The 56,500-nt window shown below is 71.2% G+C and carries 51 protein-coding genes and 1 tRNA gene; 30 read left to right on the forward strand and 22 right to left on the reverse strand.

The annotated features are described in order from the left end of the window. Positions 1-108: 108 nt before the first annotated feature. Together AC3EUV_RS10660 and AC3EUV_RS10665 are read right to left on the reverse strand one after the other, a co-directional pair. Positions 109-588 carry a peptidoglycan-binding protein gene (locus AC3EUV_RS10660; RefSeq protein ID WP_432144142.1) on the reverse strand — a complete coding sequence of 160 codons (480 nt, stop codon included), beginning with the start codon at positions 586-588 and terminating at the stop codon, positions 109-111. A gap of 225 nt (positions 589-813) precedes the next feature. After that, positions 814-2,103, reverse strand: coding sequence for an SGNH/GDSL hydrolase family protein (locus AC3EUV_RS10665; RefSeq protein WP_435602731.1), 1,290 nt, complete (start codon positions 2,101-2,103; stop codon positions 814-816). A gap of 379 nt (positions 2,104-2,482) precedes the next feature. Between AC3EUV_RS10665 and AC3EUV_RS10670 the strand changes: the two genes are divergently transcribed. Next, positions 2,483-2,977 (forward strand): hypothetical protein, encoded by a 495-nt coding sequence (locus tag AC3EUV_RS10670; protein ID WP_432144144.1) that lies wholly within the window; start codon positions 2,483-2,485, stop codon positions 2,975-2,977. Between the two features lie 115 nt (positions 2,978-3,092). Here AC3EUV_RS10670 and AC3EUV_RS10675 read toward each other — a convergent pair whose 3' ends face one another. Further along, on the reverse strand, positions 3,093-3,431 hold the full coding sequence (locus AC3EUV_RS10675; RefSeq protein WP_387237462.1) for a peptidase inhibitor family I36 protein: 339 nt from the start codon (positions 3,429-3,431) through the stop codon (positions 3,093-3,095). A gap of 759 nt (positions 3,432-4,190) precedes the next feature. On the opposite strand from AC3EUV_RS10675, the gene AC3EUV_RS10680 reads away from it, so the two are divergent. Genes AC3EUV_RS10680 through AC3EUV_RS10690 form a run of 3 tightly spaced genes read left to right on the forward strand, consistent with a single transcriptional unit; the run spans position 4,191 to position 5,934 of the window. Beyond that, a complete protein-coding gene (locus AC3EUV_RS10680; RefSeq protein WP_432144145.1) occupies positions 4,191-4,871 on the forward strand; it encodes a dual OB domain-containing protein in 681 nt (226 codons plus the stop codon). A 14-nt stretch (positions 4,872-4,885) separates the two neighbouring features. Further along, a complete protein-coding gene (locus tag AC3EUV_RS10685) occupies positions 4,886-5,500 on the forward strand; it encodes a DUF488 domain-containing protein (protein WP_432144146.1) in 615 nt (204 codons plus the stop codon). Beyond that, the gene (locus AC3EUV_RS10690) at positions 5,497-5,934 is read left to right on the forward strand and encodes a DUF488 domain-containing protein (protein WP_432144147.1); all 438 of its coding nucleotides are present in this window, start codon (positions 5,497-5,499) and stop codon (positions 5,932-5,934) included. Before AC3EUV_RS10685 ends, AC3EUV_RS10690 begins: the two co-directional genes overlap by 4 nt. A 325-nt stretch (positions 5,935-6,259) precedes the next feature. Here the strand turns inward: AC3EUV_RS10690 and AC3EUV_RS10695 are convergent. Both AC3EUV_RS10695 and AC3EUV_RS10700 read right to left on the reverse strand, forming a co-directional pair. Continuing rightward, positions 6,260-6,346 (reverse strand) — tRNA-Ser (locus AC3EUV_RS10695). Between the two features lie 52 nt (positions 6,347-6,398). Continuing rightward, complete coding sequence (locus AC3EUV_RS10700; RefSeq protein WP_432144148.1) at positions 6,399-7,865, reverse strand: S1C family serine protease; 1,467 nt, start codon at positions 7,863-7,865, stop codon at positions 6,399-6,401. A gap of 586 nt (positions 7,866-8,451) precedes the next feature. On the opposite strand from AC3EUV_RS10700, the gene AC3EUV_RS10705 reads away from it, so the two are divergent. From AC3EUV_RS10705 to AC3EUV_RS10715, 3 genes are all read left to right on the forward strand, one after another. Continuing rightward, the gene (locus AC3EUV_RS10705; RefSeq protein WP_432144149.1) at positions 8,452-9,312 is read left to right on the forward strand and encodes a glycerophosphodiester phosphodiesterase; all 861 of its coding nucleotides are present in this window, start codon (positions 8,452-8,454) and stop codon (positions 9,310-9,312) included. Between the two features lie 53 nt (positions 9,313-9,365). Next, positions 9,366-10,040, forward strand: coding sequence for an ATP-binding protein (locus tag AC3EUV_RS10710; protein ID WP_435602732.1), 675 nt, complete (start codon positions 9,366-9,368; stop codon positions 10,038-10,040). A 114-nt stretch (positions 10,041-10,154) separates the two neighbouring features. After that, positions 10,155-11,123 carry a DUF5926 family protein gene (locus AC3EUV_RS10715; protein WP_435602733.1) on the forward strand — a complete coding sequence of 323 codons (969 nt, stop codon included), beginning with the start codon at positions 10,155-10,157 and terminating at the stop codon, positions 11,121-11,123. 247 nt (positions 11,124-11,370) lie between these two features. On the opposite strand, the gene AC3EUV_RS10720 is transcribed toward AC3EUV_RS10715, so the two are convergent. Both AC3EUV_RS10720 and AC3EUV_RS10725 read right to left on the reverse strand, forming a co-directional pair. Further along, positions 11,371-11,982: a hypothetical protein gene (locus AC3EUV_RS10720; protein ID WP_435602734.1), complete on the reverse strand. Its 612-nt coding sequence runs from the start codon at positions 11,980-11,982 to the stop codon at positions 11,371-11,373. 205 nt (positions 11,983-12,187) lie between these two features. Continuing rightward, positions 12,188-12,898 carry a bifunctional DNA primase/polymerase gene (locus tag AC3EUV_RS10725; RefSeq protein WP_432144153.1) on the reverse strand — a complete coding sequence of 237 codons (711 nt, stop codon included), beginning with the start codon at positions 12,896-12,898 and terminating at the stop codon, positions 12,188-12,190. Between the two features lie 722 nt (positions 12,899-13,620). Between AC3EUV_RS10725 and AC3EUV_RS10730 the strand changes: the two genes are divergently transcribed. After that, complete coding sequence (locus tag AC3EUV_RS10730; RefSeq protein ID WP_435602735.1) at positions 13,621-15,273, forward strand: PP2C family protein-serine/threonine phosphatase; 1,653 nt, start codon at positions 13,621-13,623, stop codon at positions 15,271-15,273. A 236-nt stretch (positions 15,274-15,509) separates the two neighbouring features. Next, positions 15,510-16,973, forward strand: coding sequence for an aminopeptidase P family protein (locus AC3EUV_RS10735; protein WP_432144155.1), 1,464 nt, complete (start codon positions 15,510-15,512; stop codon positions 16,971-16,973). Positions 16,974-17,010: 37 nt separating this feature from the next. On the opposite strand, the gene AC3EUV_RS10740 is transcribed toward AC3EUV_RS10735, so the two are convergent. From AC3EUV_RS10740 to AC3EUV_RS10750, 3 genes are all read right to left on the reverse strand, one after another. Then, positions 17,011-17,763: a TetR/AcrR family transcriptional regulator gene (locus tag AC3EUV_RS10740; protein ID WP_435602736.1), complete on the reverse strand. Its 753-nt coding sequence runs from the start codon at positions 17,761-17,763 to the stop codon at positions 17,011-17,013. Between the two features lie 241 nt (positions 17,764-18,004). Beyond that, on the reverse strand, positions 18,005-19,606 hold the full coding sequence (locus AC3EUV_RS10745; RefSeq protein ID WP_435602737.1) for an MDR family MFS transporter: 1,602 nt from the start codon (positions 19,604-19,606) through the stop codon (positions 18,005-18,007). Between the two features lie 27 nt (positions 19,607-19,633). After that, entirely contained in the window at positions 19,634-20,227 is a 594-nt protein-coding gene (locus tag AC3EUV_RS10750) for an NADPH-dependent FMN reductase (RefSeq protein ID WP_435602738.1), read from the reverse strand. Positions 20,228-20,365: 138 nt separating this feature from the next. Between AC3EUV_RS10750 and AC3EUV_RS10755 the strand changes: the two genes are divergently transcribed. Next, entirely contained in the window at positions 20,366-21,109 is a 744-nt protein-coding gene (locus tag AC3EUV_RS10755; protein ID WP_435602739.1) for a TetR/AcrR family transcriptional regulator, read from the forward strand. 50 nt (positions 21,110-21,159) lie between these two features. Here AC3EUV_RS10755 and AC3EUV_RS10760 read toward each other — a convergent pair whose 3' ends face one another. Next, entirely contained in the window at positions 21,160-21,657 is a 498-nt protein-coding gene (locus AC3EUV_RS10760; RefSeq protein ID WP_435602740.1) for an ATP-binding protein, read from the reverse strand. Positions 21,658-21,903: 246 nt separating this feature from the next. Between AC3EUV_RS10760 and AC3EUV_RS10765 the strand changes: the two genes are divergently transcribed. The 9 genes from AC3EUV_RS10765 to AC3EUV_RS10805 all read left to right on the forward strand — a co-directional run bounded on the left by AC3EUV_RS10765 (position 21,904) and on the right by AC3EUV_RS10805 (position 32,803). Continuing rightward, the gene (locus AC3EUV_RS10765; protein ID WP_435602741.1) at positions 21,904-22,743 is read left to right on the forward strand and encodes a hypothetical protein; all 840 of its coding nucleotides are present in this window, start codon (positions 21,904-21,906) and stop codon (positions 22,741-22,743) included. 114 nt (positions 22,744-22,857) lie between these two features. Then, the gene (locus AC3EUV_RS10770; protein ID WP_432144161.1) at positions 22,858-23,646 is read left to right on the forward strand and encodes a YcnI family copper-binding membrane protein; all 789 of its coding nucleotides are present in this window, start codon (positions 22,858-22,860) and stop codon (positions 23,644-23,646) included. Between the two features lie 84 nt (positions 23,647-23,730). Continuing rightward, a complete protein-coding gene (locus AC3EUV_RS10775; protein ID WP_435602742.1) occupies positions 23,731-24,375 on the forward strand; it encodes an SCO family protein in 645 nt (214 codons plus the stop codon). Continuing rightward, a complete protein-coding gene (locus tag AC3EUV_RS10780) occupies positions 24,372-24,818 on the forward strand; it encodes a copper chaperone PCu(A)C (protein ID WP_432144163.1) in 447 nt (148 codons plus the stop codon). Before AC3EUV_RS10775 ends, AC3EUV_RS10780 begins: the two co-directional genes overlap by 4 nt. 116 nt (positions 24,819-24,934) lie before the next feature. Next, positions 24,935-27,256: a copper resistance CopC/CopD family protein gene (locus AC3EUV_RS10785; protein WP_435602743.1), complete on the forward strand. Its 2,322-nt coding sequence runs from the start codon at positions 24,935-24,937 to the stop codon at positions 27,254-27,256. After that, the gene (gene efeB, locus AC3EUV_RS10790) at positions 27,253-28,758 is read left to right on the forward strand and encodes an iron uptake transporter deferrochelatase/peroxidase subunit (RefSeq protein ID WP_435602744.1); all 1,506 of its coding nucleotides are present in this window, start codon (positions 27,253-27,255) and stop codon (positions 28,756-28,758) included. The genes AC3EUV_RS10785 and efeB overlap by 4 nt, the downstream gene beginning before the upstream one ends. A 306-nt stretch (positions 28,759-29,064) precedes the next feature. Continuing rightward, on the forward strand, positions 29,065-29,991 hold the full coding sequence (gene pheA, locus AC3EUV_RS10795; RefSeq protein WP_432144166.1) for a prephenate dehydratase: 927 nt from the start codon (positions 29,065-29,067) through the stop codon (positions 29,989-29,991). A gap of 695 nt (positions 29,992-30,686) precedes the next feature. Further along, positions 30,687-31,976: a serine--tRNA ligase gene (gene serS, locus AC3EUV_RS10800; protein WP_432144167.1), complete on the forward strand. Its 1,290-nt coding sequence runs from the start codon at positions 30,687-30,689 to the stop codon at positions 31,974-31,976. Further along, positions 31,973-32,803 (forward strand): HAD family hydrolase, encoded by an 831-nt coding sequence (locus tag AC3EUV_RS10805; RefSeq protein ID WP_432144168.1) that lies wholly within the window; start codon positions 31,973-31,975, stop codon positions 32,801-32,803. The genes serS and AC3EUV_RS10805 overlap by 4 nt, the downstream gene beginning before the upstream one ends. Here the strand turns inward: AC3EUV_RS10805 and AC3EUV_RS10810 are convergent. Beyond that, a complete protein-coding gene (locus tag AC3EUV_RS10810; protein ID WP_435602823.1) occupies positions 32,791-33,477 on the reverse strand; it encodes a rhomboid-like protein in 687 nt (228 codons plus the stop codon). The genes AC3EUV_RS10805 and AC3EUV_RS10810 overlap by 13 nt on opposite strands. A 53-nt stretch (positions 33,478-33,530) precedes the next feature. Then, positions 33,531-34,592, reverse strand: a complete 1,062-nt coding sequence (locus tag AC3EUV_RS10815) for an Lrp/AsnC family transcriptional regulator (protein WP_435602745.1) — start codon at positions 34,590-34,592, stop codon at positions 33,531-33,533. A gap of 183 nt (positions 34,593-34,775) precedes the next feature. Here AC3EUV_RS10815 and AC3EUV_RS10820 point away from each other — a divergent pair, with 183 nt between their 5' ends. Then, complete coding sequence (locus AC3EUV_RS10820) at positions 34,776-36,350, forward strand: MFS transporter (RefSeq protein ID WP_435602746.1); 1,575 nt, start codon at positions 34,776-34,778, stop codon at positions 36,348-36,350. Between the two features lie 129 nt (positions 36,351-36,479). Here the strand turns inward: AC3EUV_RS10820 and AC3EUV_RS10825 are convergent, their stop codons facing one another. After that, positions 36,480-37,430 carry a MerR family transcriptional regulator gene (locus AC3EUV_RS10825; protein WP_432144171.1) on the reverse strand — a complete coding sequence of 317 codons (951 nt, stop codon included), beginning with the start codon at positions 37,428-37,430 and terminating at the stop codon, positions 36,480-36,482. Positions 37,431-37,801: 371 nt separating this feature from the next. Between AC3EUV_RS10825 and AC3EUV_RS10830 the strand changes: the two genes are divergently transcribed. The 5 genes from AC3EUV_RS10830 (at position 37,802) to mltG (ending at position 42,957) form a co-directional block, all read left to right on the forward strand. Next, positions 37,802-38,116, forward strand: coding sequence for an SAV_915 family protein (locus tag AC3EUV_RS10830; protein WP_435602747.1), 315 nt, complete (start codon positions 37,802-37,804; stop codon positions 38,114-38,116). Positions 38,117-38,132: 16 nt separating this feature from the next. After that, positions 38,133-39,536: a diaminopimelate decarboxylase gene (gene lysA / locus AC3EUV_RS10835; RefSeq protein ID WP_435602748.1), complete on the forward strand. Its 1,404-nt coding sequence runs from the start codon at positions 38,133-38,135 to the stop codon at positions 39,534-39,536. A 240-nt stretch (positions 39,537-39,776) separates the two neighbouring features. Then, on the forward strand, positions 39,777-40,487 hold the full coding sequence (locus tag AC3EUV_RS10840) for a FadR/GntR family transcriptional regulator (RefSeq protein ID WP_435602749.1): 711 nt from the start codon (positions 39,777-39,779) through the stop codon (positions 40,485-40,487). Positions 40,488-40,608: 121 nt separating this feature from the next. Beyond that, positions 40,609-41,880 carry a CynX/NimT family MFS transporter gene (locus tag AC3EUV_RS10845; protein ID WP_435602750.1) on the forward strand — a complete coding sequence of 424 codons (1,272 nt, stop codon included), beginning with the start codon at positions 40,609-40,611 and terminating at the stop codon, positions 41,878-41,880. 231 nt (positions 41,881-42,111) lie between these two features. Continuing rightward, the gene (gene mltG / locus AC3EUV_RS10850) at positions 42,112-42,957 is read left to right on the forward strand and encodes an endolytic transglycosylase MltG (protein ID WP_435602751.1); all 846 of its coding nucleotides are present in this window, start codon (positions 42,112-42,114) and stop codon (positions 42,955-42,957) included. A gap of 30 nt (positions 42,958-42,987) precedes the next feature. On the opposite strand, the gene AC3EUV_RS10855 is transcribed toward mltG, so the two are convergent. The 4 genes from AC3EUV_RS10855 to AC3EUV_RS10870 form a co-directional block, all read right to left on the reverse strand. Further along, a complete protein-coding gene (locus AC3EUV_RS10855) occupies positions 42,988-43,707 on the reverse strand; it encodes an ABC transporter permease subunit (protein WP_432144214.1) in 720 nt (239 codons plus the stop codon). Between the two features lie 78 nt (positions 43,708-43,785). After that, entirely contained in the window at positions 43,786-44,697 is a 912-nt protein-coding gene (locus tag AC3EUV_RS10860) for an ABC transporter ATP-binding protein (RefSeq protein WP_435602752.1), read from the reverse strand. A 124-nt stretch (positions 44,698-44,821) separates the two neighbouring features. Continuing rightward, a complete protein-coding gene (locus tag AC3EUV_RS10865; RefSeq protein WP_432144178.1) occupies positions 44,822-45,733 on the reverse strand; it encodes an ABC transporter permease subunit in 912 nt (303 codons plus the stop codon). Between the two features lie 4 nt (positions 45,734-45,737). Beyond that, positions 45,738-46,793 (reverse strand): ABC transporter ATP-binding protein, encoded by a 1,056-nt coding sequence (locus tag AC3EUV_RS10870; RefSeq protein WP_435602753.1) that lies wholly within the window; start codon positions 46,791-46,793, stop codon positions 45,738-45,740. A gap of 207 nt (positions 46,794-47,000) precedes the next feature. Between AC3EUV_RS10870 and AC3EUV_RS10875 the strand changes: the two genes are divergently transcribed. The 3 genes from AC3EUV_RS10875 (at position 47,001) to AC3EUV_RS10885 (ending at position 51,360) form a co-directional block, all read left to right on the forward strand. Further along, positions 47,001-47,870, forward strand: a complete 870-nt coding sequence (locus tag AC3EUV_RS10875) for a M24 family metallopeptidase (protein WP_432144179.1) — start codon at positions 47,001-47,003, stop codon at positions 47,868-47,870. Between the two features lie 2 nt (positions 47,871-47,872). Further along, complete coding sequence (locus AC3EUV_RS10880) at positions 47,873-49,765, forward strand: SDR family oxidoreductase (protein WP_435602824.1); 1,893 nt, start codon at positions 47,873-47,875, stop codon at positions 49,763-49,765. A 332-nt stretch (positions 49,766-50,097) separates the two neighbouring features. After that, positions 50,098-51,360, forward strand: a complete 1,263-nt coding sequence (locus tag AC3EUV_RS10885) for a MerR family transcriptional regulator (protein WP_435602754.1) — start codon at positions 50,098-50,100, stop codon at positions 51,358-51,360. A gap of 223 nt (positions 51,361-51,583) precedes the next feature. Here AC3EUV_RS10885 and AC3EUV_RS10890 read toward each other — a convergent pair whose 3' ends face one another. Next, positions 51,584-52,933: a carotenoid oxygenase family protein gene (locus AC3EUV_RS10890; RefSeq protein ID WP_435602755.1), complete on the reverse strand. Its 1,350-nt coding sequence runs from the start codon at positions 52,931-52,933 to the stop codon at positions 51,584-51,586. Beyond that, complete coding sequence (locus AC3EUV_RS10895) at positions 52,930-53,520, reverse strand: hypothetical protein (protein ID WP_432144182.1); 591 nt, start codon at positions 53,518-53,520, stop codon at positions 52,930-52,932. The genes AC3EUV_RS10890 and AC3EUV_RS10895 overlap by 4 nt, the downstream gene beginning before the upstream one ends. Before the next feature lie 117 nt (positions 53,521-53,637). Between AC3EUV_RS10895 and AC3EUV_RS10900 the strand changes: the two genes are divergently transcribed. Both AC3EUV_RS10900 and AC3EUV_RS10905 read left to right on the forward strand, forming a co-directional pair. Continuing rightward, positions 53,638-54,243, forward strand: a complete 606-nt coding sequence (locus AC3EUV_RS10900; protein ID WP_432144183.1) for a PadR family transcriptional regulator — start codon at positions 53,638-53,640, stop codon at positions 54,241-54,243. A 130-nt stretch (positions 54,244-54,373) separates the two neighbouring features. After that, complete coding sequence (locus AC3EUV_RS10905) at positions 54,374-54,916, forward strand: RNA 2'-phosphotransferase (RefSeq protein WP_435602756.1); 543 nt, start codon at positions 54,374-54,376, stop codon at positions 54,914-54,916. A 24-nt stretch (positions 54,917-54,940) separates the two neighbouring features. On the opposite strand, the gene pspAB is transcribed toward AC3EUV_RS10905, so the two are convergent. Together pspAB and htpX are read right to left on the reverse strand one after the other, a co-directional pair. Continuing rightward, positions 54,941-55,504 (reverse strand): PspA-associated protein PspAB, encoded by a 564-nt coding sequence (gene pspAB / locus AC3EUV_RS10910; RefSeq protein WP_432144185.1) that lies wholly within the window; start codon positions 55,502-55,504, stop codon positions 54,941-54,943. A gap of 65 nt (positions 55,505-55,569) precedes the next feature. Next, entirely contained in the window at positions 55,570-56,469 is a 900-nt protein-coding gene (htpX, locus tag AC3EUV_RS10915) for a zinc metalloprotease HtpX (protein ID WP_435602757.1), read from the reverse strand. Between the last annotated feature and the right edge of the window lie 31 nt (positions 56,470-56,500).

Here is a 56,500-nt window from a genome sequence, read left to right on the forward strand (position 1 = left end):
GATTCTGATTGATTCCAGGCTATTCCCTACGACTGACTGGCATGCCGGCCGGGAAAGGAGACAACCCGGCACACCGCCGCGCCTCATTGGGCGCCATGGTCCAGTCCCTCATCGAGCGGCGCCATAGTCCTCCTCCGGGAACGGAACACGCAGCTGGTCCCAGGACTTACGCCCCGGCCAGCCGTCCGCATCCGGGCCCGAGTATCCCAACGCGCTCTGGAAGGAGGAATAGGCCTGACGGTGCTTGTCATTCCACTTCGGCCCCGGGCCGCTGAACCCGTAAGCAGCACCGCACCCTTCCTCCACGAGGCGCAGCCCCATCATCTGGATGATCGGGCTGGTCGGCAGGGTCTTGAACCATTCACTGCCGGGGAACGGAACGAAGCTGGGGTCACCGGGCTGCGGCTCTCCCGCCGTGGCCTTGGCGACCAGGAGCCGCTGGCCCACCTTGATGACGTTCGGATCCGAAATGTTGTTCCAGATCTGAAGCTGCTTCACAGTGGTACGGAAATGAGAAGCGATACCGGAAAGCGTGTCACCGGCAGCCACGACGTAGTACTTGTCCTGTGTTGTCTGTTGAGTACCCATGACACTCACGCTAGAAGCGTTTCCAGACACCCGCATGTTTTCCCACGGCAGCCCCCCGCCGCACAATCCCCAACACTACCGGGTCATTTTACCGCCGACGCACACCACTTGCAGTGCAGCATCCCGTCCGCCCCGAGACCACCCCTCCCCAAAAACAAAGGATGCCTCAATAAAAAGTAGCCCAGTAAACCAACTCACCAGACCAGCGAACGCGACACCGTCCGCTCAAATGTCAGACAAATCAAAAGCGTTGGCAATGGCCTGGTACCCCGCATCGTTGGGATGCAGCCCGTCCTCATAGACATAGCCCGGCCGTGGCCGCTCCGGGTGGGCCGGATCCGCCAGGGCCTTGTCGAAGTCAACGACCGCGTCATACGCCCCGCTGGTGCGTATCCAGTGGTTGACCTGCGTACGCAGCCGCTCGACCTTGGCGGCATGGTCCGGGTAGCCCGGATACCCGCTCAGCGGCACCAGCGTGGCCCCGATGACCTTGATCCCCCGCCGGTGCGCGGCGCGGATCAACGCCCGGTAGCCCTCGGTGATCTGGCGCGCCGAGACCGGCTTGTGCGACGACGGAAGGCAGGGGCCCGTGGACCAGTTGGCCCCGACGTCATTGGCCCCCAGCTCGACGATCACCGTACGCACCCCCGGCCGATCCAGAACGTCCCGCCGGAACCGCGCAATCCCCTTCTCCCCGAAACAGGAACTGCTGGTCAGCAGCATGCTCCCGGCGATCCCGGCATTCACCACACCAACATTCCGGCGACCGGCGACCAGCCGCTCACCGAGGACATCCGTATACCGGCCGTTGGCCTCCGCAGTGGCCCCCACCCCATCAGTGGCCGAATCCCCCAACGCCACCACCGTGTTCCGCTGCGCCCGGAACGGCCCGGAGACCTCAACCCCACTCAGGAAGTAGGACGACTGCGACGACTGGCGATACGCCCGGGCCGACACATCGTCGAGGTGATTCCCCCTGGCCCGGTAGGACGCCGCCAGCCCGACACCGTGGAAGGTGGCCGGTCCGGTTTCCCCGGCGAAGTACAGCGTGACCACCAGGTTCTCCAACGCGGACGTGGACAGCGTCACCGCATCACCGACCACCTCCCCACCCGCCGGGATCACCGTCGAACCAGCGTGCCGGAAGCTCACCTTCCGCACCGTCCCTGGCCATGCCTGCGCCCCGCCCCCGGACCGCGCGATCACCGCCCCGTCCACCCGCAACGGCGCCTTGCCGTACCGATTGGACAGCCTGATCCTCACCCGGTCCCCGCCGACACCGACCCGCACGACCTGACGCACCGACTGACGACGAAACCCCTCCCTCGACCAGTTGGGCACGTCATCCACATCCCCCTCGACAGGCTGCTGCACCGCAGCACCCCACCCCTGCGCCCACCGCAAGCCGCCATACGGCGTCCCGCCCCGGCCCCTCGCGGCATACGCCCCACCCCCGGCCTCACCTCCCGCCGACACCACCACCCCCACCAGCACCGCCACCACCCCCATCGCCATCACCCTCGCCACCCCAGAAACCCCACCCCTGCCGGCCGATACACGCCGCACGAAACCCATAGCCCGCCCACTTCCCCTCCTCAGGCATGCACCCCGTTCGACCACACCAGCAAGCCGACTTCGACCGCTCCCCCGAGGCACCTCCGCACTCTCGGCCCAGCCCAAGGCCCCCCACATCTGCCATTCGGCAGAGAAACCCCCCGTTCCGCTTCCCCGGCGCACCAACCGCCCTGTCACAGCACCGAGCCCACGGATCGAACGACTACTGCGACCGAGTTTCCAACTCCCCACGGGCCCTTAACTCACCACCTCTGCAAGCCCATTACGGCTGCTGCCCCTCCTCCCCTCCCACCCACGACCGACCGATACCGTCGCCGCCATGGACATCAGCGAAGACGAGTACGAGGAATTGCGCCGGCTCGACCGGCTCAGGTCCGACAACTCGGCCCTGAATGCCTGGCTGACCATTCAGCACGCCGAGTTCCCCCGCTGGGCCGAACAGACCCCCGGCCCATGGGACTTCAGCCTCGACTCGCTCGCCCGCCTGGAAGACCTGATCCGCGACCGCTACCCCACCGTCGAACAGGCCCACCAGGACGAAGGCGGCGACTTCCTCCAGACCGCCTCGTGGTACGTCGGCGAAGTCCACAACCGGCACTTCGGCACCGTGTGGCAGTACCACCCCGATTCACGGGAGATCCCCGGCGCCTGGCCGTTCGTCACCGTCCCCTTCGACCGGCTCTTCGAGTTTCCCGACGACGACGGCATCGAACCCGACAGCCGCCCCCTCTACACCCCCGTGAAACGCCTCTGCGGAATCCTCACCCCCGACAATGGCCACCTCACCACCGACCCGGACATCTACACCCCCTAGATGGCCGGCGGTTTCGCAGCGTCGCCCCGCGCAAAAACACGGTCCCGACCATCGCGATGCGACAGCCGGGACCGTGTCTCGGTATTGCGGGTGCTGACTAGCTCCTAGCCGGCGGTCACGGACCAATAACCGCAATGGACTTGATGGTCGCCCCAGGCTTGGTCTGCCCCCAGTGGCCGCTCTTGATGTCGACGCGCTTGCCGTAGCAGGAGACGTCGCTGTAGACCCGGATCGTCCTCTTGGTCTGGTTGGAGACGGTCTTGCCGTTCCACGCGTAGCACCCCGGCGAGGGGTTCAGACCGCTGGTGCGCTTCGTGCCGCCGAAGTCATTCTTCGACCACGTGCAGACCGAGCCCTTCCGGCAGACGGACGAGGCGGATGCGGTGTGTGCGGTGGCGAGCGGCAGCGTCGCGATGAGCGCAGCGCCGCCGAGCGCAATGAGCTTCGTCCTCAAGGGTGGTACTCCTGTTCCCCGAAAATCATGGTCAGGACGAGCATCTCAGCGCTGGTTCCCCACAGCCAATCACTTTTCAGACAACCCCCGCGCCGCCGCGCCCGGCGCTACCGCCTCACCCAGCAGTTGCCCGGCCACATAGTGCCAGGCAGCAGGCCTACGACAGGCCGCGGCCGCCGCTCATGGCGCATCGCCCGCACCTCGGAACCACCGAACAAAACCAGCTCATTTGACGCCGTGCCAGAGGCAACCGCGGAAGCCCAAGCCACCGAGGCCTGACGCACTCCCACCCGCCGAAGCCTGACCACCGGCCGGCCACACACACCGGCCAGCCGCTCTGATGCCGCGACCACAGCGGCCCCCCATAGAGCCCCTCCCCCAACACCAACTGCGGGAACAGATCTGAGCCATTGTTATGCCGGCCCTGTGGTGGGCTGGCGGAGTTCATGGCTTACGTGAACTGGCCCACCGCCGCCGGCTGACCGGGACGTGCGTGCCTGTTGCACTCCCGTCCGAGGGTTGTGGCTGACCCGAAGACTGTGGCTGACCTGCGAGAGGGAAAGTCCGCCGTGATCGAAAAGGAGGGACTCCGGCAGGATCATGAGCCACGGGCCGCTCGACGAGCCTCTTCTTCGAGGCGCGAGTTCTCGACTTGAGCCTGGCTGATAGCGGCGGTTACTTCACTGGTAACCATCGCTCTGTGTTACTGCCCCGCGTTATCGTCACCAACGGGCCAGCAGATCAGCTGTGGGGGGACACATGGCAACCGTCAAGACGCTCGTGTGCTTAGCAAACTCGCGCAAGAATGCGGGTCGATGTGTGGCGGGCATGGTTGATAAGGGTTCAGGACGGTGGATACGCCCTGTCAGCTCCCGCCCGAACCGTGAAGTATCCGAATATGAGCGGCAATATGCAGACAGATCAGACCCGAAGGTCCTCGACATTATCGCCGTGCCACTGCTCGGCCCTCAGGCAAGCAGCTACCAGAGCGAAAACTGGCTCCTTGATCCCCATTACTACTGGGAGAAGACCGGCCGGGCCGAGTGGGACAAACTGCTCACGCTGGAGCAGCATCCAAAAACCTTATGGATCAACGGAAACAACTCATATCGCGGCACCAACAACCGTGTCTCAATTGAACAAGCGCGCACTCTGCCGGACTCACTCAAGCTCATACGTGTTGACTGCGTAACGCTACAGGTGCACGACCCTGGTGCAGCGTTCGGCGACAGCAGGCTGGTCGTGGACGCACATTTTCGGCATGCCGGATGCGAATACACACTGGGACTGACTGATCCCGAATATGAACAAACATACCTGGCCAAGCCGGAAGGGAAATACAAACTGGGCGAATCTTTCCTTACGGTGAGCCTCGGCGAACCGTACAAAGATTATGCTTACAAATTAGTGGCAGCCGTCATCGAGCAAGCAAAGATTTAAGCAGGCAGCAAGCAATGACACTGAATACCGTGTTTACCGTCGGCCACTCCACGCACAGTGTTTCACATTTTCTAAGCCTACTTCACAAGCATGAAATCACGGCGGTCGCCGATGTGCGGTCGACACCCGCCAGCCGCTTCACTCCCCAGTTCAACCGAGATGCAGTGAAGCGCAGTTTGCGCGAGGTCGACATCAAGTACGCCTTCCTGGGCAAGGAACTCGGGGCGCGCACGAAAGACCTCACCTGCTATGTCGACGGACAGGTACAGTACAGCCGTCTCGCCCGGACCCCGGATTTCGTCAGCGGCATCAACCGCCTGCTGACGGGTGCACAGAACGAGCGGATCGCCATCATGTGCACTGAACAAGAACCACTCGAATGCCATCGCTGTGTCCTCGTCTCGCGATCACTCGAAGAACACGGGATCACCATCGACCACATTCACGGCGACGGACACATCGAGAGCCATAGCACGGCAATGCAACGCTTGATGGCCAGTTTCGGTCTCGACCAGGCCGAACTATTCCGTACGCCGGCTGAGCGCCTCCAGGAGGCTCTCAGCCGCCAGGAACACCGGATTGCATACGTCAATGAGGAGCTTCGCATTAACGGGACGTCGGGAAAATGAAACTATACACAATCGGCTTCACGAAGAAGTCCGCAGAAAAGTTTTTCGGGCTACTGCGCAAAGCTGAAGTGAAAACGCTGGTAGATGTCCGGCTGAACAACGTCTCACAATTGTCCGGCTTCGCCAAGCGCGATGACCTGAAGTACTTCCTCAGCGAGATCTGTGACGTGCAATACACCCATCGCATCGACCTGGCGCCAACCAAGTCCATGCTCGACGACTACAAGAAACGAGGCGCCAGCTGGGCATCCTACGAAGAACGCTTCCTGGAACTGATGAAGAATCGCCACATTGAGAACACCGTCCCACCGGAACTACTCAACAACGCAGTCCTGCTGTGCAGCGAAGAAAATGCTGGGCATTGTCATCGCCGACTGGTTGCGGAATACATGGCGCAACAGTGGGACGACGTCTCGATCGAGCATCTGACATAACCGTCATACCCCGCAAGCGGTGCGCAGAAAGCCGACTAGGCTGCCCCTCCGCTCCGGGTGGACTCACAACGGAAAGCCTTACGAGGCACGTGGGTTGAAACGGCGGGCCCGCAACACCGACTCAGGCGCGGGCGAACGCCTTCATCGAGCAGGAGCTGGACGGGCGAGGACGCCTGCCACCCTCGAAATCCTGGCCCGCCCCTGTCCCGTACGCCCTGCCTCAGCACCGAGATACAGGCGGCCCAGGATGAGACAGGGCGAACGCAGAAGAGGTGCCCCGCCGAAGCAAGACACCCCTTCTGACCAGCTAACTCGCTGACCTCTGCGGAGGCTGTGGGATTTGAACCCACGGTGACGTTGCCGCCACGACAGTTTTCAAGACTGTTCCCTTAGGCCGCTCGGGCAAGCCTCCCCGCGGCACCTGTGCGCGGGGCGCGTGGGTGTCGCGGGATCAGACTAGCGCGTCACTTGTCGCCCGTGCGCTGGCCCAGGGTGACATGGGTCGTGTGCTCCTTGCCGTCGCGCTTGAAGGTGAGGGTGACCTCGTCGCCGGGCTTGTGTTGCCAGATCTCGCTGATGAGGGTGGGGCCGCTGTCGACCACCGTGTCGTCGAGCTTGGTGATGGTGTCGCCGGGCTTCAGGCCCGCCTTGTCGGCGGGGCCGTTGGGGGTGACGGCCTTGGAGCCGTTGTTGCCGGTCTGGGCGATGGTCGCGCCGTCGCCGGTGTCCCGCATGCCGACCTGGACGCCGATCTGGGGGTAGACCGGCTTGCCGGTCCGGATCAGGTCCTGGGCGACCCGCTTGGCCTGGTCGATGGGGATGGCGAAGCCCAGGCCGATGCTGCCGGACTGCTGGGACTCGCCGCCCAGGCCGCCGCCGTTGCCCGCGGACTGGATTGCGGAGTTGATGCCGATGACATTGCCGGCGGCGTCCATCAGGGGGCCGCCGGAGTTACCGGGGTTTATCGAGGCGTCGGTCTGGAGGGCGCTCATGTACGAGGCGCTGCTGCCGCCGCCGTCGCTGGAGGCCACCGGGCGGTCCTTGGCGCTGATGATGCCGGTGGTGACCGTGCCGGACAGGCCGAAGGGGGCGCCGATGGCGATGGTGGCGTCGCCGACCTGGACATTGCCGGACTTGCCGAGCGGGAGCGGGTTGAGCGGGGCGCCGGAGGCGTTCTTGAGCTTGATCACGGCGACGTCGTAGCCCTGGGCGTTGCCGACGACCTCGGCGTCGTACTTCTTGCCGTTGGAGAACGTCGCGGTGAGCTTGCCGCCGCCGGCCGCGCTGGCGACGACGTGGTTGTTGGTGAGGATGTGGCCCTGCTTGTCGTAGATGAAGCCGGTGCCGGTGCCGCCCTCGCCGGTGGCACCCTGCGCCTCGATCGTCACGACGCTCGGCAGCGCCTTCTGCGCTATCCCGGAGACGGAGGTGGGCTTGCGGTTCAGCGCCCCGGGGTCGCCGGGCGCGGAGACCGTCGTCGAGGCGCTGTCGTTCTGGCCCGCGGCCCAGAAGCCGATGCCGCCACCAATACCGCCGGCCACCAGCGCGGCCACCAGGACGGCCGCGATCAGGCCGCCGTTACGCCGCCGCTTGGGCGCGGGGCTGCCGACGCCCCAGGGGTCGCCGCCATACGGGGGCTGCTGGCCCCAGCCGCCGCCCGCTCCGGCGCCATGGGCGGCGCCTGGGTACGGCGGGATCTGGGCGGTCTGCTCGGTGGTGGGGTCGTCGCCGGGGTGGCCGAAGCCGGGCTGCGGAGGGTGTCCGGCGCCCGGGCCCGAGCCCGCGGTCGGGGCGAAGCCCGGCGGGGGCGGGGCGTACGGGGAATCGGGAGCCTGGGCGCCGGAGGCGGACGCGGGGGCGCTGTCCGGCTGCGGCCCGGCCGGCGGCTTGGCCTCCGACGGGACGGCGGCTCCCTCGTTCTCGGTGCTCACAGCTCTCTCCTCAGCTTCATGACTGTCGGCGCCCACGGCCTTGGCAGGCTGCTTCCCTGTCGCCCCGGATCTCATCCATGCCCGAGACCGGGACGGGCCGTTTCTTCCGGGGCTTGCAGGTCGGCCGGACCCTGGGGGTGCGTCCGGGTGGTGCGGTTCTTCCGGTGCCGGCGGGCCTCGCGGTCCGCCGGGTGATGCGGTTGTTGCGGTCCGGCGGGCCTGGGGCCCTCCGGGTCGTACAGCTCCTCGTGCCGGTGGACGGGGAACCCGGTACTCCAGGATCAAGGATCCCGGCGATACGGGCGAGTCCCGGTCGGCCGGTCCGGGGCCGCCGGCCGTGGTCCGCGGGTCCCGTCCCGCGCCCCTGGCCGTGCGCGAGCCCCGACCGCGGGCCCGTCCGGTGATCCGGGCGGGCGCTACGGGCGAGCCTCCCTACCACCCTTTCCCACCGCGCGTCAGAGCACCGTAAGTCGAGGCTGTGACTGTCCCCTCATCCTTTACTCCGGACAAAACCGGCGCATCCCCTGTTCCGGCACCTTGGGTAAGCGCCCGGCGGCCCGTCGGTGGCGGATGGCACGATAACGCGGTGACCTATGCACGCCCCGCCCAGGACGCCCGTCCGGGCCGTCCCGCCATTTCCGTCATCGCCCACCGCGGTGCCTCGGAGGACGCCCCGGAACACACCCTCGCGGCCTACCGCAAGGCGATCGAGGACGGGGCGGACGCCCTGGAGTGCGATGTCCGGCTGACGGCGGACGGGCATCTGGTCTGCGTGCACGACCGGCGGGTGAACCGCACGTCCAACGGGCGCGGCTCGGTTTCCGCCCTGGAGCTCGCCGACCTGGCCATGCTCGACTTCGGCTCCTGGAAGGGCGAGGGGTTCGCGAACGACGGATTCGCGAACGAGGCGCCGGACCGCCAGCACGAGGACCCCGAGCGGACCTCCGTCCTCACACTGGAGCGGCTGCTGGAGCTGGTCGCCGACGCGGACCGCCGGGTCGAGCTGGCCATCGAGACCAAACACCCGACGCGCTGGGCCGGACAGGTGGAGGAGCGGCTGGTCGAGCTGCTGACCCGGTTCGGGCACACAAATCCGGCCATGCGCGCCGACTGGACGCCCGCGGTCCGGGTCATGAGCTTCTCGGCGCGCTCACTGCACCGCGTACGGGCGGCGGCACCCTGCATCCCCGGCGTCTACCTGATGCAATTCCTCACGCCACGGCACCGCGACGGCCGGCTCCCGCCCGGCGTCGGCATCGCGGGCCCCGGGATACGCATCCTCCGCTCGCACCCCGACTACGTCGCCAAGGCCCATCGCGCGGGCCACCGCGTCCACGTATGGACGGTCAATGAGACCGCCGATGTCGAGCTGTGCCAGGAGTTGGGGGTGGATGCGGTGATTACGAATCGCCCCAAGCAGGTGCGAATCCAACTCGGCCTTGGATAGAGCCCCTCACAGGGTGTGCACCGGCGCATTCGGCCCGTATTCGATTGTGTCCAATGCGTCACCATGTGCCGCTTGGCCGGTTTCCGGTCCAGTCCATTGGGGCATTCATCCCGTGGCGTGGGGCAAAGGAGGTCTCGGGGGTGGCGTTGGTGGTGGCACAAGAGGTGCCGACGTCGTCGATCATGGCCGTACCCCATGGTCCTGTGGGTGTCGGCATGGCCAGGCGGCGCATGCGTGAAGAGCTGTTGGCAAGTGGAGTTCAGGACACAGTCGTCGATGACGCGGTCCTCATTCTTTCGGAGCTGCTGAGCAATTCGTGTCGCCATGCGCGTCCGATATACGAAAACGGATCACCGGGCTCCGCATCGGCTGAGACCAAGGAGACTCCGGTGGCCTCCGTCCGGGCGTCCTGGCGTATCGACGCACAGGGCAGACTGACCGTCGCGGTCACGGATGGCGGCGGCCCGACCCGGCCACTTCCGGCCACTCCGTCGGTCACGGCGCGCGGCGGCCGCGGGCTGGCGATCATCCGCTCGCTCGCCAAGGACTGGGGCGTACACGACACCGTCGTCGGCGAAGTGACGGTCTGGGCGGCCCTCTCCTTGCAAGGCGCATTCGCTACGCGCGTGGATCTGACGCCCGATCTGCCGCCCTCGCTCAGCAGGAGAGCCGGAGTGAGCACGGGGCTGCCGCTGCCGGGCTTCCCGGACTTCGACGATCTGCCATAGCGCCACGGCGGGACACGGCGGGCGCGCAGGCGAGCGCGACCTCGTACGCAATCCTCTAGGCTCGCGCCGAAACGCGTCCGTACCGCCCAGGATCGACCAGGAGACACCGTCGCCATGGCCAAGAAGCGCCGTCCCCAGCCCCAGGCCGCAGCATCGCAGATCAAGGACGGCGAGGTGCCGGTCGTCGGCGCCCGTGAGCCCTGCCCGTGCGGCTCCGGCCGCCGGTACAAGGCCTGTCACGGGCGTCAGGCGGCGCATGCCGCCACCGAGCTGGTGCAGCGCCCCTTCGAGGGCCTGCCCGGTGAGTGCGACTGGGTGGCGCTGCGCGAGCTGGTGCCCGCCGCCACCGCCGAGTTGACGCTGAAGGGCGGGCTGCCCGAGGGCGTCCCGTCCGTGACGCTGGCGACGGTGCTGCCGATGGCCTGGCCCGCGCTGCGCCGCGACAACGGCGCGGTGATGCTCGGCCTCCAGAACGACACCGCCTCCGGCGACCTCAGCCGCGATCTCGCCGACACCCTCCAGCGCGCGCTGGCCGCCGAGCCCGGCACCCCGGTCCCGGCCGGCCGCACGGCCCCCGACGGCCCGCGGCTCCAGGATCTGCTCGACCCGGACGCGGCCTTCGAACCGGCCGTCCACACCGGCTTCGAGTTCTGGGTGGAGAACGCCGAGAACGCCACCGGCGAGGTCGCCGCCTCCCTGGAGCGGGCCAACGCGGCAGCCATTCCCACCGCCCGGATCCCCGGCCTGGAGGGTGCGTACTGGTGCGAGGCCCCGGAGAAGAACCACCTGCGCTGGGTCACCGGGTACCCCGAGGAGCAGCTGCTGGACGCGCTCGCCCGGCTGCACGCCGCGGGCGCCTCCTCGCTCGGTGAAGGCACCCGGCTGGTGGGTTCGTTCCGCGCCCACGGCCTGGTCGTGCCGGTCTGGGACCTGCCCTCGTCGATGAGCGCCGAGGACGTCGCCAAGCCGGCCGCGGCGTTCGCCGAGCGGCTGGCCGGGGCGCTCGCGACGGACGCCCCGCTGACCCCCGAGGAGCGCCGGGCGCGCGGCGGGCTCACCAACCGCCAGGTCACCCTGAGCTGATTGGACCGCCCGGCCGTGCGGACCGGACGCCTCCGGGGACCTCAGGCGTGACACCTGTCACAACTCCCCGTACCTGCCGGTAAATAGGCGTCCGGAATTCCACGATCGAATTTGCGAACCGCCGATCTCTTGTTACGGTTCTAGAAGCCCGGTCGCTGGTGCATCCCCCGTCGCCAGCGACCGGGCGCTTCCATGTCCGGAGTCAGGTGCTCCGCCCGGCCGGCCCCGCCGCCGGCGGCCCGGTGCCTCAGCGGCCCGAACTCCTGCCTCCCACGGACGAGTTGCTGCCGGAGCGCAGCAGCAGCCGCTCCCCCGCCACGTCGGAGAACTCCGCCACCGCGCGGTACGGCCCGCCCCGGCGCAGGGTCGCCCCGGCCGGCGTCTCGCACAGGCCCGGCGCGTCGGCGGCCGCGACCTCGCAGTTCACCTGGACGGTCGTGCCGTCCGGCCGCAGCAGCGTCAGTGCGGCGCGCAGCGGGCCGCCGGTGCGGTTGCGGTAGTACGTCCGCCCCCAGGTCAGTCCGTCCTCGGCGAGCACACAGGTCTGGGCCTCGATCCGCTGGGGAGCGGTGAGTTGGGGGCCGCAGCGGGAGGTACGGCCGGAGCGGGGCGGCAGGCCGGGGCCGGCCGGGGAGCCGGTGACGGTCCGGACGCGGGCGGCGGCGGGGCGCATGTCCGGCTTGGCGCCACTATCGGAGCTGATGCCGCTTTTGGCCGTAGAGCGGTTTTCGGACGCGGCGGCCGTCCCGGACGCCGCAAGGTCGGCCGGACCGGCCATTGCGGCACCCAGCGGCAGGGCGATGGCGAGCACCACCACACCGGCGAGACCGGTCATGCGGAGTTTCTGCGCACGCTGCATGGCCCCCACCTGCGATTGAGCTGCCGCTGACGGCGGCTTGACGGTGGGCCGAACCTATCGGGCGGCGGGGACGCCGCCGAGCACCCGAACGCGGCTTCCCCGTAGTTGTCCGGGCCGGTCACACCCGAACGGGTGATCCGCCCGCGCGTTGTTTCCGCTCATCCGCCGGTCGGGCGGGACGGGCGCACGGGCGCATCCGCGGGCGTCAGTACGCGAGCCGGCTGCCGCCGTCGGGAGTGCTGGTGCTCGCCATGACCAGGGCGTCGACGATCGTGCTCACCTTCGGCAGCCAGGGCGCGGCCGGAACGGAGGCCGGCGGGCGCTCCCAGCGGACCCGGCCCGCGCCGATCTGGGAGGGCGGGAGCACCAGATAGCCGCCCTCGCCGTGGAAGCGCAGCGAGCTGGGCACCCAGTCCTGGGAGTGCAGCAGCTCGCCCAACTCCGCGAGGTCGTACGGCGACACGAGCAGGGACCAGCGGGTGGGCGTGGCCACCACGGGGCCGAGGCGTACGCCGAAGTGGTCCAGGGCCGCCAGGGCGCGGGCGCCGGCGACGGCGGGCAGGCTCACCGCGCAGGGCGCGCGGCCGCCGGTGGCCAGCACGATCGGGGCATCGGGGCGGTTCGTCCACCACCAACGCACCAGCCGGGCATCGGTCGTGGCGGCCAGCAGGCCGGGGTCGAAGGGGTGCGCGCCGGGCACCACACAGTCGGGGTCGGGGCAGCTGCACCGGCGGCCGGTCCGCTCGCCGAGGCCGAGCCGGGCGCCGGCCGGCTGCCGGCCGGCGGGCCTGATCCCCACACCGGGAAGCACGGGCCACTGCCACTCGGTGGCGCAGTGGAGCGCCGCACCGAGCAGCGCCGACCTTCCGCCGCGCCGGAACAGGAGCTTGCGTCGCCTTCCGAGGATCTCGCGCATGAGCGCTCGTTCCTTTCCGTTAACGCCGAGGGCTTCGTCCATCGCACTACATGGCACTTCTTGCCGGTTCGCCGTTGTCCGTGCCGTGCCGCTTCATGCCGTGGTGGGGCGTTTTCTGCGGCCCGGCCGTGCAACCCGGGGTCGATCGCATCTCGATCACGCCACGTGGATCACTGGTCACCGCGTGTACAAGGCAGCGCATCACGCCGTACGCCGAGCGTGGAACATGGCGGGGGGTGGCGCACGCATGGCGATTGCGCCTCCGTGGTGCAGTCCCCGCCTCTTGGGAGTGCGTCGCGGTCGTCGCCGTATTAGACGCCGGTGTCCGCCGGAGAGTTCCGGTGCGGCCCCAACTGGCCCCGCACCTTTCCGAGTACGTACCCGCCACTGTGGTGAAGACGCGCTGCTGATCGCCGTCAGTCGACCTCAAATTGACGTTCGGGGGGCTTTTTTCAGGCCAATCTACGGACCTCGCTGACACCACAAACCCCACGGGAGAGAGTGCTGGACATCACATCGTTGATGCGTGTACATCTGGAGCATTGATAGCGGAGCAGCATGACATGGGGGTTTGCGATGCTATTGAGGAAATTGAGCGGCCAACCGCACCGCACAACATCACTCAACAAAATGCCGCACTCCCAACCAAATAGCGGCCTGACCTGGGTTATTACCTGGCGCAATGAGAGATGCCAGCCATGACCGCCCCGCACGTACCGAAAGTGGCTGGAATCGAGCCAGCCCTTCCCGCCCCCACGCACACTGTCGACCCGCGCGCGGGGAAAGCCTCCGCGGACCCCACCGCCGGCCCCCCGTCCGACGGCTCGCCCCCCACCCCTCCGGGCGCCCTTCAGGACTCCGCACTCGACAGCGCGTCAGACGCCGCCCCCGGCGACGCCCCCGGCGCCCCCGATATCTCCGTCGCTGACCAACTCGCCGCCGTGCAGGACCGGCTGGCCGGGTGGATCTCCGACCTCAGCACCCTGCACGACCTGACCGAACAGCTCGCGCGCACCCGCACGGTGGAGGACGCCCTCCACGAGCTGCTGCGCGCCGGCGCCTCCCTGGTCGGCGCGCGGCGCGGGCTGGTCGCCCTCGCCCCGGCCGACGGCTTCGGCCCGGAGACCACGATCGGCCTCGGCCTCGGCCACGCCGAGATCGGCACCATCGAGACCATCCCGCGCCGCGCCCTGTCGTACGCGCGGATACTGGACGGCCTCCCGGAGCCGGGCGCCACCGGCGACGAGACCCGGATGGGACCGCTCGACGGCACCCGGCACGCGGCCGGCGACACGGGCCGTCCCCCCGGGGCCCGCGGCGCGGCGGCGGCCGGACCGTGCACCGAGATCTCCGAACCCGACATCCCGGGCGAGAAGGACCTCGACCCGCGGCTGCGCGAGGTCGCGGCCCGGCTCGGTTACGCGGCCAGCTACGCGGTGCCGCTCACCGCCGACCCCATCGGCAGAACCGGCGCCGCGGTCTGGCTTTACGACGAACCGGCCGCGCCCACCGAACGGCAGCGCCATCTCATCGGCCTCTACCGGGCGCACGCCGCCGAGCACCTCGCCCGCCTCCTGGAACTGCACCGCACCCGGCAGGCCGTCCGGATCCTGCGCGAGGAGCTGCTGCCGCACCGGCTGCCGCGGGTCCCCGGCGTCCGCCTCGCGGTGCGGCACAGCAGCGGGCCGCGCGGCGGCGGCGACTGGTACGACGCGCTGCCGCTGCCCGACGGCGCGCTGGGGCTGGCCATCGGCTCGGTGACCGGCTCCGGGCCGAGCGCGGTGGCGGCCATGGGGCGGCTGCGGGCGTCCCTGCGCGCCTACGCCGTCATGGAGGGCGAGGATCCGGTCGCGGTCCTCTCCGACCTCGAACTGCTGCTGCGGCTGACCGAGCCGGCCCGCAGCGCCACCGCGCTGTTCGCCTTCACCGAGCCGCCGCCCGGCGCGCCCGGCGGGCCGCCCGCGCCCCCGATGCCGGGCGGTATCACCGACCCCTTCGCCCGCAAGATCGTGCTGGCCGGGGCCGGCCACTGCCCGCCGCTGATCCTCGGCGATCTGCGGACCGAGTACGTGGAGACCTCGCTGTCCGCGCCGCTGGGCATGCTGGCCTGCTGGGAGGCGCCGAGCGTGGAGATCGAACCGGCCGGCGGCGAGACCCTGCTGCTCTACAGCGACGGGCTGCTGCACCGCACCGGCGAGCCCATGGACCGCGCCTTCGCCCGGCTGCACGCGGCCGCCGCGGGCGTCCCCAGGGCCGCCCGGCACGATCCCGAGGCGGTCGTCGACCACATCGTGCGCGCAATGCTGCCGCAGGGTCTGGACGACCCGCTGTCGGAGGAGGACGTCGTGCTGCTCGCGGCGTACTTCGAGGAGTAGCTCCCGGTCCGGCGGCTCAGGGCCGGCCGGCGGCCCCCGGCCCTGGTCGCAGGGCCGGCCCTGAGCACGCCCCTTAGGGGCGGACGGGCCTACTGCCCGCGCGCCCGTTCGCTCCCCCGCCGGGTGCCATGCCTCCTATGGCCGGAGTGCCGGAGAGGTCACACCTTCCTGCCCCTGGACCGTTTTCGATCCGCACATACGATGGAATGCGGTTCAGTCTTTTAAAAGGAGGCACGGTGACCGACGAGCTCACTCCGGAGACCCCGGACGAGGACGAGCAGCCGATCAAGCAGCGCAAGAACGGCCTTTACCCGGGCGTCTCGGACGAGCTCGCGGAGAACATGAAGAGCGGCTGGGCCGACACCGAGCTGCGCGATCTGGAGCCGGTCGAGCAGGCCCCGCACGCCGCCCGGCGCCGGGCCGCGCTGTCCGCGCGCTTCCCCGGTGAGCGGCTGGTGATCCCGGCGGGCAACCTGAAGACCCGCTCGAACGACACCGAGTACCCGTTCCGCGCCGCGACGGAGTACGTCTACCTCACCGGCGACCAGACCGACGACAGCGTCCTGGTCCTGGAGCCGGCGGGTGACGGGCACGAGGCGACGCTCTACCGGCTGCCCCGCTCCAACCGTGAGAACGGCGAGTTCTGGCTCAACGGCATGGGCGAGCTGTGGGTCGGCCGGCGGCACAGCCTCCAGGAGGCCGAGGCGCTGCTCGGCATCCCCTGCAAGGACGTCCGCGAGCTGGCCGACGCGCTCAAGGAGGCCACCGGCCCGGTCCGTGTGGTCCGCGGCCACGACGCCGGTATCGAGGCCGCGCTGACCGACAAGGTCACCGCCGAGCGGGACGAGGAGCTGCGCGTCTGCCTCTCCGAAGCGCGCGCGGTGAAGGACGAGTTCGAGATCGGCGAGCTCCAGAAGGCCGTCGACTCGACGGTGCGCGGCTTCGAGGACGTCGTGAAGGTCCTGGACAAGGCCGAGGCGACCAGCGAGCGCTACATCGAAGGAACGTTCTTCCTGCGCGCCCGCGTCGAGGGCAACGACATCGGCTACGGCTCGATCTGCGCCGCCGGCCCGCACGCCACCACCCTGCACTGGGTCCGTAACGACGGCGCGGTCCGCTCCGGCGAACTGCTCCTGCTGGACGCCGGTGTGGAGACCCACACCCTGTACACCGCGGACGTCACCCGCACCCTGCCGGTCAACGGCCGCTACACCGACCTCCAGCGCAAGATCTACGACGCGGTGTACCAGGCCCAGGAGGCGGGCATCGCGGCGGTCAAGCCGGGCGCGGCCTACCGCGACTTCCACGACGCGGCGCAGCGGGTGCTCGCCGAGAAGCTGGTCGAGTGGGGCCTGGTCGAGGGCCCGGTCGAGCGGGTGCTGGAGCTGGGGCTCCAGCGCCGCTGGACCCTGCACGGCACCGGCCACATGCTCGGTCTCGACGTCCACGACTGCGCCGCGGCCCGCACCGAGCACTATGTCAACGGCACGCTGGAGCCCGGCATGGTGCTGACCGTCGAGCCCGGACTGTACTTCCAGGCGGACGATCTGACGGTGCCCGAGGAGTACCGGGGCATCGGGGTCCGCATCGAGGACGACCTCCTCGTGACGGCCGACGGCAACCGGAACCTGTCGGCCGGCCTGCCGCGGCGGTCGGACGAGGTCGAAGCATGGATGGCCGGGCTGCTCGGCGGCAAGTAGCAGCGCGGAGCGTGGGTACGTACGTCCCCCGGTGGCCTCAACTGGCGCCGGGGGACGTGTCGTTGGCGGACTCGTCACCACCGGGGGACGAGTCGTCGGCGGGCTGCCCGCCACAGCCGGTGGGCGCGTCGTCGGCCCCGGGCGTCGTCCCCGCGGCGTCACCGGCGACGTCGCCCCCACCGTTCCTCCCGTAGGCGCCCGCGCGGGCCGCCGCCCAGACGGCGGTGGCGGCGGACTCGGCCAGGCGCCGGTCGACGGGCCGGCGGGCGATCAGCAGCCGGTAGTAGAAGGGCGCGCCGAGCGCCGACATCACCTCCTCCGGGTCGGTGTCCGCGGGCAGTTCGCCACGGTCGACGGACCGCCGCACCATCTGGGCGGCCATCGTCAGCCGTTCGCCGAAGAAGGTCCGCAGCACCGCCGCCGCCTGCGGGTCCCGCGCCGCGGCGGAGACCACCGCCTCGATCAGCGCGCTCATCCGCGCCTCGCCGAAGAAGGCGGCTATCGAGCGGGACAGCGCCCGCAGATCGTCGGGCAGGCTGCCGGTGTCGGGCAGCGGCACATCGGAGCTCAGCTCGGTCAGCAGCTCGCACACCAGGCCCTCGATGCAGCGCCAGCGGCGATAGAGCGTCGCGACGTGAATCCCGGAGCGCTGCGCGACCTTCTCCATGGTCAGCCCGGCGAAGCCGCCCTCGTCCAACTCCTCGAACACGGCGGCGAGTACGGCCTGGCGGGTACGGGCCGTACGCCCGCCGGGGCGGGTCTCGCCCGGGGCTTGGTGCGCTGTCGTCACGGCGGCTCCGTATTGCAGTGCGGGTTCACGCCAAGTATTGTCCAAGACAAGTTAACGCGAGCAACTTCGCGTTAATCGTGGTGCGCGCTGGTCTCGCAGGGACAGGGGACGCCGCGGGGGAGGTCCTCCCACCGCGAGACCGCGCTGCCCATCTTCCCCTATAGGCGATTTCCGGCCAACTGCCCCACTGCCGACGTTCGCCCGGATTGACACCTCGCCTCCCGGCGTCTCACAGCGCCGGCTAGCCCCGTTCTCCCCGCGGATGACGGGACTTCGCGGCCCCGTCCTGGTCCGTCGCCGCCCCCGACGCCGTCCGCAGCGGCGCCTCGCGGATCAGACACGCGGCCGCGAAGCTGATGGCGCACAGTGCGGCCGTGCCGAGCATGACGCCGTGCAGGCCGCCGGTGACCCCGGCCCGGACGGCGTCCCGTACCGGCCCGGGCAGACCGCGCAGCAGAGTGGGGGTCAGGTCGTGGCCGCCCGCGAGGCGTTGCCCGGCCCCGCCGAGCCGGTCGGTGAGGGTGGCGGTCAGGCGGCTGGTGTAGACGGAGCCGAGCACGGCGACACCGAGCGAGCCGCCGATGGTGCGCAGGAGTGTGGTGGTGCCACTGGCGGCGCCCATGTCGCGGGGTTCCGCGCTGTTCATCGTGATGAGCATCGAGGGCTGCATCAGGCAGCCGAGGCCCACACCGAGGACGAGCGTCAGCGCGGAGGTCACGGCCGTGGCCGTGTCCGCGCCGACCATGAGCAGGGCCAGCGCACCCGCCGTGGCGACCGCGCCGCCGGCGAGGGGGTATCCGCGGTATCCGCCGCCGTTGCCGACCGCCCGCCCGATGAACAGCTGCGCGCCCATCACGCCGAGCATCAGCGGGAGCAGCAGCACCCCGCTCCACGTCGACGACATGCCCCGTACGAACTGCATGTACTGCGGCAGATAGCTCGCTGCGGCCAGCATCGCCGCGCCCACCAGGAAGCTCAGCACCTGGGCGAGGGTGAAGTTGCGGTCGCGGAACAGCCGCGGCGGGATGAGGGGTTCGGGCGCCCGCCGCTCCACCCGGACGAACCAGCCGAGCGCGGCCACCGAGAGCGCGGCGAGCCCCGCGATCTGCGGTGAGAGCCAGCCGTAGGCCGTGCCGCCGGTGCTCCCGATCAGGGTGAGCGCCAGGATGCCGGTGGTCAGGAGGGCGGCGCCCGCGTAGTCGATGCGGGCCGTGCTGCGCCGGGCGGGCAGCCGGATGCCGAGCCCGACGATCAGGAGTGCGGCGGCGCCGACGGGCACATTGACGTAGAAGACCCAGCGCCAGTCCAGCTGGTCGGTGAGGAAGCCGCCGAGCAGCGGGCCGCCGATCATGGCCATCGGCAGCAGCACACCGATCATCGACTGGGAGCGCCCCGCCTGCGCGGGCGGCAGCAGTGTCCCGAGCAGGGCGAGCGCGCCCACGAAGAGACCGCCCGCGCCGAGCCCCTGGAGCGCGCGGAACGCGATCAACTGTCCCATGTCCTGGGCGAGGCCGCAGAGCACCGAGCTGACGAGGAAGAGCGCGATCGAGGCCAGATAGCTGCCCTTGCGGCCGTAGAGGTCGCCGAGCTTGCCCCAGAGCGGGGTGGCGACGGCGGTGGTGAGCAGATAGGCCGTCACCACCCAGGAGAGGTGGCCGATGCCGCCCAGGTCGCCGACGATGGCCGGCAGGGCGGTGCCGACGACCGTGCCGTCAAGGGTCGCCAGGACGATGCCGAGCAGCAGCCCCAGGATGACGAGACGCGAGGGCGGCGCCGGGTCCGGCGGCTGGTCGGTACCGGGCCCCGCGGCCCCGGTCGCGGCTTCTTCCGTCCGCTGATTCATGGCTTCTCCCAGGCTTCCGGCGAGGCGTCAGGCGGCGTACGGGCGGACGGTCCTGGCCTCCCGGAGCGCCTGGGCCCACCAGGCGAGCTGGTCCAGCATCGCCTTGGCCGCGGCGTCGCACTGCGCGTCCTTCATCGCGTGCTCCTCGTCGAACATGCCCCAGGCGTGGTGCAGGCTGACCGTGTCGCGGATGGTGGTCGCGTGCAACTCGGCCATGACCAGCCGGAGTTGCTCGACCGCGCGCAGACCGCCCGAGATGCCGCCGTAGGAGACAAAGCCGACCGGCTTGGCGTGCCACTGCTCGTTGTGCCAGTCGATGGCGTTCTTCAGGGACGCCGGGAAGCTGTGGTTGTACTCCGGTGTGACGAACACGAACGCGTCGGCCGCCGCCAGGCGCGGTGAGACCGCGGCGAGGGCCTCCGTGGTGCCGGGCGCCGGCGGCTGCCCGAAGGCCGGGAAGACGGTGGGCAGCGGGGTCTCGCCCAGGTCGACGACGTCGACGCTCATATCGTCGCGCTGCTCCAGGTGGCCCTTGATCCACTGGGTCACGACGGGCGCGAAGCGGCCCTCCCGGGTGCTGCCGACGATCACCGCGACGCGGAGCTGCTGCTGCTGGCTCATGGAACCCCCTGATGTGTACGACGGCGTGCACGAGGATGTGTACGGCGTATCCAGACGCGTACAACGTACACGTCGATGTGTACGTCGTCCACTGGCGATACGCTGTACACCAACAGCCGGCCGGAGAGGAGCTCACGCATGGCAGCCCAGAAGAAGAGCGGGGAGGCGGATGCGCCCGTGCTGTGGGAGCGCCTGGAGCGGCCCACCGCGGCTCCCCGTGCCGCACTGACCCCGCAGAAGATCGCCGCCGTGGCCGTGCGGGTCGCCGACGCCGAGGGCTTCGCCGCCGTCACGATGCGCCGCCTCGCCACCGAGCTGGGTGTCGCCCCGATGGCCGCCTACCGCCATGTCTCGGGCAAGGACGACCTGTGGGCGCTGATGGTCGACCAGGTCATGGCCGAACTCGCCGTCCCCGACGAGGTGACCGGCTGGCGCGAGGTGCTGCGCGGCTACGCGCTGGGCAGCCGCGCCATGATGCAGCGGCACCCCTGGCTGGCCCAACTGCCCACGCCGCACTTCGTCCTGACCCCGAACCGGATGGCGGCCGCGGAACGCCAGCTGGCCGCACTCGACGGCCACGGCATGGACACCGACACGATGATGGCCGCCTTCCGCGCGGTCAACGCCTATGTGCACGGCGCGACGCAGTCCGAGGTGGCGCTGCGCCAGTACATGGAGGACAACGGCTGGACCAGCGGCGACGAGTCACGCCGCGCGCTCGCCCCGCAGATGACCTATCTGATGGAGACCGGCCGCTACCCGACCTACCGGCGCTACGCCCTCGGGGCCGCGCGCAAGGACGACGCGGCCTGGCAGTTCGAGACGGGGCTCGACTGCGTGCTCGACGGCATCGCGGTCAGGGTCGGCGATCAAGGCCGGTGATCAGGATCGGTGATCAGGGTCGGTGATCAGGGTCGGCTCAGGGCCGGTGATCACGACGCCATCGGGAGCGCCGCGCCCTCGCGCCACTTGAGGATCTTGTCGAAGCTGACCACCGCGCCGGGGCGACCCGTGCGGTTGCGGTAGCGGACGTGGTCCGTGAGGGCCTCGATCAGAAAGAGCCCCCGGCCGTCCTCGGCAAACTCGGGAGCCTGCGCGGGGGTGAGCACGGGGGCCGCCGGGGGGAGGGGGCGGTCCGTCGCCGTATGGGGTGGCGCGGGGGGTGCGGGGCGATGGTGGAAGCCGGGGCCCGAGTCGGTGACCTCGATGCGGCAGGTGTCGCCGTCGATGAAGGCGGTGACGCGGTAGTCCTCGGTGGTGTCGCCCCCGTGCTCGACGGCGTTCGCGCAGGCTTCGGAGAGGGCCACCGACAGGTCGTAACAGATGTCCGGGTCCACGCCCGCGGTCTCCATCGTGCCCAACAGCAGGCGACGGGCCAGCGGCACGCTCGCAGCCTCGCGCCGCAAATGGAGTGACCACCAGATGCTCATCGCTCCAGCCTCCTGGCCGCGGCTCGACATATCGATACCTATTGCCGCGCCGCAAGGTCCGTAAGCATGTCCGGGACGTGATACCGCTCATTCGGCGGATGCGAAGAGTAAGCGCATCGGTGTAGGTGCCGCGCCGCCTGTGCGCCTCCGCGCGCCCCGCCTGCCTCCTCGGACGCCCCGCCGGGCGCCCCTTGACTCCGACCTGCCGTCGGGGATCCGCGGGACCAGTGGGATGATGGCGCCGCCATGACTCCACCGCCCGCCTCCACAGCGCGCGCAGCCGCCGATCTCCGGCTGTTGAGGGCCGCGGTTTTCACCGCGGTCTGCGTCGCGCTGTCCGCGGGCGGGCACATCCTCGCCTCCTGCGCCACCGTCCCGCTGTGGACGCTGGGCGTCGCCGCCGCCGCGGTGTTCGCGGTCGCGGCGCCGCTGGCCGGGCGGGAGCGCACCCTGCCGGGGATCGCCGTCGGGCTCGCCGTCGGACAGCTCGCCCTGCATGCGCTGTTCGCCTGGGGCCAGCGGCCGGCGCCCGCCGTGGCGCGGGGCGGCTCCGGCGTCGGCGGGCTCTCGGACCAGGACGCGATCAGCATGGCCCGGCATGTGATGTGCGGGCTCGGCACCGGCCGGATGGACGGTGCGCAGGCGCGCCGGGTGCTCGGCTCGGGGGGCTTCGACACGGCCTCCGCCGCCGGCGTGAGCGCACCGGCGGGGCACGGGACGGCCGCGGCCACGGCCACCGCCGACCCCGTGCTGCACGGTCTGCTGCCGTCGCTGCCCATGCTGCTGGGACATCTGCTGGCGGCGCTCGCCGTCGGCTGGCTGCTGCGGCGGGGCGAGGCCGCGCTGTGGCGGCTGGTGCGACTGTCGGCCCCGGCGGTGTACGAGACGACCGTCCAGACCCTGGCCGGTGCGGTGCGCAGGGCGCTCGTGCTGGTCCGCGCCCTGCTCACGGTGCTGGGAACGGCGCACGACGAGGCGCGGCGCGCTCCCGTTTCGTACGGGGATGACAAACCCGGCCCGCAGGGCCTCGCACTCCACCACAGTGTCGTCAGGCGAGGGCCACCCACCCTGGCCCTCGCGGCCTGACCACGCGCGAAGCACGCTCCCACAGGACTGGGTACGGGCTCGCGCGCCGTCACCGCACGCGCGCCACCTACACCGTCACCAGCACCTTTCTCCTTCCTGTGGAGTGTTTTTCCGATGTCGAAGATCTCGAAGATGACGCAGATGCCGCAGCAGCAGTCGGACGCGTCCCGCGCCCGGCGGCTCGCCCGGCGGCTGCCGCTCGTGGGCGCCGCCGCGGTCGGCAGTGTGGTGCTGCTCGCAGCCCCGGCCTTCGCCCACGTCAGCGTGCAGCCCGCGGGCCCGGCCCCGAAGGGCGGCTATGCGACCGTGAACTTCAAGGTGCCCAATGAGCGGGACGACGCATCGACGGTGAAGCTGGAGGTCACGCTGCCGACCGACCACCCGCTGGCGTCCGTCATGCCGCAGCCGGTGCCCGGCTGGAAGGTGGACGTCAAGAAGTCCAAGCTGGCCAAGCCGCTCGAGATGCACGGCGAGAAGATCGACGAGGTCCCCTCGAAGATCACCTGGACCGCGGAGGACAAGGGCGTCGAGCCCGGTCAGTTCCAGCAGTTCCCGGTCTCCGTCGGCATGCTGCCCGAGGATGCCGACCAGGTCGTCTTCAAGGCGCTCCAGACGTACGACGACAAGGAGGTCGTGCGCTGGATCGAGCCGACGAAGGAGGGCGCCCCGGAGCCGGAGAGCCCGGCACCCGTCCTCAAGCTCACCGCGGCCGAGGAAGAGGGCCACGGCGCCGCCGGCGCGGACGACAAGAGCGGCGGCAAGGACCACCTCAAGAATGCCGCGGCCACCACGGACGCCCCCGCGAGCGACACCACGGCCCGCGTCCTGGGTGCCGTCGGCATCGTCGTCGGCATCATCGGAGTCGGCTTCGGAGTGTTCGCCGGCCGGCGTCGCAGCGTCTGAGCACGGACGGGCCGGCGCCCGACGCGCGCCGGCCCGACGCCCCTTCCCGGACACCCGGGACACAACTCACGGGATTTATCTGCCATGCGTAGAACGACCCTGCTCGCGTCCGCCCTCACGGCGGCCGCGGCACTCAGCCTGACCGCCTGCGGCGGGGACGACAGCAAGCCCGCCGCGGTGGTGTCCGGCGGCACCACCAGCAAGTCGATCATCACGCTCGACAGCCCGCTGGCGAAGCCGGACCTGGTCCTGACCGACACCCAGGGCGCCAAGTACGACCTGCTGAAGAAGACCAAGGGCCACCCGACCCTGATCTACTTCGGCTACACCAACTGCCCGGACGTCTGCCCGCTGACGATGGCCAACGTCGCGGTCGCGGTGAAGCAGCTGCCCAAGGCCGAACAGAAGGACCTGCGGGTCCTCTTCGTCACCTCCGACCCGGAGCGCGACACCCCGGCCGCCCTCAAGAAGTGGCTCGGCGGCATCAACAAGGAGTTCGTCGGGCTGACCGGCAGCTTCGACACCATCCAGGGCGGCGCGCGCAGCGTGAACATCGGCATCGAGAAGCCGGTCAAGAAGAAGAACGGCGATGTCGTCTCCACCCATGGCGCGCAGGTGCTGCTGACCTCCCCCAAGGACGACAAGATCCACTGGATGGGGATGCAGAAGGCGACCTCCGACGATTTCACCAAGGCACTTCCGAAGATCATCAAGGGGCAGAACCCGTGAACCGCCGCAGCACCCTCGCCACCGCCCTCGCCCTCACGGCCGGTCTCGCGCTGGCGGGCTGCGGCGGGGACGGCGCACCGAAGCTCGAGGTCGTCGACGCGTACATGCCGCAGCCGGTCAACCAGGACATGGCCGGCGCGTACTTCACCGTCAAGAACAACGCGGACACCGCCGACAAGCTCACCTCGGTCACCACCAACCTGGCCAAGGACATCTCGATCCACAAAACCGTGGGCACCAAGATGGAGCGGGTCAATTCGCTGCCCATCCCGGCCAACGGCACGCTCCAGCTCGGCCACGGCGGCAATCACCTGATGTTCATGGGGCTGAAGAGCAAGCCGACCAAGAACGACGTCGTCACCGTCCAGCTGCACTTCGCCCACGCCGAACCGGTCCGGGTGTCCATCCCGGTCAAGGCCGCCGACTACCAGCCGAAGCACTAGCCACGCACCACCAAGGGCTGTCCCGTCATCGGAGAACACACAGGTCCGAAGTAACCGCCGCGGCCGGAAGCACCGCACCGGCCGGCCGCGACAACGGAGTAAGGGGAGCGATCACTATGGTCACCACCGGGCTTCGCCCGCGCCGGTCCGCCGTGCTGCGCCTGCTGGTCGTCGCGCTCGCGCTGGCCGGCACGCTGCTCGGCGGGCTCGGCGGTGCCGCACCGGCCTCGGCGCATGCCGCGCTGACCGGCAGCACCCCCGCGCAGGGCTCGGTGGCGGACCGCGCCCCCGAGCAGGTGACGCTCACCTTCTCCGAAGGCGTCGCGATGGGCGACGACTCGATCCGGGTGCTGGACCCGCAGGGCAAGCGGGTGGACGACGAGAAGCTGCGGAATCTGAGCAGCAACCGCGTCGTCAAATACGGCGCGGGGCTGCCGTCCGGGCTGCGCGACGGTACCTACACCGTCGCCTGGCAGGCGGTCTCCGCCGACAGCCACCCGGTGTCCGGTGCCTTCACCTTCTCCATCGGCGCACCCTCCAAGACCACCGCCCCGGTTCCCCAACAGCAGGCCGGCGGCGGCCTGGTGGGCGCGCTCTACGGCATCGCCCGCTACCTGGCCTACGCCGGGTTCGTGCTGCTGGCCGGCGGCGCCGCCTTCGTGGTGGCCTGCCGGCCCGCCGCCGCCCTCGTACGGTCCGTACAGCGGCTGGTGGTGTACGGCTGGGCGCTGCTGACCGGCACCACCGTCGTGATGCTGCTGCTGCGCACGCCGTACACGGGGTCGGGCGATCTCGCCGATGTCTTCGACCTCGGCGGCCTCCAGCAGGTCCTGATCACCAAGCCGGGCGCGGCGCTGGTCTCCCGGCTGCTGCTGCTCGCCGCCGCGGCGCTGTTCGTGGCGGTGCTCTTCGGGGCGTATGCGCGGGCGCATCAGCCGGCGGGGGCGGACGGGCCGGGAGAGGCGGACGAGCCGGCGGAGTCGGGGGAGTCGGATGCCGCTGAGGAGGGCGGAGATGCCGCCGAGGAGGCCAGGCGGCGCAAGGACCTCACCTTCGGTCTCGGCTTCGGCGGCCTGATCGTCGCCACCGGGCTCGCCGCGACCTGGGCGATGGCCGAACACGCCTCGACCGGGCTTCAGCCCGCCGTGGCGATGCCGGTCGATGTGCTGCATCTGCTGGCGGTCGCGGCCTGGCTCGGCGGGCTGGCGGCGCTGGTGGTGTCCCTGTACTGGGGCCCGCCCGTCGAGCGGGCCGCCGTCCGCCGCTTCTCACGGATCGCCTTCGGCTCCGTAGTGGTGCTGGTGGCCACCGGCCTCTACCAGTCCTGGCGGCAGGTCGGCACCTGGAGCGCGCTGACCGGCACCGCCTACGGGCGGCTGCTGCTGATCAAGGCGGCGCTGGTCGTGCTGCTCGTCGGGATCGCCTGGCTGTCGCGACGGTGGACGGGGCTGCTGGCGGAGGTACCGGCGGGGCAGGTACGGGCAGGGCAGGTACGGGCGGCGGAACTCCGGGCGGCGGAGGGCGCCGAGGACGCCGGGCGGGAAGACGCCGGGCAGGAAGCGGAGCAGGACGCCGAGAGGACAGCCGGGAAGGCAGCCGAGAAGGTAGCCGAGCCGGAAGTGCGGGGAGAGCGGGAAGCGGAGAAGGCGACCGTTGGGGTCTCGGCGGGCGCTGCCGGCGCGGGCTCGGGCCCGAAGAGTGGCCCCGTGCCGAAGAGTGGCCCCTCCCCTAGTGGTTCCTCCCCGAAGAGCGGTTCCTCCCCCGCCTCCGACGGCACACCCACCCCTCACGACTCACCCACCGCCGACGCCGGCCCTTCCGCCGACGACGACACCCCCGACCTCGACCCCGACGCCGACCCCGCCCGCGCTGCCCAACTCGCCCGGCAGCAGGCCGCGGTGCGTACCGCCCGGACCAAGCGGCAGCGGGACGCCGACCCCGAGCGGCTGGGACTGCGCCGGTCCGTGCTGGCCGAGGCGGCGGTCGCGGTCGTCGTGCTCGCGGTCACCACGGCGCTGACCGCCACCGAGCCGGCCCGTACCGAAGCGGCCGTCAAGGCCGGCTCGGGCGGGCAGTCCGCCGCGGCCGGGCGGCCGCAGTCGCTGACCATCCCGTTCGACACCGGTGGCCCGGACGGCAAGGGCACCGCGCGCGTCGGCCTGGCCCCCGGGAGCAGCGGCCGCGCCAATACGCTTCAGCTGCGGATCAGCGACCCCTCGGGCAAGGCCATGGACGTCCCCGAGGTGAAGGTCTCCTTCACTCAGAAGGCCAAGAAGCTCGGCCCGCTGTCGGTCACCACCCGGCACACCGGCAAGGGCCAGTGGCGCGCGAGCGGCATCCAGCTGCCGGTCCCCGGGAAGTGGCAGCTGTCGCTGGTCGTCCGCACCTCTGACATCGACCAGGTGACCGAGATCAAGAACGTGAAGATCGGCTCATGAGCAAGCAGACCCCCCGTAAGCAGAGCGCCCGCAAGCCGCCCGCCGCGAAGCAGGACACGTCGCAGCAGGACGCGTCCCAGCAGGCGGCGGCGAAGCAGACCCCCGCGCAGCAGACCGCCGGCCGGAAGACCCCCGGCACGGACTCCGGCGCCGGGTCCGCCAAGTCGGGCGCCGGGTCCACCAAGGGGGGCGGCGGTTCCACCAAGGCGCGCGGCGGACGCGTCCCCGCCCCGGCCCCCGCCCCGGCCCCGGAGACGGACGGGTCGCCCGCCAAGGAGCTCTCCCGCCGCCGGCTGCTCGGCACCGTCGGCGCGGCGGGCGCGGCCGGACTGGTCGTCGGCGGGGCCGGGGGCGCCGCCGGGGTCTCGGCGGCACGGGACGACGCCCCCGAGGCCCTGACCACCGTCGGCGCGACCCGGGTTCCGTTCCGGGCGGCGGGCGGCGGGCACCAGGCGGGAATCACCACACCGTTGCAGGCCAAGGGCCATCTCGTCGCCTTCGACCTGACACCGGGCACCGACCGCAAGGCCGCCGCCGCGCTGCTGCGCCGCTGGTCGCGGACGGCCGGGGAGCTGATGGCCGGCCGCGCCCCGGACGCCGACACAGGGGTCGCCCTCGACGCGGGCCCGTCCTCGCTGACCGTCACCTTCGGCTTCGGCCACAGCTTCTTCGGCCGTACGGGCCTGACGAAGCGGCGCCCCATCGCACTCGACCCGCTGCCCGACTTCTCCGCCGACGCGCTGGACCCCGCGCGCAGCAACGGCGATCTGTGGATCCAGATCGGCGCCGATGACGCACTGGTCGCCTTCCATGCGCTGCGCGCGCTCCAGAAGGACGCGGCCGGCCGGGCGCGGCTGCGCTGGCAGATGAACGGCTTCAACCGCACTCCGGGCGCCACCGCGCACCCGATGACCACCCGCAATCTGATGGGCCAGATCGACGGCACCAACAACCCCAAGCCGTCGGACAAGGACTTCGACGAGCGGATCTTCGTGGGGCGGGACGCCGAGCAGGCGTGGATGCGCGGCGGCTCGTACGCCGTCGTACGCCGGATCCGGATGCTGCTGGACGACTGGGAGAAGCGTTCCCGGCACGATCAGGAGAAGGTCATCGGGCGCCGCAAGGACAACGGGGCGCCGCTGACCGGCGGTTCCGAGACCACCCCGATGCGACTGGACGCGAACCGCCCGGACGGGCTGCCGGTCATCCCGGCCAACGCGCATGCGCGGATCGCGGCGCCGGAGTCCAACCAGGGCGCGGCGATGCTGCGCCGCCCGTTCTCCTACCACGACGGGTTCCGGGAGGACGGCGCCCCGGACGCCGGGCTGCTCTTCGTCTGCTGGCAGGCCGATCCGCTGCGCGCCTTCACCCAGGTCCAGCGGAAGCTGGACCGCGGGGACGCGCTGTCGCCGTTCCTGCGGCACGAGGCGAGCGGCCTGTTCGCGGTCCCGCCGGCCGCAGAGCGGGACGGCTACGTGGGGCAGCCACTGCTGGAGGGGTAGCCGCGCTGGGCCTGAGGTCTGAGGCCCGGGGTCCGGAGGGGTGTCCCCTGGGGCCGGGGGTCTGGGCTCCGGGCTCCGGGCTCCGGAGGGGTGTCCCTTAGGGCGTGGGTGCGGCGGGGCAGCGGGCCTTAAGGGTGGGTCGAACGGATGCCGTAGGGGTGGGGAGCGCCCCCTCGGGGCCACAACGGGGTGGGGGGTGGCGGTATTCCCGTGTACCGGCCGGGTGCCGGAGCGGCTGGGTATCGTGGCAGGACAGGGAGAAGATCGGCGGGGTGCCCCCGCAGTTACGCGAGGGAGTCCTTATCCATGTCGGCCAGCCGCTATACCTATCTGGGCCCCGAGGGCACGTTCACGGAAGCCGCACTGCGCACCCTGCCCGAGGCGGCGACGCGTGAGCTGACGCCGATGGTGTCGGTGCCCGCCGCCCTGGACGCGGTGCGGGCCGGTGAGGCCGCCGCGGCACTGGTGCCGATCGAGAACTCCGTCGAGGGCGGGGTGACCACCACCCTCGACGAACTGGCCTCCGGCGAGCAGTTGATGATCTACCGCGAGGTGCTGCTGCCGATCGCCTTCGCGCTGCTCGTGCGCCCCGGTACGGCGATCAGCGACGTGAAGACGGTGACCGGGCACCCGGTCGCCCAGCCGCAGGTCCGCAAGTGGCTGGCGGCCCAACTCCCGGAAGCCGTATGGGAGTCGGCGGCCTCGAACGCCGATGGCGCGCGGCTGGTGCAGGAGGGCCGCTACGACGGCGCGTTCGCGGGCGAGTTCGCGGCGGCGACGTACGGCCTGACCCCGCTGGTCACCGACATCCATGACGCGCAGAACGCGGCCACCCGCTTCGTGCTGGTGGGCCGCCCGGCCCGGCCCGCCGCGCCCACCGGCGCGGACAAGACCTCGGTCGTGCTGTGGCTGCGCGCGGACCACCCCGGTGCGCTGCTCGAACTGCTTCAGGAGTACGCGGTGCGCGGGGTGAACATGATGCGCATCGAGTCCCGGCCGACCGGTGAGGGCATCGGCCGCTACTGCTTCTCCGTGGACTGCGAGGGGCACATCACCGACCGGCGGGTCAGCGAGGTGCTGATGGGCCTCAAGCGGGTCTGCCGGGAGGTGCGCTTCCTCGGCTCGTATCCCCGGGCGGACGAGGTGACGGCGAGCGTACGGCCGGAGATGACCGACACGGCGTTCACCGATGCGTCGGACTGGCTGGCGCGCTGCATGGACGGGCGGAGCTGAGCCGCGGACCAGGCCGCACGGCCGGGCCGGCAGGTCCCGCGGAAGAGCACGACCTGCGGCTTTGGAAGACCTCTCGGTTATCCACAAAGTTATCCACAGGGCCAGTTCTCGACCTGTGGGTAAGTCGACACTGGAGTCGGACACAGTCGACATATCGCCCTACTGACCCCACACCGTTCCACAGCACCCCACGTCGGGCACCGTCAGCACAATTCACCTGATCAATCCTTTAGGGCGAGGCAATCCCACACGAAAGAGTGCGTGAACAACGTTTGGACAGGGAATCCATAGCCGAGCATTTCGGGAGCGGAATGATCACCTCCGACTTCCACAGATCTCACACACAGCCTGTGGATAAGAATCCCGAAAACCCTGCCCCCTGTGGACAACCGGCGGTTCTCGGGGGATAACCCAGGGTCCACACCCCGCCTCGACCCCCACTCAACTCCCGTTGTCCACACAGTGGATCATCGACGCGGATGCCGCGAAAACCCCGTCACGGACGCCGTGAAGGAGTCGCGACGGACCCGGCGAAGGGGGCACACCGACCACCCCCGCAGCACGGAATACGAGGGAATTCGCCACCGCCTTTCGTGCCCCACCCCTAAGGGAATAAATAACCCCAAAACGGACAAACTGGTATGCCGGGGAATATGGCGTCGAGTGGCGGGGCGTGGCCCCGGTAGCCTGGGGGGGTGATTGACCTTCGCCTGCTCCGTGAGGACCCCGACCGTGTGCGCGCGTCCCAGCGCGCCCGTGGAGAGGACGTCGAGCTCGTCGACGCGCTTCTCTCCGCCGACGAGCGGCGCAGGTCGTCCAGCGTCCGCTTCGACGAGCTGCGTGCCGAGCAGAAGTCGCTCGGCAAGCTCATCCCCAAGGCCGCCGGCGACGAGAAGGCCGAGCTGCTGAAGAAGGCCGGTGAGCTGTCCGCCGCCGTCAAGGCCGCCGACGCCGCCCAGGACGAGGCCAAGGAAGAGACGCAGGCGCTGCTGCGGAAGCTCGGCAACCTCGTCCACCCCGACGTCCCGGTCGGCGGCGAGGAGGACTTCCGGGTCCTGGAGACGCACGGCACGATCCGTGACTTCACCGCCGAGGGCTTCGAGCCCAAGGACCACCTGGAGATCGGCGAGCTGCTCGGCGCCATCGACGTCGAGCGCGGCGCCAAGGTCTCCGGCTCCCGCTTCTACTACCTCACGGGCGTCGGCGCGCTGCTGGAGCTCGCGCTGGTCAACGCCGCCATCGCGCAGGCCACCGCGGCCGGTTTCACACCGATGCTGACCCCCGCCCTGGTGCGCCCGCGCGCCATGGAGGGCACCGGCTTCCTCGGCCAGGCCGCGGAGAACGTCTACCACCTGGAGAAGGACGACTACTACCTGGTCGGCACCTCCGAGGTCCCGCTCGCCGCGTACCACATGGACGAGATCGTGGACGCCGCCAAGCTGCCGCTGCGCTACGCCGGTTTCTCGCCGTGCTTCCGCCGCGAGGCCGGCACCTACGGCAAGGACACCCGCGGCATCTTCCGGGTCCACCAGTTCGACAAGGTCGAGATGTTCTCCTACGTCGCGCCGGAGGACGCCCAGGCCGAGCACCAGCGGCTGCTGGACTGGGAGAAGCAGTGGCTGACCGGTCTGGAGCTGCCCTTCCAGGTCATCGATGTCGCCACCGGTGACCTCGGCGCCTCCGCCTCCCGCAAGTTCGACTGCGAGGCGTGGATCCCCACCCAGGGCAAGTACCGCGAGCTGACCTCGGCGTCGAACTGCGACGAGTTCCAGGCGCGGCGCCTCTCGGTCCGGATGCGGGAGACCGTCGACGGCAAGCAGAAGGTCTCGCCGCTGGCGACGCTGAACGGCACGCTCTGCGCCATCCCGCGCACCATCGTGGCGCTCTTCGAGAACCACCAGCAGGCGGACGGCTCCGTGCGCGTCCCCGAGGTGCTCCGCCCCTACCTGGGCGGCCGGGAGATCCTGGAGCCCGTCGCCAAGTGAGCGCACCCGCTCCGGCCGCGGACACCCCGCTGCCGTACAAGCTCATCGCGACCGACCTCGACGGCACGCTGCTGCGCGCCGACGAGACCGTCTCCGAGCGCACCCGCCGGGCGCTCGCCGCGGCCACCGCGGCGGGCGCGGCGCATATCGTCGTCACCGGCCGGGCCGTGCCCTGGACCCGGCACATCCTCGACGCCCTGGACTACCGGGGCCTCGCGGTGTGCGGCCAGGGCGGTCAGGTCTACCACGCCGGGGAACACCGGCTGCTGACGTCGGTGACGCTCGACCGCCAGCTCGCCGGTCTCGCACTGGCCAAGATCGAGGCCGAGGTCGGCCCGCTGTATCTGGCCGCGAGCCGGGACGGTCTGGACGGCGAGGTGCTGGTCGGCCCCGGCTACCGCGTCCAGGAAGGCCCGCTGCCGAACGTCCTGCTGGACGACCCCGCCGACCTGTGGGCGGCCCCGATCAACAAGGTCTACCTCCAGCACCCGACCCTGGACGACGATGCGCTGGCCCTGGCCGCGCGTCAGGTCGCCGGGGATCTGGTCGGGGTGACGGTGGCCGGCGAGGGCATCGTCGAACTGCTGCCGCTGGGCCTGTCGAAGGCCACCGGACTGTCGCTGGCCGCCCGCCGGCTGGGCCTCACCGCCAAGGACACCATCGCCTTCGGTGACATGCCCAACGACATCCCGATGTTCGGCTGGGCCGCGCACGGGGTGGCGATGGCCAACGCCCATGACGAACTGAAGGCCGTCGCGGACGAGTTCACCGCCTCCCACGAGGAGGACGGCGTCGCGGTGGTGCTGGAGCGGCTCTACCTCTCCTGAGGGCTTTCCGGCCGCTGCTCCGGCGGCGGCCCGGCGGCCCGGTCCGCGGGGCCGGGCCCGTCCTCCGGCGGCAGCTCCTCGGCGGCCGCCGGGGTCAGCGGCCAGGCCGCGAATCCCATGACCAGCGCGATGGCATGGCCGAAGTCGGTGAAGCTCGCGCCGGTCAGCAGCGGAACGCCGAAGAAGACCAGCACCCCGGCGAGGTAGCCGTAGCGCCAGGGCGGCCGCAGCCGGTACGTCAGCACCCCGGCCGCCGCCGCCAGCCCGTACGAGACCCCGATGTCCACGACATGGGTCATCGAACGCGGCAGCCGGTGCCCCTCGATGGCCAGCAGGACCAGCTCCTGGCTGGCGAGGGTGGCGGCGATATGCGCGCCGCCGACCGTCAGCAGCCAGCGCGCGGTCCCCGTCCAGCGCTCCACATTGGCGTGCAGCAGCTCGAACATCACCGCATAGAGCAGGAACGACTCGGGACGCTCGATCCAGAAGCCGCTGATCAGCAGCGACGGCAGCGGATGCTCGTTCAGCTCGTGGATGTTGCTGCTGGTGCGGTGGACCAGGAACTGCCCCAGCCCCTCGGAGGCGGCGGCGATGACCAGGCTGGTGATGCCGATGACCAGCAGCCAGATATGGGTGCCGGGGCTGCTGCGTACCCAGTCCTTCGCCCAGGTCAGGGGGTTGACGGTGGACGGGCGACGGCCGCCGCGCGGCGGCTCGGCCGGCGGCCTCACCGGCGGCGCCCCGGGGCGGCGTGGCCGGCAAAGAACAGCGGTCCCGGCCCCTTGAGGTGCCGGATGCGGGGCGCGCTCTCCATCGCCCGTACGCCGGGCAGCGCCGCCACCCGGGTCGTCAGATAGGTGTAGACGGCGCCGACGTCGCGGCAGAGCACCGAGGCGAAGAGGTTGTGCGGGCCGGTGGTGGCGCAGGCGTAGCCGACTTCCGGGTGTGCCGCCATCGCCTCGCCGGCGGCGGCGAGGCGGGCGGGCTCGACGGACAGCCAGAGGGCCACCATCACGCCGTACCCGAATTGCCCCAGGTCGTAATCGACGTCGTAATACAGGGCACCGGTCGCCCGCAGTTCGGTGCAGCGGCGGCGGACCGTGGTGGGTGACCAGCCGGTGGCGGCGGCGAGTTCGGCCAGCGGGGTGCGGCCGTCCCGGGCGAGGGCGTCGAAGAGCCGGCGGTCGGCGTCGGTGAGCTGGACGGGGGCGGCGGCCGGGGCCGGCGGCGGCGGGCTCAGCAGGGCGATCTGCTCGTCGGTCAGCGCACCGGACTTGTTGATCAGGCCCTGGGGGCCGCCGAAGAACTGGTGCAGCTGACAGTGGGCGGTCACCCCGATGACGCTCGGGGTGCGGGGCAGTTTCTGGAGCAGCAGCACATCGCTGAGGTCATTGTTCGGCGCCCGGCACACCGCGGAGATCTCGGTGCCGCCGGACATCAGGCTGACCCAGGAGGTGTCCGGGCGGCGGGCCAGCGCCTCGGCGACGGCGACCGCGGCGTCCGGTGTGCACTGCACCCGCACCAGCCACTGCACCTCGCCCAGTGCCTGCGTGCCGGGCAGCCCCAGCACCTTGAGCGCGCCGTGCGTGCGGTGCCGGGTGTAGCGCCGGGCGACGGTCTGGTCGGAGACCCCGAGTGCGGCGGCGATCCGGCTGAACGGCGCCCGGCCGTCGAGCTGAAGCGCATGGATCAGCCGGTGATCGAGGTCGTCGAAACCGGTGGGGCCGCCGGGAACCGCACCGGTGCCGCTCCCCCGGTCCGCCGCGGCCGGCTTCCCGTCGGATTTCACCGTTCGAGGCTAACCCGTGTCGGATTGCGCCGCCGGGCACGCGGTGGCTGGGAGCACGGACGGCGCCGCCCGCACCGTGGCGTCGGCAATACGAGACGCCGGCCGGCGAACCGGCGGGGCCGGGCCGGACCTTCGGGCGGCGCCGGCCCGCCGGTACCGGCCGCTACGAACGGAGGAAAGATCATGCGGAGCGCACCCGAGCGGGGGACCGCGGCGGGCGGCCGGGCGCCGGACGCGGGCGGGGAGCCGGGCGGGGGACCGGCCGGGAAGTGGTGGCCGCTGGCCGCCATCACCCTCGGCAACTTCCTGCTGCTGGTCGATGTGACGATCGTGAACACCGCGCTGCCCCGGATAGCCGACGGCCTGGGCGCCACCTTCACCTCGCTCCAGTGGGTGATGGACATCTACGCGCTGGCGCTGGCCGCGCTGCTGATGGTGGCGGGCTCGGCCGCCGACCTCTACGGGCGGCGCCGGCTGTACGTCGCCGGGCTGACGCTGTTCGCGCTCGCCTCACTGGTCTGTGGGCTGGCCCCGGACGCGGGCGTGCTGGTCGCGGCCCGCGCCGTGCAAGGGGTGGGCGCGGCGGCGATGTTCGCCACCAACACCCCACTGCTGATGGCCGCTTATCAGGGCCGGGACCGGGGCGTGGCGTTCGGCGTCTGGGGCGGCACCAGCGGCGCCGCGGCCGCGATCGGCCCCGTACTGGGCGGCCTGCTCACCGAGTATGTGGACTGGCGGGCCATCTTCCTGGTCAATCTGCCGCTGACCGCCGTCGCGGTGTGGATCACGGTGCGCCGGGTGCCCGAGTCGCACGGCGAACTCCCCCGCCCTCGAACGGACTCCGTAGGGGATTCCCCCGCCGCCCGGATCGACTGGCCGGGTGCCGTGTCCTTCACCGCCTGCGCGGGCGGGCTGACCTACGGGCTGATGCGCGGCGGTGAGGAGGGCTGGACGGAGTCCGGGACGCTCGCCGCGCTCGGCGGGGCGGCGCTCGCGCTGCTGGTGTTCCTCGTCGTCGAACGGCGGGCACACCGGCCGCTGCTGGACCTGGGGCTGCTGCGCCGCCCGTCGTTCGCGGCGCTGATGGCGGCGGCGCTGCTGCTCCAGGCCGCGGCGTTCCCGTATCTCTCCTTCGTGGGGCTGTGGGTGCAGAACATCCTCGGTCTGAGCCCCGTGCAGGCGGGCCTGGCGGTGACGCCGATGGCGCTGATGTCCCTGCTGGTCGGTGCGCTGGGCGGCCGGCTGCTCCAGCGGATGGCGCCCCAACTCCCGCTCGGAATTGGCATGTTGCTGGTGGGCGCCGGACTGCTGCTGGAGTACGCGCTGCTGGACGACGGCGCCGGCTGGGCAGCGCTGGTCCCCGGCCTCACGGTGAGCGGGCTGGGCATCGGGACGGCGATGCCGGTCCTGGTCTCGGCGGCGCTCGGCGCGGCGCCCCCGCAGCGGGCCGGGATGGCGAGCGGTGCCGTGAACACCTTCCGGCAGCTGGGCTACGCACTGGGCATCGCGGCCCTCGGCACGGTCTTCGCCGACGCGCTGCACGGCGTCCGGCCCGGGGGCTCCCGTACGGCCGTGGCCGCCGCCCATGTCGCCGGGCTGACCGACATCCTGCTGATCTCGGGGGTGGTGGCGTCGGCGGGCGGGGTGCTGGTGCTGGCCGTCGTGCGGGGTCACCGGGCGGCGACGGGCGGGCAGCAGGGCCGGGTCGGGGGGCGGATCGGGGCCGCGTCAGGGGCGGCTCGGGGCCGGGCGGAGTAAACGCCAGGCGGGTCGGCACCCGGAACCGCGTACGGCCGTACGCGGTTCCGGGCTGCCGCCCTGGGCCCTGTGGCGATCTTCGCCGCGCCCTCACACCCAAGTCAATCCTCTGATCCCCTTTCACACCCCTTAGCCATGACTTGGGTTGGCGCTGCCGTGCTGCCGTGCCCCCCGGTGAACCGGCTCCTGGATCTCCGTGACCCACTTCTCCTGGTCCGGCGGGCACTCCAGATACAGCTCGCGGGCGTACCCGGCGGAGCGATAGCCGTTGGCGTCGATCCAGTGCGCAAGATTCTGGGCGGTCGGCAGAATCCGGCTCATCGGGCCGCGGTGCACCACCGTGGCGGCGCTGTCCAGGCCGGGGAGGGTGACGACGTCGAAGCCGAGGCCGGTGGCGGCGGGGGTCCCGGGGCGGCCGGAGGTGTCACCGGCCGTCGCCCCCGCCTTCGCCAGCGCCTCCTCCGTGATCACCATCCCCGCGTGCACGACGACGGCGTCCTTTCCGTCACTCCCGTGGGCCCCGCTCCCCCCGCTGGGCTCCGGTTCGTCCTCGTAGTACGCCAGCCCCGGCCCCGCCGGTGTCACCCCCGCCGTCTCCAGCAGCCGGCACAGCTCGGCGTAGAGCGGCGTGATCACCGGGCCGATGTCCTCCGGCCCGTAACTGGCGGCGGTCCCGCTCAGCTCGGCGAGCAGTACCGTTCCGGTGCGCTTGACCACCACATCGTCGGCAGACATGCGTCCCTCACTCTCGATCGTCCGGAGCCTCGCCTCGACCTGCGCCAGCCGCGCATCCGCCGCCGTCCGCGCCGCCGCCAGCTCCGCCTGCCGCAGCCGCAGCATCCCGCGCAGCTCCGGCACGCTCACCTCCTCGGCCAGGATCGCCCCCACCTGCTGGAGGCTGAACCCGAGGTCCTTGAGCGCGATGATGCGGTTGAGCCGGGCGAGCTGGGCCGCCTCGTAGAAGCGGTAGCCGCTGACGGGGTCGGTACGGGCGGGGCGCAGCAGCCCGATCGCGTCGTAGTGGCGCAGCATGCGGGCCGACACACGGCCGTACTGGGCGAAGTCTCCGATGGTGAACATGACGCCTTCCAGTGGAGTGCCTTCCACAGTGTCAAGGTCAAGCGCGGCGGTCCATGGGCGATGGACCGGGTGGCGGACGGGGGCCATCGGGGGCGGGGAGCGGGGACCGGCCCGTCCGCTGCCCGCCCCCTCCCGGCCCGTCCCTGCCCGCGCTCGCCGTGCCGGGCAGCGGAGGCCGGATGCCCGGAGTCACCGCCGCCGCACAATCGGCCACCGGGCGGCAGCATCGCGTCAAGTAGCGGCCGCAACCCGTCAATGACGCGTCAGCGAACGGCGGAGCGCCCCGTTCACCGGGCATAGCGTCAGAGCCGAGCCCCGGCGTACGCGTTTCCCACCGGTCCGGGGCCGAGTGCCGTCCGAGGAGCAACGCCGTGTACCACCATCTGAACGCGGGAGATCCCGAGCCTGCCGATCGTGTCCCGGCCGGACCGCTGTTCGTCCCCGTCCGGTCGGGCCCCGCGGGCTGCACGGCCCGCCTGTTCCGCACTCCGCTCGGCGGCCGTACCGCCGTCGCCTTCACCTCTCCCCAGCGGCTGGCCGCGGCCCTCGGCGGCGGCCAGCCCTGGGTCAGGCTCTCCGAGCCCGCGCTGCGGGCGCTGGCCGAACCCGTCGGGGCGACGGCCCTGACTGTCGATCCCCGATACGTCCCCGACGTACCCCGTGGCCGTCACCTACGGGCCGCCTGAGGGAGGGGTGACCGCGATGAGTCACAGCACGCTGCCGCCGGCCGGCCACGAGGCCGGCCCCCCGCCACCGGCCACAGCCGTGGCGCCCCCGCCCCACACCGCCGCCCGGCCGCCGTCCGGCAGCGAGCCGCGGTCCATCTGGCCCGCGTCCACGGCACCGGCCGGCCATGACGATCTCGCCGTCGGCGGTGTCCCACTCACCGAGCTGGCCGACCGCTTCGGCACCCCCGCCTACGTCCTGGACGAGGACGAGGTGCGCCACCGCTGCCGCGCCTACCTACGGGCCTTCCCCGACACCGAGGTCTACTACGCGGCCAAGGCCTTCCTGTGCCGCGCGATGGTGCACTGGGTGCAGGAGGAGGGCCTCGGGATGGACGTCTGCTCCGCCGGTGAGCTGGAACTGGCCGTCACCACCGGCTTTCCGCCCGAGCGAATCGTGCTGCACGGCAACGCCAAGAGCCCGGCCGACCTGCGGGCCGCCCTGCGGCTGGGCGTCGGCCGGATCGTCATCGACAGCACCTCGGAGATCGCCCGGCTGGCCGCCGCGGTCCCGGCGGGCAGCCGCCAGAAGGTGCTGATCCGGGTCGTGCCGGGGATCGCCGCCGGCGGCCACGCCAAGATCCGTACCGGGACCGACGACCAGAAGTTCGGCCTGTCGATCGCCGACGGCTCCGCGCAGCACGCCATCGCCCGGGTGCTCAGCCAGCCACGCCTCGAACTGACCGGCCTGCACTGCCATTTGGGCTCGCAGATCACCACCGTCAAGCCCTATCTGTCGGCGGTACGACGGCTGATCGGCCTGCTGGCCCGCATCCGGGAGCACCACGGCAGCACACTGCGCGAACTGGACCTCGGCGGCGGCCACGGCGTCGCCTACCGCCCCGGCGAGCCCGCGCTCGACCCCGGCGCCCTCGGCACCAAGGTCCGCGCCGAACTGGCCCGCGGCTGCGCGGCGGCCGGGCTGCCGGTGCCCCGGCTCGCCATCGAACCGGGCCGCGCCATCGCGGGCCCGGCCGGGGTCGTCCTCTACCGGGTGCTGTCCGTCAAACGGACCGGCGCGCACACCTTCGTGGCGGTGGACGGCGGGATGAGCGACAACCCGCGGCCCGCGCTGTACGGGGTGCGCTACGCGCCACGGCTGGTCGGCCGCGCCACGGCGGCCGCGCCGGAACCCGTCACCGTCGTCGGGCGGCACTGCGAGGCCGGCGATGTCCTCGCCGCCGATGCCCAGCTGCCCGGCGACATCCGCCCCGGCGACCTGCTGGCCGTCCCGGTCGCCGGCGCGTACCACCTCTCGATGGCCTCCGGCTACAACCTCGTCGGCCGCCCGCCGGTCATCGCCGTCACGGGAGGCCATGCCCGCCTCCTGGTACGGCGCGAATCCCTGGCGGACATCCAGGAGCGGGATATCGGGGTGTGAGGGTCGCCGGCGGGGGTGGGGTGAGGGTCACGGGCGGGTGAGGGGGCGGGCTGCGGGCCGCACCCTTCCCCGTGCCCGCCTATATGTCCGTGTACGATGAATCGACCAGTTGTAGGATGACTGGGCAACTGCCCGGACGGGGCCGAACCTTCAGGTCGGGGTCCCTACGGGTCCTACGGGCTCTCCGACCCTTACGGGTCCTACGGCACCTACTGGTTCATCGGCGCGAACGGGATGGAAATGGCACTTCAGGCAGCGGGACGGCAGTCCCTGGTGGACACCGTCGTCGACGCCCTGCGATCCCAGCTGACGGACGGGGAGTGGAAGGTGGGGTCCCGGATCCCCACCGAACATGCCCTCGCCGAGCAGCTCCAGGTCGGCCGGAACACCGTCCGCGAGGCGGTGCGGGTCCTCGTCCACGCCGGGATGCTGCGCTCACGCCAGGGCGAGGGCACCTTCGTCGTCTCCACCACGGACCCGGGCGACATCATGCGCGGCATCCAGCGGGCCGGTATCCGCGACGTACTGGAGCTGCGGATCGCGCTGGAGGCGGAGGCCGCCCGGCTGGCCGCGCTGCGTCACCGGCCCGACGATCTGGAACGGATGCGGGCCGCCCTGGACGCCGTGGCCGACCTGGCGGACGCGGAGGGAGAGCCCGACCCGGGCAGTGCGGAGCTCTACGCCGATCATGACGTCGCCTTCCACAAGGCCGTCGTCGAGGCCGCGCACAACACCGCGCTGACGGCGACCTACGGCTGGTTCAGCAGCTCGGTACGGGAGGCCCTGGTCAGCGCGCTCGACGACCAGGCGATGCCGAGGGTCGCGCACGGAGATCACTGCGCGGTCCTGGACGCCATCGCGGCCGGCGACCCGGACGCGGCGGAGCGCGCGACCCGCGCCCTGCTGGACAAGCCGAAGCGAGCCGTGGAGGCCCTGCTCGCCGGCCGCTGAGGCCGCCCCCTTTCTGCCTCCCTCGGCCCGGCCCCTTCTGCCCTCCCCCAATCCCGCTCTCCTTCTTCCTTTCTCTTCCCGATCCACCATCCCGATCCGACACCTGACGAGGTATGCGCGTATGGCAGGGCCCAGGTCCGAAGCACCCTTGATCGACGCCGAGGAGGATCTGGTCCCGGTACCGCCGGTCGCCACCGCCCGCCGCCGGCTGCGGGCCCACCCCGTACTGGTCATGGCCGGGATCGTGCTTGCCGCGCTCAATATGCGTACGGCGCTGGCCGGGGTCTCACCGCTGCTTGGTGAGATCGGTGCGCACTACCGTCTGACCGCGACGGCCAACAGCCTGGTGACGACCATCCCGCTGATCTTCATGGGCCTCGGCTCGATCGTCGCGCCGAAACTGGCGCGGCGCTGGGGGACCGAGACGGCGCTCTGCGGGGCGCTGGTGGCGCTGTGCGGCGGCATCGTGCTGCGGATCGCCCCGCCGGTGGTCGCGCTGTTCGCCGGGGGTGCGGTGGTCGGCGGCTCGATAGCCCTGCTGAATGTGCTGATGCCGGGCCTGATCAAGCGGGACTTCCCGGAGCGGGCCGCGGGCATGACGGCGCTGTACTCGACCGCGATGATCCTGGGGGCGACCGTCTCCGCCGCCTCCGCGGTGCCGATGGAGAACGCGCTCGGCAGCTGGCAGGGCGCACTGGCCTCCTGGGCGCTGCTGGCCGCCGTCGCCGCGGTCGCCTGGATCCCGCAGACGCTGATGGCCCGGCGCGGCACCCGCCATGGCGCGGCCGCGGCCACCCCCGCGCAGCTCGCCGGGGACGGGCCGCGGCTCAGCCGCTCCCCGCTGGCCTGGCAGGTCACGCTGTTCATGGGCTCGCAGTCGCTGATCGCCTACGTGAGCATCGCCTGGATGCCGACGATCTTCACCGATCACGGCATGGGCAAGGGCGAGGCGGGCCTGGTCTTCGCCTTCAGCACGCTGGTGCAGATGGTCGGTTCGTTCGTGGTGCCGATGCTTGCGGGGCGGATGCGGCAGCAGCGGCTGCTGGGTGTGGCGGTGTCCGCGCTGATGGCCTGCGGCGTCACGGGGCTGCTGGTGGCACCGGTGGCCGGGGCCTGGCTGTGGGCCGCGCTCCTCGGCGTCGGGCAGGGCGGTGCGCTGGGCCTGGCCCTGACGATGATGGTCCTGCGGTCGGGCGACGCCCACACCGCCGCCCGACTCTCCGGCATGGCCCAGACCGGCGGCTACCTGCTGGCCGCCGCCGGCCCGCTGGCCCTCGGCGCCGTCCACCAGGCCACCAACGGCTGGACCGTCCCCCTCGTCCTGCTCCTCGCCGTCTGCGCGGGCCTGGCCCTGCTGGGTCTGGGCGCGGGGCGGGATCGCCGGATCGGCTGACGGACGGGGGCGGCGGGGCGGCCGTAGCGACCGGGCAGCGGGGCGACGGCAGCGGCCGGGCGGCACCCCGGCGTGCGCGGCCGGCCCACCCCCGTACCCCCGCCGAGGCTCAGCTTTCCGGGAACGTCGCAGGTGGCGGGCGCATGGCGAGCTGGTGAAGGATCTTCGTGGCGGGCAACGATCCGGAGGCGGCCATTCCGCGACCCGGCGGTCTGACCTACGGTGCTCCCCATGAGCGATGCCCCGCACACCGTTCGCCGGCCAGGTCCGCGGCTCTCCCGCACCGGCCGGCGCGTTCTTGTGGCCGTGCTGTGTGTCCTGGTTGTCCTGATCGTCCTGGCTGTGCTGCTGCTGCCCCGACTGCTGCGCGGGCCCGGCCAGACGCTGACCGTCCCGGAAGGGCAGCGGGCCACCCAGGTCTACGCCGCCGCCGACAAGGCCCTGCACCTGCCTGCCGGGTCCACCGCGAAGGCGGCCAAGCGCGCACATCTCCCGCTGCCGGCCGAGGCGAAGGGCAACCCGGAGGGCTATCTCTTCCCGGCGACCTATCCGATCGACTCGGACACCACCCCGGCGTCGCTGCTCACCTACATGGTCAAAACCGCCAAGGAGCGCCTCGCCGCCGACGGCATCCGCTCCTACCGGACCGTCCTCATCGCCAGCATCGTGCAGGCCGAGGCGGACCGGCCGGCCGATATGGGCAAGGTCGCCCGCGTCATCGACAACCGGCTCGCGCACCGCATGCCGCTACAGATGGACTCGACGATCAACTACGCGCTGGGCCGCAGCACGCTCCGGACCAGCCACGCCGACACCAGGACCAAGAGCCCGTACAACACCTACCGCTACCAGGGCCTGCCGCCGACGCCGATCGACAATCCCGGTGCGGACGCGCTGAAGGCGGCCGGTGCGCCGCCCGCCGGCGACTGGCTCTACTTCGTCACCGTGAAACCGGGCGACACCCGCTTCACCGCCGACTACCAGAAGCATCTGGGCAACGTGCGGGAGTTCAACGAGCGGCAGCGCAGCGCCGGGAGCAGCACGAGCGGTGGGAGTGGTGGTGGGGGCGGGGCTTAGGACCCGCCCCGCCCCGTCCCCCGGACGTCCTTACTCCTCGCCCGCCAGGGTGAGCGCCTTCAGACGACGGCCGGCATACCAGGTGGCGACGCCGGTGAGCCCCACCAGCAGGCAGAGGGCGAGCGGCAGTTGGACGTCGGAGGTGAGCGCACCGTCCGCGGCCGCCTTCTGGCCGACCGCCAGCGCCCACTGCTGAACGCTGAGGGTCTTCGCGCCCGGGATGAGCGTCCCCACGAACGCCTCCCAGATCAGGGCGTAGACCAGGCCGAACACGACGGCATGCCGGGTGACCGTGCCGAAGAGCAGGAAGAGGGCGCTGTAGGCGACCGAGGCGACGGCCGCCGCCACCGCGTATCCCACGGCTATCTGCTGGCTGTTGCCGTTGAGGAGGAAGCCGGCGAGCAGGACGGGGAGGGCGGAGAAGGCGACCGTGACGCCTATCGCGACCAGGAGTTTGGTGAGGATGATCGTCGGCCGGGGCACCGGCTTGGCCAGGAGATAGACCACCGAGCCGTCGTCGATCTCCGGGCCGATCGCGCCCGTACCGGCGATGACGCCGATCAGGGGCACCATCGTGCCCAGCGCGAAGGTGCCCAGGATCCCGCCGGCGGTGGCATCGTCGGCACCGGCCAGCACGCGGACGGCCACCGCGAGCGTCACCAGCAGGGCGGGCAGCGCGAAGAGGATCAGGGCCCGCCGCCGGCCGAGCAGGGCGCGGTAGGTGAGCCGGGCGACGGTCGGGTGGAACAGCGAGACCTTGGGTGCGCCGGGGGGCGCGGTCCGGGCCGCCGGAGTGGTCGTGGACATGCGTCAGGGCTCCTTTCGGCCTCAGGCCGCTACGAGGTAGGAGAAGACGGATTCCAGCGACTCGTCGGAGGGCGAGACCGTCAGCAGGCGGATGCCGTGTTCGCGGGCGACCCACGGCAGGAGTTCGGTGAAGCGGCCGAAGTCGATCGCCTGGATGCGCAGCGCGCCTTCGGTCAGGTCCACCTCGATGCCGGCCGTCGAGGGGTCGGCGATCAGCGCGCCGGCCAGCGCCCGGTCGTTGTCGGACCGGACGAGATAGCGGTGCGGGCGGTCCGTCATCAGCCGGCGGATCTTGCGGAAGTCTCCGGACGCGGCATGCCGCCCGGCCACCACCACCTCGATATGCGCGGCGAGTTGCTCGACCTCTTCGAGGATGTGCGAGGAGAACAGGACCGTACGGCCCTCGTCGCCCATCCGCCGCAGCAGCTCCATCAGCTGCATCCGCTGACGGGGGTCCATACCGTTGAACGGCTCGTCCAGCAGCAGCACCGACGGGTCGTGGACCAGCGCGGAAGCCATCTTCACCCGCTGCCGCATGCCCTTGCTGTACGTCGAGATCTTGCGGTCCTGGGCGTACTCCATCTCGACGGTGGCCAGCGCCCTGGCCGCCTCCGCCCGGCCGAGTCCGTGCAACTCGGCGTTGGCGAGGACGAATTCGCGCCCCGTGAGGAAGTCGTACATCGCCTCGCGCTCCGGGACGATGCCGATGTGGCGGTAGATGCCGGCGTTGCGCCAGATCGTCGTCCCGTCGAGGGTGACGGAGCCGTTGGAGGGCGCGAGGAAGCCGCCCATCATGTTGATGAGGGTGGACTTGCCGGCGCCGTTGGGGCCGAGCAGGCCGGTCACGCCGGGGCCGATGGTCATGGTGATGTCGTTGACGGCAACGACATTGCCGAACCAGCGTGAGACATGGTCGATGTGCAGAGTCGTCATGGGCGCGGCCCATTCCTTCGGAGGGTGATGGCGGGCGACGGAAGGGCGGTGGTGGGCGACAGACGGAAGGCCCATGGGCGCAGCCCATTCCCGGGAAGGGCGGTGGTGGGCGACGGGTGGGAGCTCACAGGCCGGCCTTTCGGTAGCGGCGCATCAGGAGGCCGTAGCAGCCGACGATGACGGCCAGCGTCACGAGGAGATAGACGAAACCTGCGCCGGTGGTCGGGGCCAGGCCGTTGGGGAAGGAGCTGCTGCCGCCGAGGAAGGTCGACTGCACCCCGTCGATCAGCGTGATGGGGGAGAACAGCCCCAGCCAGCCGACGGCGGACTCATTGCCCTGGACGAAGGCGATCTCCTGGACCGCGCTCACCGCGCCGTACGGGATGGTGAGGACGGCGATCACGGCGGCGACACCGAAGCCGCGGCGCGGGGTGACCGCGGAGACGACCAGTCCGATCCCGGCGAACAGCAGCGAGAGCAGCACCACGGCGACCAGTCCCTGCCCCAGACCCTTGGTCTGGTCGACGAAGTCCAGCTTCGCCAGCAGCGCCCCGACATAGAGGATCAGCAGCGGTATGCCGGTGAGGATGAACAGGGCGGCGGCCATGGCCGCGAACTTCGAGGCCACGTAGTCGACCCGCTCGATGGGCCGGGAGAAATACAGCGGTATGGACTTGAACCGCAGATCACGGGAGACCGACTGCGGGGCCTGCGCGGCCAGATACAGACCGATGACGGCCTGGAGGTAGACGGCGTAGCGGGAGTAACCGACCGGGAGGGCACCGGCCTTGGTGACCACCGCCACCGCCACCATGATCGCGGCGGGCAGGCACATCGCGACGAGGAGCAGCAGCGGCAGCACCTTGCTCTTGGCCGAACGGCCCAGACCGTAGGCGCCGCGCAGGCTCTGCGAGAAGAGCGACCGTCGGGCGTAGGCGCGGCCCAGGCGGGGGCCGTCGTAGTGGCGGTAGCCGATGTTGTGGATATAGGCATCGGCCGGTGCGCCGGAGGGGGACGCCGGGTGCGCGGACGTCATGGGCTCAGGCGACATCGTGGGCGCCTCCGTCCTGGGTGGCATACGGGGCGCCCGGGGCGCCTGCGGTGGCGGTGGCGGCCTGCGCCGCATCCGCGTCGCGGAAGACCTCGGCGATCTGGTGGCGGCGCTGTTCCATCCGGACCAGGCCGAGCCCGAGTCCGGCGACGGTGTCCCGCACCAGGTCATACGTCCCCTCACCGGCCGCCTCGACATACAAGAGGTGGCCGGAGGCGGCGAGGCCCTCGGAGCCGGCCGCGCGGGTGGTCACCGCGGCGCCGGCCGCGGCGAGGGCCGCACGCAGCACTTCGGTGCCGTCCGGATGGGCGTCGGTGTCCGTGACCTCGACCGCCAGCGAGGTGGTGACCTGCGTGAACTCATCGGTCGAGGAGGACCGCAGGAGTTTGCCGCCGTCGATGACGACGACATGGTCGCAGGTGCGCTCCAGCTCACCGAGGAGGTGGGAGGTCACCAGGACGGAGATCCCGAAGTCGCTGTGGACGCGCCGGATCAGGCCGAGCATCTCGTCCCGCCCGGCCGGGTCGAGGCCGTTGGTGGGCTCGTCGAGGAACACCAGCTGCGGGTCGTGGACCAGCGCCTGGGCCAGCTTCACCCGCTGCTTCATACCGGTCGAGTAGCCGCCGATGGGGCGGTAGCGCTCCTCGTAGAGACCGACATGGCGCAGGGTGTCCGCGGTGCGCTCGCGGGCGGCGGTCGGCGGCAGCCCGGACATCCGGGCCATGTGCACAACGAACTCCGTCGCCGAGACATCCGGCGGCAGGCAGTCGTGCTCGGGCATGTAACCGACCCGCTCACGGATGGCGCCGCCGTCCGTGGTCACGTCCAGGCCGAGGACATGCGCGGTGCCTTCGGTCGCCGGGGCCAGCCCGAGGAGGATCTTGATCAGGGTGGACTTTCCGGCACCGTTGGCACCCACCAGGCCCGTTACGCCGGGGGCGATGTCAACGGAGAGCCGGTCCAAGGCGGTCACCCGCGGGAACCGCTTGCTCAGGCTTTCGGTCACGATCACAGTCACGTCATCGACGGTAGTGGCACCCGCCACACCGGTCGTCAACCCAGACGATGGGATGCGCATCCCCCTGCGGTATTACGTGCCCGTAGGGGTCTCCTGCTGTGAGCTGCCCCGGCCTCAGGGCTGCCGGTGCATCTGTGCGGGCCTCTTGACGCAGCCGCCGGTCATTGTCACATTCATCAGTGTCAAGTTACGGGCACGTACCGCGATGGACGTCTCACGGACGGACGGTTGGCGATGGCCTCAGTCACCTCAGCGACCCCACCAGGAGCAGCCGGAGAACTCAGCGCCGGGCTAAGGGGGTTCAGAGAGGTCCAGCGGCTCGCCTATGCCTGCGCGGAAGCGGTGGCCGCCCAGCTCAAGCCCGGGGTGACCGAGCGCGCGGCGGCGCGGATGCAGCGCGAGTGGCTGCGCGAGCGCGGCGTACGGGACTGGTTCCATCTGCCCTTCGCCTGGTTCGGCGACCGCACCGCCTTCGTCAACTTCCGGGTGCCGCTCCAGTTCTTCCCCACCCAGCGTGAGCTGGAGCCCGGGATGGCCTTCATCCTCGACCTGGCCCCCATTTACCAGGGCTACCCGGCCGACGTCGGCTACTCCGGCTGTCTGGGCCTCAACCCCGTGCACGACCGGCTGCTTGCCGACCTCGAAGCGCACCGGGAGCTCATCCTGCGCGAGGTGCGCGAACGACGCCCGCTGCGGGAGATCTACGCGGATGTCGACCGGCTGATGGTGCGGCAGGGCCATGCCAACCGCCACCGCGCCTACCCCTTCGGCGTCATCGCGCACAAGGTCGACCGGGTCCGGCAGCGCCGCTGGTCCCCCACACTCTTCGGGTTCGGCACCCAGTCCCTCAGAGGCCTGGCCTCCGACGCACTGCACGGCCACCGCGACGGCTGGTCCCCGCTGTGGAGCCCGTACCGCTTCTCCGACCACCCGCCGCAGCCCGGACTGTGGGCGGTCGAACCCCACCTCGGATTCCGGGGCACGGGCGCGAAGTTTGAGGAGATCCTGGTCGTGACGGACTCCAAGGACCCCCAGGAAAGCGCCTTTTGGCTGGACGACGATCTGCCGCATGTGCGGCGCTGGCGGGAGGAGAAGGCCGCGTGAACATGGGACGTGGACGGGGAGCAGGGGACGGGCGGGGAAAGGGGAACGGCCGGGGCTCGGGGCGGGGGCAGCGGCTGGGGGCCGGGGCCGGTGGTGGGGCCTCGGCTGAGGTCGGGGCCGGGTCAGGGGGCACCGCGGGGCTCGCCGGAGCGCGGGAGCGATGGGTGCGGACCGGCGGCATTGAGCTGTGCGTCGCCGAGCTGGGTGATCCGGCACAGCCCACGGTGCTGCTGGTGCACGGCTACCCGGACAGCAAGGAGGTGTGGTCCGAGGTAGCCCGCGGCCTGGCCGACCGCTTCCATGTGGTGCTCTACGACGTCCGGGGCTGCGGCCGGTCCACCGCACCGCAGCCACTACGGGGCGGGTTCACCCTGGAGAAGCTGACGGACGACTTCCTGGCCGTCGCCGACGCCGTCAGCCCCGACCGCCCGGTGCATCTGGTCGGTCATGACTGGGGCTCGGTGCAGGGCTGGGAGTTCGCCACGGTGCGGCGCACGGAGGGCCGGATCGCCTCCTTCACCTCCATGTCGGGCCCGTCCCTGGATCACTTCGGCCACTGGATCAAGAAGCGGACGGTGCGCCCCACCCCCCGGCGCGCCGCCCAACTCCTCCATCAGAGCGCCAAGTCCTGGTACATCTACCTGCTGCACACCCCCGTGCTGCCCGAGCTGGCGTGGAAGGGGCCGCTCGGCAAGCGCTGGCCGAAGATCCTCCAGCGGGTGGAGAAGGTGCCAGGTGGCGACTACCCGACCGCTTCGCTGCCCACCGACGCGGCCCACGGCGCCTGGCTCTACCGCGACAATGTGCTCCCCCGGCTCCGCCGCCCACGCGCCGACGCCTATGCGCACTGCCCGGTCCAGCTCATCACCCCCACCGGTGACGCCTTCCTCTCGCCGCGGCTGTACGACGATCTGGAGCAGTGGGCGCCGCAGCTGGTACGCCGCACCCTCCCCGCCAAGCACTGGGTGCCCCGCACCCGCCCCGACCAGCTCGTCTCCTGGATCGGCGAGTTCCTCACCGCCAAGGAGGAGGGCGACCCGGCGCGGCAGGTCGTGGCGTCCGGCGCCTACGCCGACCGGTTCGGCGGGCAGCTGGTGCTGGTGACCGGCGCGGCCGGCGGCATCGGCCGGGCCACGGCGTTCGCCTTCGCGGAGGCCGGCGCGCGGGTCATCGCCGTCGACCGGGACGCCGAGGGCGCGGCCCGGACCGCCGAGATGTCCCGGCTGGTCGGTGCACCACAGTCCTGGGCGGAGGTCGTCGATGTCTCCGACGCGACGGCGATGGAGAAGCTCGCCGACAAGGTGCATACGGAGTACGGGACCGTCGATGTGCTGGTGAACAACGCCGGCATCGGCCTGTCCGGCTCCTTTCTCCAGACCGGGACCGAGGACTGGAAGAAGGTCCTGGACGTCAATCTGTGGGGCGTCATCCACGGCTGCCGGATCTTCGGCAAGCGGATGGCGGAACGCGGCCAGGGCGGCCATATCGTCAACACCGCCTCGGCAGCCGCCTTCCAGCCGTCGAAGCTGCTGCCCGCATACAGCACCTCCAAGGCGGCCGTCCTGATGCTCAGCGAGTGTCTGCGCGCCGAGCTGGCAGGTCAGGGCATCGGCGTCTCGGCCATCTGCCCCGGGCTGGTCAACACCGGTATCACCAGCACTGCCCGCTTCACCGGAGTCTCGGCCGACGAGGAGAAGCGCCGCCAGGCCAGGGCCGCGCGGCTGTACGGGCTGCGCAACTACCCGCCGGAGAAGGTCGCCGACGCCATCCTGCGTGCGGTCGTCCGCAACCAGGCGGTGGTACCGGTCACCCCCGAAGCCCGCGCCGCCCACCTCCTCTCCCGCTTCGCCCCACGCGCCCTCCGCGCCCTCGCCCGCTTCGAGCCACGGCTTTAGGGAGCGGTGGGGCGCGTGCTGGGGGGGGCTCCGGAAGCAAGGGCCCGCCTGGCCGCTACGCCGTCCCGTGGCCCCCGGGCCGGAGCCTCGGCCCGGCCCGGCCCGGAGGGAGCTGGGTGCAGGTCCGGCGGGGCTGGTACGGCAGGTCCGGCGGGAGCTGGGTGCGGCAGTCCGGCGGTATCGGAGGCGGCCGTACCATCCCTCGCAGGAAGGGTCGTTGCGCACGGCCGTCGCCTGCTCGGTGTCCTGCCCGGCCGCACCGCGCCGAGGGCGGGCGCGGTGGGCCACGCGGCGGGCTCGTAGCCTGCGGCCATCTCGTTAGGAGCACCACAGTGACCGAGCAGCCGCACACGGCCGAGGCCCGCACCCCTGAGTACCGCATCGAGGATCTGGCGCACCTCAGCGGCGCCACGGTGCGCACCATCCGCGCCTATCAGGACCGTGGACTGCTTCCCCGCCCGGAACGCCGTGGCCGGGCCAATGTCTACGGCGATGCCCATCTGGCCCGGCTGCGCCAGATCGCCGATCTGCTGGACCGCGGCTACACCCTCGCCAGCATCAAGGAACTGCTTGAGGCCTGGGACGCGGGTCGCGACCTCGGCGGGGTCCTGGGCCTGGTCGCCGAGATCGACGGGCCGTGGACCGACGAGGAGGCGTCCCGCATCAGCCGCGCGGAGCTGAACGACGCCTTCGGGGGCAGCCCCGATGAGACAGCGCTCGCCGAGGCCGTCGAACTGGGCGTCCTGGAACGCATCCCGGGCCGGGACGACGAGTTCCTCGTCCCCAGCCCGCAGGAACTCGCCGTCGCCGCCGAACTGCACTCCGCCGGGGTTCCGTTGACGACGATCTCCGGTCATCTGCGGGAGCTGCGCGGCCAGGTCGAGCACATCGCCGCCCGCTTCCTGGACTTCACCACCGAGCATGTCTTCCAGCAGTTCCTGGACCACCCGCCCACCGAGGCCGAGGCCGCGGAGGCCACCACCCTCGTACGCCGGCTGCGCCCCCTGGCGCAACAGACCATCGACGCCGAACTCGCCCGCGCCATGCGCACCCTGGCCACCCGCTACCTGCGCCATCACCTCAGCGAGGCACTCCCGACCGAGGCCCGGAGACCCACCGGAACGGCTGCGGGAGCAGGGGCCGGGGCCGGGACCTGGGCAGGGCCCGAAACCGGGGCAGGGGCCGAGCCCGGGGCAGAGGCCGAGCCCGGGGCAGAGGCCGAGCCCGGGGCTGAGGCAGCGGCAGGGCCCAGGAGCTTCCCCACGCCTCGGGCCGCTCCCGACGTGCCGCCCGCGCCGCTGCCCGCCCCCGGTCCGGTCGCGAACCCCCGTACCGCGGCCGTCCCGGCGCCCGGCCCGACGGTCGCCCCGGAGACGGTCCTGCTCCCCGCCGAGGCAGTGCAGGCCGTGCGGGATCTGGTCGGTGCGAAGAACACGGCCGCCTTCATCACCGCCGCCGCACACCGGGAGGTACAGGCCCGCACGATGGACGCCTTGGTGACGGGCGGCACCGGCAGCCCTGCCGGCACCGGCAGGGCTGTTGACACCGGCACCGGTTGCGGCACCGCATCGGCAGGTGACGCGGGCAGCCCCTGACGGCACCACAAGGCCGGCCGGGCCCCAGACCAGGCGCGCCGGCCGGCCGCCCGGGCCAACGCCACCACCCCGCATCACGGGGACGAACCCCGCCCCGGTCTCCAACGCTGCGGCCACATGCCCGTACCGCCCGAGCCGAGCCCGCCGCCCCACCTCACCCCCACTCTTCAGCTATCAAGGATCAAGCGGTGCGCGACCCCCTGCCGCGCCCTCCCCCACCGCCTCAACGGACCGGATCCGGCAGCCAGTTGCCGTGGAACCCGTACGGCACACGCTGCGGGAGATGGACCGTGGCGACCGGGTCGGCGGAGATGTCCTCCGAGTCGAGTACGACGAGGTCGCTGGTGTTGGTGGCGGCGTCGTAGACATAGGTGATCAGCCAGCCCGGCCCGCCCGGGCGGTCGTCCGCCGGGGCGAAGACCGCCTCGCCCGGTGTGCGTCCTGGGCCGAAGTCATGCCGGACGGCCGCACCGGTCTGGAGGTCGTAGCGGAGCAGGGCGCCGGGTATATGGCCGGTGCCCGGCAACTCGCCGACGGTGGCATGGCCGAAGCGGGCCGGCCGACCGGTGAGGCGGTCGGCCGGCCTGGGGAACTCGCAGAACTGGTCGTCGAGTTGCTCCTCGGTGACCGTGCCGCTCAGCAGATCGATCGTCCAGCGCCAGAGGTGGGCCGGGGTCCGGCCGCCGTAATCGGCGTAGCGGGCGACGTGGAGAACGATCCGCTGGTCGCCGTCTTCGTGGGCGTTCAGGGCGTGGAAGACATAGCAGGGGTCGATGGGCAGCCAGCGGACGTCCCCATAGGGGTCATCGCGGCGCAGCACACCGAGCCGGGCGCCGTACTCCGGGTTCCACTGATACGGCATCCCGGGGCGGCTGCGGTCGGAGACGACCGGGAGGTCCATGAAGATGACATGGCCGGTGGTCAGATGGAAGTCATGCATCATCGTGTGCCCCGGAACATCGATGGGGCGGCTGATCACCAACTCCCCTGCGGCGTCGGCGCGGTGGTAGGTCAGATAGGGCGGCGTGGGACCGCCGTACCCGAAGAAATGCAGCTCGCCGGTGGTGGGGCAGGTCTTGGGGTGGGCCGTCATGGCGGTGGTGAGCCGGCCGCCGAAGTCATGGGCGCCGAGGGTCTCCAGCTCACGGCCGGGGCGGCAGTCGATTTCGTACGGGAACGACGACTCGACCAGGGCGAGGGTGCGTCCGGCGTGCCGGACGATATGGGTGTTGGCCACGCCGGCCGCCAGATTGCGGCGGCCCTGCGCGTCCACCGGACGCGCGCCGTCGGTGAAGGTGGCGGTGCGGACCCAGCGGTTGCGGTAGGAGACGGCCCGGCCGCCCTCCAGGCGCAGGCCGTGGACCATGCCGTCGCCGAAGAACCAGTGGGGAGTGGCCGCATCCTTCGGGTTGGGGCCGTTGCGCAGGAACCAGCCGCTGAGTTCGGGCGGGATCGCGCCCGTCACCGGCAGGTCGTAGGCGCTCAGCTCGTCCGTCACCGGGGCGAAGTTGCCGGCCATGTGCGGTGCGGGGGCGTGGGATTCGGATGCGGTGGTCGGGGATGTGGGAGTCATGAGGCCAGGTCTCCTTGGATGTCGGTCCGCGCGCCGGAGCTCTTCATGAAGCGGGCACGGGCTCGCTCCGGATAGGCGGCGGTGAAGCGGGCGGGAAGGACGAATCCGGCGAGCTGAAGGGCGATCGAGACGGCCACATGCCACCCATAGGCGGAGGCGGCGGTCTGGGCGAGCGCGGTGAGGGTGAAGGACAGCGCCCACGCGGCCGTGAGCACCACATTGATGTGGCGGAACAGCGGGGTGTGCCAGACCTCCGGCGGGGCCATCCGCCGGGCGATCCCCATCGTGAAGGGCCGTCGCACCGCGATCGACACCCAGGCGATGAGCGCCAGCCATCCCATCGACAGGGCGCTGCCGTACATCTTGAGACCGCTGTCGGGGTGGGTGAAGGCCAGGACGCCTAGGGCCGCGAAGAACACGAGCGTGCCGTACTCCAGCAGGCGCAGGTCGAGCGAGAGTCCGCCGGCGCGGTCGGCGATGAGCAGCGCGACGGCCGTTGCCAGACCGGCGAGCGCGCCCCACTGCCAGCCGGCCGAGGACACCCCCGCGAAGACCAGCCACGGGATGAAGCCCCGCAGGTAGTTCATGATTCCCCCTCTTCACTCGCGGTCGTCGTCCGAGCCGCGCCCACATTCCAACTTCGACATGTCGAACATAGAAGCTCTACCTTTGACATGTCAACAGTGGAAGGTAAAGTGCGGGTCATGAGCCTGAGACATGCCGTACTGGGCCTGCTGGCCGAATCCCCCGCGAGCGGCTACGACCTGATGAAGCTGTTCAACGCCTCGCTCGCCAGGACCTGGTCGGCTACGCAGAGCCAGGTCTACGGCGAGCTCGCCAAACTCACGACCGCCGGCCTGGTCGAGGTCGCCGCCCACGGCCCCCGCGGCCGCAAGGAGTACGCGATCACCGAGGACGGCCTGGCGGAGCTGCGCCACTGGCTGACCGAGGTCGAACCCAGCGGTCCCCAGCGCCATGACGGCCTGCTGCGCGTCTTCTTCCTCGGCATCGTCACACCGCTCGAGGCACAGACATTCCTCCTGCATCAGGCCGAGCGCGCCGCGCGTACCCGCGCCACACTCGAACACCTCGAAGAGACCACCGAGTGGGACGAGGAAATGATCTCGGTCTACGGACGGATCGCGCTGGAGTACGGCCTGCGGATATCGGCGATGCAGGAGGAGTGGGCCCGTTGGGCCGCCGACGAGGTGACCAGTGCGAAGGCGCAGAAGGCGAGCGAACTCGCGCGGGCGCGGCACAAGGGGCAGGACGGCCAGGACGAGGAAGTCCGGCCGGGCGAAGGGGAGTGACGCGCCGGGAGCCCTGCCGGAGGGCCACAGGACTCCCCGCAACAAGGCCCCCAGCGCCCCCACCGCAAGCCCCCTCCCCCGGCAGGAATTCAGGTGCCGCCCCCCCCGCCCTGCGCGGCACTCTGGAGGCATGAACAACCAGCGCTCCGTGCGCCTCTCGAAGTACCTGGCGAAGCATCTGCGCCATGAACCGGAACGGATCGGCATCACCCTGGATGCGCAGGGCTGGGTACCCGTGGCCGAGCTGATGGCGGCGGCCGCGCGGCACGGATTCCCGTTCACCCGGGAAGAGTTGGCGGCCGTGGTCGCCGGCAACGACAAGCAGCGCTACGCCATCGACGGCGACCGGATCCGCGCCAACCAGGGCCATTCGGTACCGGTCGACCTCGATCTGCCGCCGGCCGTGCCTCCCACCCATCTCTTCCACGGGACCGTGGCCCGCAGTGTGGCCGCCATACAGCAGGAGGGGCTGCGGCCGATGTCGCGGCATGCCGTCCATCTCTCCCCCGACCGCGAGACCGCGACCCGGGTGGGCGCGCGGCGCGGCAAGCCCGTGGTCCTGACCGTCGACGCGGGCGCCATGCACCGCGCCGGCCATGTCTTCCGGGTCAGCGCCAACGGGGTCTGGCTCACCAGCCGGGTACCGGCCCGGTTCCTGCGTTTCCCGGGCTGACCACCGCGCCCGTAAGGCCCCGGCTCAGAGCCCCGGCGCGCCCCACACCGGGAACCACCGCGTCAGATCCTTCTCGATCGTCAGATCGTCCCCGAGCATCGCCCGCACCTGTAGTTCGAGCGGGTTGTCGCGCTTCTCGCCGCCCGCCCGTTGCGGCGCGAAGGGGTAGAACGTGCCCCGCTTGTAGAGGTAGACCAGCGCCAGCGACCGCTGCGCTTTCTCCCGGAAGCCGACCAGCGAACACAGCAGCTGGGGGCCGAAGCCCGCCTCCTCCAGGGACGTGTTGACCGCATGCAGGTCGTTGACCAGGCCCGCCACGTCCTCCGGCGGATGCCGTACGAGCAGCCAGGTATAGCCGTAGGCGTCCTGGGTGAACTCCACGGCACCGTCCAGCAGGGACCGCGCCTCCTCCTGGATACGCGCGAACGCCCCGCCCTCGACGCTCGCGAAGCACACCGATCCGAGTCCGGTGGGTACAAAACCGGCCGCGGCCTGGAGGGTCACCGCGGCGGACGGCAGCGCGAAAAGCTGGTCGAGGTCGGGACGGACCGGCTTGCTGCGGCCGAGGATGACGTCCAGAAATCCCATGTGCTGCTTACTCCTTGATCGTCACGGCCGGCCGGTCACCAGCGGGATCCCACCCGCACCGTGCCTCACGCCCGCCCCAGCTCTGTCGCGATCCGGGCCAGCTGGTCCAGCCGCTGTTCCAGCGTCGGGTGCGAGGACAGCAGCCGGCTGAAGCTCTCCTTGTTGAACGCCGGGGCGAAGTAGAAGGCGTTGAACGGCTGGGCCTTGCGCAGATCTTCGGTCGGGATCCTCGCCATCTGGCCGGTGACCTTGGTCAGCGCGGCGGCCAGTGCGGACGGCCGGCCGGTCAGCAGGGCGGCGGCCCGGTCCGCGGACAGCTCGCGGTAACGGGACAGCAGCCGGGTCAGCAGGAAGCTGATCGCGTAGACGACCACGCTGACGGCGGTCACGATGAGCACCGCGATGGCTGTGTTCTGGTCCCGGTTGTTGCGGCCGATGCCGCTCCACAGGGCGGCCCTGGTGATGATCCCGGCCAATACGCCGAGGAACGAGGCGATGGTCATCACGGCGACATCGCGGTGCGCGACATGCGAGAGCTCGTGGGCCAGCACCCCCTCCAGCTCGGCCGGCTCCAGCCGCCGGAGCAGCCCCGTGGTGGCGCACACCAGCGAGTTCTTCTGACCACGGCCGGTGGCGAACGCGTTCGGCACATCCGACTCGGCGATCGCGACCCGCGGCTTGGACATATCGGCCAGCGCACACAGCCGGTCGACGGCGCCGTGCAGTTCGGGCGCCTGCTCCGGGGTGACCTCCCGCGCGCCCATGCTGAATGCCGCGATCCGGTCGCTGAACCAGAACTGCGCGACGAACAGGGCACCGGCGATCACCAGCACCACCACCCAGGCGCCCTTGAGCAGCACCACCAGCACGCCGACGACCACGACGTACAGCAGTCCGATGAAGAACATCGTCGTGACCATGCGTGAGGTCAGCCCGCGATCCGGGGCGAATCGGGTCCGTGCCATGGCTCCTCCACAACGCCGCACTTCGCGCAGT

It is taken from the genome of Streptomyces sp. bgisy130, from assembly GCF_057708345.1.

Coding starts and splice junctions, on each gene's coding strand:
- AC3EUV_RS10880 (WP_435602824.1), top strand. CDS start 47,873: ATGGGACGTGGACGGGGAGCAGGGGACGGGCGGGGAAAGGGGAACGGC.
- lysA (WP_435602748.1), top strand. CDS start 38,133: ATGAGTCACAGCACGCTGCCGCCGGCCGGCCACGAGGCCGGCCCCCCG.
- AC3EUV_RS10665 (WP_435602731.1), bottom strand. CDS start 2,103: ATGGCGATGGGGGTGGTGGCGGTGCTGGTGGGGGTGGTGGTGTCGGCG.
- AC3EUV_RS10725 (WP_432144153.1), bottom strand. CDS start 12,898: ATGCGCGAGATCCTCGGAAGGCGACGCAAGCTCCTGTTCCGGCGCGGC.
- htpX (WP_435602757.1), bottom strand. CDS start 56,469: ATGGCACGGACCCGATTCGCCCCGGATCGCGGGCTGACCTCACGCATG.
- AC3EUV_RS10895 (WP_432144182.1), bottom strand. CDS start 53,520: ATGAACTACCTGCGGGGCTTCATCCCGTGGCTGGTCTTCGCGGGGGTG.
- efeB (WP_435602744.1), top strand. CDS start 27,253: ATGAGCAAGCAGACCCCCCGTAAGCAGAGCGCCCGCAAGCCGCCCGCC.
- AC3EUV_RS10710 (WP_435602732.1), top strand. CDS start 9,366: ATGCGTCACCATGTGCCGCTTGGCCGGTTTCCGGTCCAGTCCATTGGG.
- pspAB (WP_432144185.1), bottom strand. CDS start 55,504: ATGGGATTTCTGGACGTCATCCTCGGCCGCAGCAAGCCGGTCCGTCCC.
- AC3EUV_RS10750 (WP_435602738.1), bottom strand. CDS start 20,227: ATGAGCCAGCAGCAGCAGCTCCGCGTCGCGGTGATCGTCGGCAGCACC.
- AC3EUV_RS10690 (WP_432144147.1), top strand. CDS start 5,497: ATGAAACTATACACAATCGGCTTCACGAAGAAGTCCGCAGAAAAGTTT.
- AC3EUV_RS10720 (WP_435602734.1), bottom strand. CDS start 11,982: ATGCAGCGTGCGCAGAAACTCCGCATGACCGGTCTCGCCGGTGTGGTG.
- AC3EUV_RS10860 (WP_435602752.1), bottom strand. CDS start 44,697: ATGACGACTCTGCACATCGACCATGTCTCACGCTGGTTCGGCAATGTC.
- AC3EUV_RS10765 (WP_435602741.1), top strand. CDS start 21,904: ATGACTCCACCGCCCGCCTCCACAGCGCGCGCAGCCGCCGATCTCCGG.
- AC3EUV_RS10715 (WP_435602733.1), top strand. CDS start 10,155: ATGGCCAAGAAGCGCCGTCCCCAGCCCCAGGCCGCAGCATCGCAGATC.
- AC3EUV_RS10775 (WP_435602742.1), top strand. CDS start 23,731: ATGCGTAGAACGACCCTGCTCGCGTCCGCCCTCACGGCGGCCGCGGCA.
- AC3EUV_RS10670 (WP_432144144.1), top strand. CDS start 2,483: ATGGACATCAGCGAAGACGAGTACGAGGAATTGCGCCGGCTCGACCGG.
- AC3EUV_RS10660 (WP_432144142.1), bottom strand. CDS start 588: ATGGGTACTCAACAGACAACACAGGACAAGTACTACGTCGTGGCTGCC.
- AC3EUV_RS10785 (WP_435602743.1), top strand. CDS start 24,935: ATGGTCACCACCGGGCTTCGCCCGCGCCGGTCCGCCGTGCTGCGCCTG.
- AC3EUV_RS10755 (WP_435602739.1), top strand. CDS start 20,366: ATGGCAGCCCAGAAGAAGAGCGGGGAGGCGGATGCGCCCGTGCTGTGG.
- AC3EUV_RS10680 (WP_432144145.1), top strand. CDS start 4,191: ATGGCAACCGTCAAGACGCTCGTGTGCTTAGCAAACTCGCGCAAGAAT.
- AC3EUV_RS10825 (WP_432144171.1), bottom strand. CDS start 37,430: ATGTTCACCATCGGAGACTTCGCCCAGTACGGCCGTGTGTCGGCCCGC.
- AC3EUV_RS10890 (WP_435602755.1), bottom strand. CDS start 52,933: ATGACTCCCACATCCCCGACCACCGCATCCGAATCCCACGCCCCCGCA.
- AC3EUV_RS10745 (WP_435602737.1), bottom strand. CDS start 19,606: ATGAATCAGCGGACGGAAGAAGCCGCGACCGGGGCCGCGGGGCCCGGT.
- AC3EUV_RS10770 (WP_432144161.1), top strand. CDS start 22,858: ATGTCGAAGATCTCGAAGATGACGCAGATGCCGCAGCAGCAGTCGGAC.
- AC3EUV_RS10865 (WP_432144178.1), bottom strand. CDS start 45,733: ATGACGTCCGCGCACCCGGCGTCCCCCTCCGGCGCACCGGCCGATGCC.
- AC3EUV_RS10905 (WP_435602756.1), top strand. CDS start 54,374: ATGAACAACCAGCGCTCCGTGCGCCTCTCGAAGTACCTGGCGAAGCAT.
- mltG (WP_435602751.1), top strand. CDS start 42,112: ATGAGCGATGCCCCGCACACCGTTCGCCGGCCAGGTCCGCGGCTCTCC.
- AC3EUV_RS10840 (WP_435602749.1), top strand. CDS start 39,777: ATGGCACTTCAGGCAGCGGGACGGCAGTCCCTGGTGGACACCGTCGTC.
- AC3EUV_RS10845 (WP_435602750.1), top strand. CDS start 40,609: ATGGCAGGGCCCAGGTCCGAAGCACCCTTGATCGACGCCGAGGAGGAT.
- AC3EUV_RS10900 (WP_432144183.1), top strand. CDS start 53,638: ATGAGCCTGAGACATGCCGTACTGGGCCTGCTGGCCGAATCCCCCGCG.
- AC3EUV_RS10760 (WP_435602740.1), bottom strand. CDS start 21,657: ATGAGCATCTGGTGGTCACTCCATTTGCGGCGCGAGGCTGCGAGCGTG.
- AC3EUV_RS10820 (WP_435602746.1), top strand. CDS start 34,776: ATGCGGAGCGCACCCGAGCGGGGGACCGCGGCGGGCGGCCGGGCGCCG.
- AC3EUV_RS10875 (WP_432144179.1), top strand. CDS start 47,001: ATGGCCTCAGTCACCTCAGCGACCCCACCAGGAGCAGCCGGAGAACTC.
- AC3EUV_RS10685 (WP_432144146.1), top strand. CDS start 4,886: ATGACACTGAATACCGTGTTTACCGTCGGCCACTCCACGCACAGTGTT.
- pheA (WP_432144166.1), top strand. CDS start 29,065: ATGTCGGCCAGCCGCTATACCTATCTGGGCCCCGAGGGCACGTTCACG.